Annotated in this window: 57 protein-coding genes; 16 read left to right on the plus strand and 41 right to left on the minus strand. The window is 65.1% G+C overall.

Features of this window, described 5'->3' with window-relative positions:
• Positions 1–218: 218 nt before the first annotated feature.
• Positions 219–1643, minus strand: a complete 1425-nt coding sequence (merA, locus tag Q0818_RS16035; protein WP_128219030.1) for a mercury(II) reductase — start codon at positions 1641–1643, stop codon at positions 219–221.
• 101 nt (positions 1644–1744) lie between these two features.
• Between merA and Q0818_RS16040 the strand changes: the two genes are divergently transcribed.
• The 4 genes from Q0818_RS16040 to Q0818_RS16055 all read left to right on the plus strand — a co-directional run bounded on the left by Q0818_RS16040 (position 1745) and on the right by Q0818_RS16055 (position 3842).
• Positions 1745–2134: a heavy metal-responsive transcriptional regulator gene (locus Q0818_RS16040; protein ID WP_108320786.1), complete on the plus strand. Its 390-nt coding sequence runs from the start codon at positions 1745–1747 to the stop codon at positions 2132–2134.
• A gap of 243 nt (positions 2135–2377) precedes the next feature.
• A complete protein-coding gene (locus Q0818_RS16045) occupies positions 2378–2710 on the plus strand; it encodes a metalloregulator ArsR/SmtB family transcription factor (RefSeq protein ID WP_108320785.1) in 333 nt (110 codons plus the stop codon).
• The gene (locus Q0818_RS16050; protein WP_058233649.1) at positions 2707–3318 is read left to right on the plus strand and encodes a cadmium resistance transporter; all 612 of its coding nucleotides are present in this window, start codon (positions 2707–2709) and stop codon (positions 3316–3318) included. The genes Q0818_RS16045 and Q0818_RS16050 overlap by 4 nt, the downstream gene beginning before the upstream one ends.
• Positions 3315–3842 (plus strand): signal peptidase II, encoded by a 528-nt coding sequence (locus Q0818_RS16055; protein WP_058233650.1) that lies wholly within the window; start codon positions 3315–3317, stop codon positions 3840–3842. Before Q0818_RS16050 ends, Q0818_RS16055 begins: the two co-directional genes overlap by 4 nt.
• 81 nt (positions 3843–3923) lie before the next feature.
• On the opposite strand, the gene Q0818_RS16060 is transcribed toward Q0818_RS16055, so the two are convergent.
• The 8 genes from Q0818_RS16060 to Q0818_RS16095 form a co-directional block, all read right to left on the minus strand.
• Positions 3924–4796, minus strand: a complete 873-nt coding sequence (locus tag Q0818_RS16060) for a F510_1955 family glycosylhydrolase (RefSeq protein WP_239277143.1) — start codon at positions 4794–4796, stop codon at positions 3924–3926.
• Positions 4797–4860: 64 nt separating this feature from the next.
• Positions 4861–5466, minus strand: a complete 606-nt coding sequence (locus Q0818_RS16065) for a DUF305 domain-containing protein (protein WP_298877280.1) — start codon at positions 5464–5466, stop codon at positions 4861–4863.
• An 88-nt stretch (positions 5467–5554) separates the two neighbouring features.
• Complete coding sequence (locus tag Q0818_RS16070) at positions 5555–6007, minus strand: DUF6153 family protein (protein ID WP_164878282.1); 453 nt, start codon at positions 6005–6007, stop codon at positions 5555–5557.
• A 108-nt stretch (positions 6008–6115) separates the two neighbouring features.
• Entirely contained in the window at positions 6116–6520 is a 405-nt protein-coding gene (locus Q0818_RS16075) for a four-helix bundle copper-binding protein (RefSeq protein ID WP_298877282.1), read from the minus strand.
• A gap of 93 nt (positions 6521–6613) precedes the next feature.
• Complete coding sequence (locus Q0818_RS16080; protein WP_298877359.1) at positions 6614–8671, minus strand: heavy metal translocating P-type ATPase; 2058 nt, start codon at positions 8669–8671, stop codon at positions 6614–6616.
• 133 nt (positions 8672–8804) lie between these two features.
• On the minus strand, positions 8805–11066 hold the full coding sequence (locus tag Q0818_RS16085) for a cation-translocating P-type ATPase (protein ID WP_298877284.1): 2262 nt from the start codon (positions 11064–11066) through the stop codon (positions 8805–8807).
• Positions 11063–11386 (minus strand): cation transporter, encoded by a 324-nt coding sequence (locus tag Q0818_RS16090; RefSeq protein ID WP_058233654.1) that lies wholly within the window; start codon positions 11384–11386, stop codon positions 11063–11065. The genes Q0818_RS16085 and Q0818_RS16090 overlap by 4 nt, the downstream gene beginning before the upstream one ends.
• Before the next feature lie 28 nt (positions 11387–11414).
• The gene (locus Q0818_RS16095) at positions 11415–11696 is read right to left on the minus strand and encodes a metal-sensitive transcriptional regulator (protein ID WP_058233655.1); all 282 of its coding nucleotides are present in this window, start codon (positions 11694–11696) and stop codon (positions 11415–11417) included.
• 89 nt (positions 11697–11785) lie between these two features.
• Between Q0818_RS16095 and Q0818_RS16100 the strand changes: the two genes are divergently transcribed.
• On the plus strand, positions 11786–12163 hold the full coding sequence (locus Q0818_RS16100) for a metalloregulator ArsR/SmtB family transcription factor (RefSeq protein WP_076677834.1): 378 nt from the start codon (positions 11786–11788) through the stop codon (positions 12161–12163).
• A complete protein-coding gene (locus Q0818_RS16105; RefSeq protein WP_076677837.1) occupies positions 12160–12831 on the plus strand; it encodes a cation transporter in 672 nt (223 codons plus the stop codon). Before Q0818_RS16100 ends, Q0818_RS16105 begins: the two co-directional genes overlap by 4 nt.
• A 71-nt stretch (positions 12832–12902) precedes the next feature.
• On the opposite strand, the gene Q0818_RS16110 is transcribed toward Q0818_RS16105, so the two are convergent.
• The 18 genes from Q0818_RS16110 to Q0818_RS16195 form a co-directional block, all read right to left on the minus strand.
• Positions 12903–14609 carry a cytochrome c oxidase assembly protein gene (locus tag Q0818_RS16110; protein WP_176776671.1) on the minus strand — a complete coding sequence of 569 codons (1707 nt, stop codon included), beginning with the start codon at positions 14607–14609 and terminating at the stop codon, positions 12903–12905.
• A gap of 236 nt (positions 14610–14845) precedes the next feature.
• Entirely contained in the window at positions 14846–15829 is a 984-nt protein-coding gene (gene ccsB / locus Q0818_RS16115) for a c-type cytochrome biogenesis protein CcsB (RefSeq protein WP_256334329.1), read from the minus strand.
• Positions 15830–15840: 11 nt separating this feature from the next.
• Positions 15841–16293: a DUF4307 domain-containing protein gene (locus Q0818_RS16120; RefSeq protein ID WP_256334328.1), complete on the minus strand. Its 453-nt coding sequence runs from the start codon at positions 16291–16293 to the stop codon at positions 15841–15843.
• A complete protein-coding gene (locus Q0818_RS16125) occupies positions 16290–16616 on the minus strand; it encodes a M23 family metallopeptidase (protein ID WP_239278227.1) in 327 nt (108 codons plus the stop codon). The genes Q0818_RS16120 and Q0818_RS16125 overlap by 4 nt, the downstream gene beginning before the upstream one ends.
• Before the next feature lie 535 nt (positions 16617–17151).
• Positions 17152–17817: a copper resistance CopC family protein gene (locus Q0818_RS16130; RefSeq protein ID WP_366943187.1), complete on the minus strand. Its 666-nt coding sequence runs from the start codon at positions 17815–17817 to the stop codon at positions 17152–17154.
• A gap of 749 nt (positions 17818–18566) precedes the next feature.
• Positions 18567–20132, minus strand: coding sequence for an apolipoprotein N-acyltransferase (gene lnt / locus Q0818_RS16135; protein ID WP_239278247.1), 1566 nt, complete (start codon positions 20130–20132; stop codon positions 18567–18569).
• Positions 20129–21055 carry a cytochrome c oxidase assembly protein gene (locus tag Q0818_RS16140; RefSeq protein ID WP_076677849.1) on the minus strand — a complete coding sequence of 309 codons (927 nt, stop codon included), beginning with the start codon at positions 21053–21055 and terminating at the stop codon, positions 20129–20131. Before Q0818_RS16140 ends, lnt begins: the two co-directional genes overlap by 4 nt.
• A gap of 10 nt (positions 21056–21065) precedes the next feature.
• Positions 21066–22754: a cytochrome c biogenesis protein ResB gene (locus Q0818_RS16145; RefSeq protein ID WP_076677852.1), complete on the minus strand. Its 1689-nt coding sequence runs from the start codon at positions 22752–22754 to the stop codon at positions 21066–21068.
• Positions 22735–23502 carry a cytochrome c biogenesis CcdA family protein gene (locus Q0818_RS16150; RefSeq protein WP_076677854.1) on the minus strand — a complete coding sequence of 256 codons (768 nt, stop codon included), beginning with the start codon at positions 23500–23502 and terminating at the stop codon, positions 22735–22737. The genes Q0818_RS16145 and Q0818_RS16150 overlap by 20 nt, the downstream gene beginning before the upstream one ends.
• Complete coding sequence (locus Q0818_RS16155; protein ID WP_076677856.1) at positions 23499–24086, minus strand: TlpA disulfide reductase family protein; 588 nt, start codon at positions 24084–24086, stop codon at positions 23499–23501. The genes Q0818_RS16150 and Q0818_RS16155 overlap by 4 nt, the downstream gene beginning before the upstream one ends.
• Positions 24083–24415 carry a DUF6804 family protein gene (locus Q0818_RS16160; RefSeq protein ID WP_076677858.1) on the minus strand — a complete coding sequence of 111 codons (333 nt, stop codon included), beginning with the start codon at positions 24413–24415 and terminating at the stop codon, positions 24083–24085. Before Q0818_RS16160 ends, Q0818_RS16155 begins: the two co-directional genes overlap by 4 nt.
• The gene (locus tag Q0818_RS16165; RefSeq protein WP_083709109.1) at positions 24412–24954 is read right to left on the minus strand and encodes a signal peptidase II; all 543 of its coding nucleotides are present in this window, start codon (positions 24952–24954) and stop codon (positions 24412–24414) included. Before Q0818_RS16165 ends, Q0818_RS16160 begins: the two co-directional genes overlap by 4 nt.
• Before the next feature lie 423 nt (positions 24955–25377).
• The gene (locus Q0818_RS16170; protein ID WP_076677860.1) at positions 25378–26379 is read right to left on the minus strand and encodes an NAD(P)-binding domain-containing protein; all 1002 of its coding nucleotides are present in this window, start codon (positions 26377–26379) and stop codon (positions 25378–25380) included.
• Positions 26379–27047, minus strand: a complete 669-nt coding sequence (locus Q0818_RS16175) for a thioredoxin domain-containing protein (RefSeq protein ID WP_076677862.1) — start codon at positions 27045–27047, stop codon at positions 26379–26381. The genes Q0818_RS16170 and Q0818_RS16175 overlap by 1 nt, the downstream gene beginning before the upstream one ends.
• Positions 27048–27126: 79 nt before the next feature.
• Complete coding sequence (locus Q0818_RS16180; protein ID WP_076677865.1) at positions 27127–27561, minus strand: hypothetical protein; 435 nt, start codon at positions 27559–27561, stop codon at positions 27127–27129.
• A 111-nt stretch (positions 27562–27672) separates the two neighbouring features.
• Positions 27673–28614, minus strand: a complete 942-nt coding sequence (locus Q0818_RS16185) for a cation diffusion facilitator family transporter (protein WP_076677867.1) — start codon at positions 28612–28614, stop codon at positions 27673–27675.
• Positions 28614–28994, minus strand: coding sequence for a metalloregulator ArsR/SmtB family transcription factor (locus Q0818_RS16190; RefSeq protein ID WP_083709113.1), 381 nt, complete (start codon positions 28992–28994; stop codon positions 28614–28616). The genes Q0818_RS16185 and Q0818_RS16190 overlap by 1 nt, the downstream gene beginning before the upstream one ends.
• Positions 28995–29257: 263 nt before the next feature.
• A complete protein-coding gene (locus Q0818_RS16195; protein ID WP_083709110.1) occupies positions 29258–29500 on the minus strand; it encodes a DUF305 domain-containing protein in 243 nt (80 codons plus the stop codon).
• 77 nt (positions 29501–29577) lie between these two features.
• Here Q0818_RS16195 and Q0818_RS16200 point away from each other — a divergent pair, with 77 nt between their 5' ends.
• Complete coding sequence (locus Q0818_RS16200) at positions 29578–29826, plus strand: hypothetical protein (RefSeq protein ID WP_076677871.1); 249 nt, start codon at positions 29578–29580, stop codon at positions 29824–29826.
• A gap of 516 nt (positions 29827–30342) precedes the next feature.
• Here the strand turns inward: Q0818_RS16200 and Q0818_RS16205 are convergent.
• The 5 genes from Q0818_RS16205 to Q0818_RS16225 are packed head-to-tail and all read right to left on the minus strand — an operon-like array spanning position 30343 to position 32049.
• Entirely contained in the window at positions 30343–30501 is a 159-nt protein-coding gene (locus Q0818_RS16205; protein WP_164878236.1) for a hypothetical protein, read from the minus strand.
• On the minus strand, positions 30498–31013 hold the full coding sequence (locus tag Q0818_RS16210; protein WP_298877296.1) for a hypothetical protein: 516 nt from the start codon (positions 31011–31013) through the stop codon (positions 30498–30500). The genes Q0818_RS16205 and Q0818_RS16210 overlap by 4 nt, the downstream gene beginning before the upstream one ends.
• Position 31014: 1 nt before the next feature.
• A complete protein-coding gene (locus Q0818_RS16215) occupies positions 31015–31392 on the minus strand; it encodes a hypothetical protein (RefSeq protein WP_298877298.1) in 378 nt (125 codons plus the stop codon).
• 10 nt (positions 31393–31402) lie between these two features.
• Positions 31403–31537 (minus strand): hypothetical protein, encoded by a 135-nt coding sequence (locus Q0818_RS16220; RefSeq protein ID WP_281369437.1) that lies wholly within the window; start codon positions 31535–31537, stop codon positions 31403–31405.
• A complete protein-coding gene (locus tag Q0818_RS16225; protein ID WP_298877307.1) occupies positions 31516–32049 on the minus strand; it encodes a ParA family protein in 534 nt (177 codons plus the stop codon). Before Q0818_RS16225 ends, Q0818_RS16220 begins: the two co-directional genes overlap by 22 nt.
• 747 nt (positions 32050–32796) lie before the next feature.
• On the opposite strand from Q0818_RS16225, the gene Q0818_RS16230 reads away from it, so the two are divergent.
• Both Q0818_RS16230 and Q0818_RS16235 read left to right on the plus strand, forming a co-directional pair.
• Positions 32797–33480, plus strand: coding sequence for a ParA family protein (locus Q0818_RS16230; RefSeq protein WP_183420881.1), 684 nt, complete (start codon positions 32797–32799; stop codon positions 33478–33480).
• Complete coding sequence (locus Q0818_RS16235; protein WP_183420882.1) at positions 33480–34154, plus strand: hypothetical protein; 675 nt, start codon at positions 33480–33482, stop codon at positions 34152–34154. Before Q0818_RS16230 ends, Q0818_RS16235 begins: the two co-directional genes overlap by 1 nt.
• A gap of 209 nt (positions 34155–34363) precedes the next feature.
• Here Q0818_RS16235 and Q0818_RS16240 read toward each other — a convergent pair whose 3' ends face one another.
• The 5 genes from Q0818_RS16240 to Q0818_RS16260 form a co-directional block, all read right to left on the minus strand.
• Complete coding sequence (locus tag Q0818_RS16240; RefSeq protein ID WP_298877322.1) at positions 34364–36319, minus strand: hypothetical protein; 1956 nt, start codon at positions 36317–36319, stop codon at positions 34364–34366.
• A 540-nt stretch (positions 36320–36859) separates the two neighbouring features.
• Positions 36860–37165 (minus strand): hypothetical protein, encoded by a 306-nt coding sequence (locus Q0818_RS16245; protein ID WP_298877325.1) that lies wholly within the window; start codon positions 37163–37165, stop codon positions 36860–36862.
• A 267-nt stretch (positions 37166–37432) separates the two neighbouring features.
• Positions 37433–37972, minus strand: a complete 540-nt coding sequence (locus tag Q0818_RS16250; RefSeq protein WP_183420885.1) for a hypothetical protein — start codon at positions 37970–37972, stop codon at positions 37433–37435.
• Between the two features lie 198 nt (positions 37973–38170).
• The gene (locus tag Q0818_RS16255) at positions 38171–38785 is read right to left on the minus strand and encodes an RES family NAD+ phosphorylase (protein WP_183420886.1); all 615 of its coding nucleotides are present in this window, start codon (positions 38783–38785) and stop codon (positions 38171–38173) included.
• Positions 38782–39333, minus strand: coding sequence for a hypothetical protein (locus Q0818_RS16260; protein WP_108317194.1), 552 nt, complete (start codon positions 39331–39333; stop codon positions 38782–38784). The genes Q0818_RS16255 and Q0818_RS16260 overlap by 4 nt, the downstream gene beginning before the upstream one ends.
• 45 nt (positions 39334–39378) lie before the next feature.
• On the opposite strand from Q0818_RS16260, the gene Q0818_RS16265 reads away from it, so the two are divergent.
• Complete coding sequence (locus tag Q0818_RS16265) at positions 39379–39576, plus strand: hypothetical protein (protein ID WP_298877333.1); 198 nt, start codon at positions 39379–39381, stop codon at positions 39574–39576.
• 586 nt (positions 39577–40162) lie between these two features.
• Here Q0818_RS16265 and Q0818_RS16270 read toward each other — a convergent pair.
• From Q0818_RS16270 to Q0818_RS16280, 3 genes are all read right to left on the minus strand, one after another.
• On the minus strand, positions 40163–40381 hold the full coding sequence (locus tag Q0818_RS16270) for a hypothetical protein (protein ID WP_183420895.1): 219 nt from the start codon (positions 40379–40381) through the stop codon (positions 40163–40165).
• A 31-nt stretch (positions 40382–40412) separates the two neighbouring features.
• On the minus strand, positions 40413–40727 hold the full coding sequence (locus tag Q0818_RS16275; RefSeq protein WP_183420888.1) for a hypothetical protein: 315 nt from the start codon (positions 40725–40727) through the stop codon (positions 40413–40415).
• A gap of 154 nt (positions 40728–40881) precedes the next feature.
• On the minus strand, positions 40882–41223 hold the full coding sequence (locus Q0818_RS16280; protein WP_183420889.1) for a hypothetical protein: 342 nt from the start codon (positions 41221–41223) through the stop codon (positions 40882–40884).
• 131 nt (positions 41224–41354) lie between these two features.
• Here Q0818_RS16280 and Q0818_RS16285 point away from each other — a divergent pair, with 131 nt between their 5' ends.
• The 4 genes from Q0818_RS16285 (at position 41355) to Q0818_RS16300 (ending at position 43124) form a co-directional block, all read left to right on the plus strand.
• Positions 41355–41921: a sigma-70 family RNA polymerase sigma factor gene (locus Q0818_RS16285; RefSeq protein ID WP_298877336.1), complete on the plus strand. Its 567-nt coding sequence runs from the start codon at positions 41355–41357 to the stop codon at positions 41919–41921.
• Positions 41918–42499, plus strand: a complete 582-nt coding sequence (locus tag Q0818_RS16290) for an Asp23/Gls24 family envelope stress response protein (protein WP_298877339.1) — start codon at positions 41918–41920, stop codon at positions 42497–42499. The genes Q0818_RS16285 and Q0818_RS16290 overlap by 4 nt, the downstream gene beginning before the upstream one ends.
• Positions 42496–42795 (plus strand): hypothetical protein, encoded by a 300-nt coding sequence (locus tag Q0818_RS16295; protein WP_298877342.1) that lies wholly within the window; start codon positions 42496–42498, stop codon positions 42793–42795. The genes Q0818_RS16290 and Q0818_RS16295 overlap by 4 nt, the downstream gene beginning before the upstream one ends.
• A gap of 191 nt (positions 42796–42986) precedes the next feature.
• Entirely contained in the window at positions 42987–43124 is a 138-nt protein-coding gene (locus Q0818_RS16300; RefSeq protein ID WP_298877345.1) for a hypothetical protein, read from the plus strand.
• A 36-nt stretch (positions 43125–43160) separates the two neighbouring features.
• Here the strand turns inward: Q0818_RS16300 and Q0818_RS16305 are convergent, their stop codons facing one another.
• Positions 43161–43469, minus strand: coding sequence for a hypothetical protein (locus tag Q0818_RS16305; protein WP_298877348.1), 309 nt, complete (start codon positions 43467–43469; stop codon positions 43161–43163).
• Positions 43470–43619: 150 nt separating this feature from the next.
• Here Q0818_RS16305 and Q0818_RS16310 point away from each other — a divergent pair, with 150 nt between their 5' ends.
• Both Q0818_RS16310 and Q0818_RS16315 read left to right on the plus strand, forming a co-directional pair.
• A complete protein-coding gene (locus tag Q0818_RS16310) occupies positions 43620–43997 on the plus strand; it encodes an ATP-dependent DNA ligase (RefSeq protein WP_298877351.1) in 378 nt (125 codons plus the stop codon).
• Positions 43998–44082: 85 nt separating this feature from the next.
• Positions 44083–45423 carry an ATP-binding protein gene (locus Q0818_RS16315; RefSeq protein WP_298877354.1) on the plus strand — a complete coding sequence of 447 codons (1341 nt, stop codon included), beginning with the start codon at positions 44083–44085 and terminating at the stop codon, positions 45421–45423.
• Positions 45424–45541 lie beyond the last annotated feature (118 nt).

Genomic DNA, 45541 nt, shown 5'->3' on the forward strand with positions numbered 1-45541 from the left:
CAAGACCGCCACCTCATACGCAGCCGGACTCAACCTCGCCGCAGCACTCCAATGGATATAGCAACACGGCCTAACCGAGTCACCATCCGCAAGCAGCCGGAGCAACGGGACCAGCAGGGTTGTCTCGGCGGATCCGGCGAGACGGTCGATCAGGTCGGTAGCAAGGTTCGTCATCGTAATTGATCCAGTTCTGATGGGGTGCGTGCGTCGGTGCACTGTCAGGCGCAGCAGGACAGTTTCGAGACGTCGGTGGTGAACGCTTTCGCGACGATACGGATGCCCTCGGCCATGGTCAGATACGGGGCCCACGCGTCGGCGACCTCGGTGATGGTCTTGCCGAGGATGTAGACGCCGGCGGCGGCGAGCTCGCCCGCGTCCTGAGCGACCGCGGTGAGGCCGAGGATTTCACCAGTGTCGGCGTTGGCAACCATCTTGATGAACCCGCGGGTGTCCCGGTTCACCACCGCACGAGGCACATAGTGCAGAGGCAGGACCCGACAGTCGCAGCGGATCCCGGCCGCGATGACCTCTTTCTCGGTCATCCCGACCGCGCCGATCGCGGGACTGGTGAACGTCACCCGCGGCATCCGCGTGTAGTCGACCGCTGCGTCCGCTCCGTTGAAGGCGTTCTCGGCGACCAGCGTGCCGTGGCGTGCCGCGACGTAGACGAACTCGGGGTGCCCGGTGACATCCCCGGCTGCCCAGACCCGAGGGTTGGAGGTTCGCAGTTCGTCGGTGACGACGACCTGTCCGGCGTCGCCGGTCTTCACCCCGACGACGTCGAGGTTGAGTCCTGCCGTGACCGGGCGGCGTCCGAGCGCGACGAGGATCTCGTCCGCACGGAACTCCTGCTCACCGCCGGAGACCTCCGCCGTGACAACGACCTGACCGGTGGCGGTGTCTCGGACGACCCGGGGCGGAACAGCACGGCGGACCACCCGGATGCACTCGTCGGCGAAGACCTCCTGCAGAGCCTTGGAAACCTCGGGCTCCTCCTTCGACGCGAGCCGGGAACGCACCAGCATGGTCACCGTCGAACCCAGCCGGGCAAACAGCTGAGCCAACTCCAGCGCCACGGAGCCACCACCCAGCACCACCAACGAGTCGGGCACCTCGGTCAGCTCCATCGCCGACGTCGACGTCAGGTAGCCAACGTCGTCGAGCCCCTCGACGGGCGGGGCCCAGGGGGCGGAGCCCGTGGCGATCAGGTAATGCGCGGTCTCGATGGTCTCAACGGTGCCGTCGGCAGCGGTGACCTCCAACACGGGCGCATCCGGAGTGCCAGCGAAGGCTGCGTCGCCCTGCCGGACCGGCCAGCCGTACGCCTCGGCCACGTCGAAGTACTTCTCCCCCCGCATGGCCTCGGCCAGCTCCTGCTTGCCACGCACCAGACCGGGCATGTCCACCGGGCCCGCGGTAGCGGCAATCCCTGGGAATCGGGCGCCGGCGTCCGCCGCCACATGGCGGGCCTCACCGGCAGCGATCAGCGCCTTGGACGGCACACACCCGGTGTTCACGCACGTGCCACCGAACGTGCCGCGCTCCACCATCACCACCGACTTGCCCAGCATGGTGGCGCGGATCGCAGCGGCGAACGCCGCACCACCCGATCCGATCACGGCCAGATCAAACCTCGACTGCATTCCGATCCCTCCCGGACCTATCGCGAACATTCGCTGCTACAGTCATCATCAACCTTCCTGTGCGGTGGAAGGTCAAGTCCTCTGACGAAGGAGCGTCTATAATGCGGATCGGTGAACTCGCTGAGGCGGCCGAGACGACCGCAAAGACGCTGCGGTTCTACGAAGACCAGGGACTCCTACCCGCGACCGAGCGCACACCCAGCGGCTACCGCGACTACACGACTGCGGCGCTTGCCCGTATCAACTTCATCCACCGCGGTCAAGCAGCCGGACTCACCCTGGCCCAAATCCGGCAGATCCTCGACATCCGCGACCACGGCCAAGCCCCCTGCAACCATGTTCGCGACCTGCTCGACACACGCCTCGCTGACATCGACCAGCAACTCGCACAGCTCCACGACCTCCGCGACACCCTCGCCGCGCTACGCGACCAGGCAGACCACGTCGAGCCCGACACCTGCAGCACCGACCAGGTCTGCCGCTACCTATAGCAGCGCCCCGATCGAGAGGTCTGAGAACTATGAGTCGTCTCCGGTGATCCCCGGGCGGAGAGGACGGACTCGAGACCATCACCGCGACATCGGATGACCGCCGCCAAACAGCACTGCAAGAACACCGCCAAAGAGCGTCATCAGTCACAACATTCCGGCACCTCGTCGATTGCCCCGTGGGTGGTGCGAAACCGATCGGTTTCGCACCACTTATTAATCGGCAGTTACCGATATGATCGTCACATGCCGATGACACAAGAGCTCGCAGCTGCTGTATCTCTGTTCCACTCTCTTGCCGATCACAGTCGCCTGACGATCCTGCGTCGGCTGTCCGTTGGTGAAGCGCGGGTGAGGGACCTCACCGACGAACTCGGCTTGGCGCAGTCAACCGTGTCAGAGCACGTTGGATGCCTCCGCGAATGCGGACTCGTTGTTGCCCGCAGTGAGGGCCGACAGAACTTTTACTCTGTCTCCACTCCCGAGGTGATCGATGTTCTCGAAGCGGCCGAGCGACTCCTCGCCGCGACGGGTTTCAAGGTCGATCTGTGCAAGACGTACGGGAGCGACGCCCGATGATCGGAACCATCGTGGCCGCCATCGGCCTGTTCGCGGCGACGAACATCGACGACATCGTCGTCCTCACCGTTCTGTTTCTCGCGTCCGCACGCGGAGCCCTCCCGGGATGGAAGGTCGTGGCCGGACAGTACCTCGGCTTCATCGCTCTGGTCGCAATCAGCAGCCTCGCCGCCGCAGGCCTCACCATCGTTCCGGATGAATGGGTCGGGCTGCTGGGCCTGGTCCCACTTGCGATCGGTGTGTACGGGCTGATTCGTACGCTCCGACGTCGCGGCGACGATGACGACGACGACGAAAGCTCCATCAGCGCCGGGGGCCTGCTCGGAGTTGCCGGCATCACCATCGCAAACGGCGCCGACAACATCTCGCTGTACACCCCTGTGTTCCGCACCAACCCGGTTCCGGACACCATCGTCACCATCATCGTGTTCTTGGTCCTGGTCGCCGTGTGGTGCCTTGTCGCCCGCTTCGTAGGTACCAGCAAAGCCGTCACAGAAGCCCTCGAGAAGATCGAGCACTGGCTCGTGCCGGCCGTGTTCATCGGGCTGGGCCTGTACATCCTGATCGAGTCCGGCGTGATCGTTCGCCTCATCGAAGTCCTGTCGTGAGCAGGTTCACACGCCTCCTCGCTGCCGCTGCTGCCGTAGTTGCCGCCTTCACGGTCGACCAACTCACCAAAGCGTGGGCCCTGTCCTACCTCGACGGAGGCCGTGATATCGACCTTGGGCTGGGCGTATCCCTGCGCCTCGTGTTCAACCCTGGGGTCGCATTCGGTCTCGGCGGCGATGTGGGAGCGCCGCTTGTCGTCGGCGTTATGGTCCTTGTCGCCGCGCTGCTCACGTGGATCGTCATCCGAGTGCTGCGGAGGCAGAGCATGGGCGCTACTGCGCTGCTGGCTGCCGCCGCCGGCGGCGCGATCGGCAACCTGTGGGACCGCACCACACGCGCTGAAACCGGACCGCTCAGCGGAGAGGTGGTCGACTTCATCGCTGTCGACTGGTTCGCCATCTTCAACGTGGCTGACATCTTCACAACGCTCGGCCTGCTCGGGTGGGCAGCCTTGTATCTGCTCCGTCGAGACCACGCTCCCATCAGCGGGAGCACCGGTGACGGTTCCCAGCACCGCGGCTGATCTGGGAACGAGGAGGGCCCGCACGGGTATTCGTGCGGGCCCTTCGCGGGTGGCGGAGGGCGGTGCCCGCCGCGATGCGCGTTACTGCTGGTAGGGGATGAGGCTCAGGCCGCTGTCATCGACGACGAGGATGTCGCCGTTGTTGGTGATGGTGACGGCTTGGGCGGTGCCGTGGATCGTTCCGACTTCGAACCAGTTCTGCGCTCCCGCGGTTGTGGCCCAGATCCGTCCCTGGGTGCCGATACCGACCACGCGGTTGTGGTCCGGGGAGGCGCTGAGCCCGGCAAGAAGGGGAGCATCCGGCCACGCCTGAAATGTGGCAGCCCGGTCGGTGCTGACCAGCAGACCATCCGCGGTGGAGGCCATCACTCGCCCTGCTGCGTCAACGGCGAGCGACATGGCGTAGACGGGTGCCCCGGTGGGCTGCCAGGAGACACCGCCGTCTGTGCTGGTGAGCATTTCATTGGCGTCGGTGGCGACGCCGTAGAGCGTTCCGCGGGGGTCCGCGGCGAGGGCGTGAAAGTCTTTCTCGCCTGTGAATGCGGTGGGTTGCCAGCTCTGCCCGTTGTCGGAGCTTCGGATGATGCCCAGGTTGGGGGCTCCCAGCTCGGGCGGGGTGGTCCGACCGGGGTGGCCAGATGCCACGAGTGTGTCGTCAAGGACGGTCAGGCCCATCGCGTCGAAGTCCGTCTTCGCCAGGCGGGCGCCCAGCTCACCGTCACGGGTGACGGTGAAGATGCCCTCGTGGGTTCCGATAAGGAACCCATCGGTGGCGGGGTCATCAACGATGCCGTGCACGTGTGTGAGCGGCTGCTCAGGGTGGTCGTCACCGGTGAGGGACGGTGAACCGGCGCAGCCTGCGAGAGCGAGCGCGACCATGGGGACGAGGGTGACCAAGGACAAGGCGCGGGTGCGGGAGCCCGGCGCGGTGAGGTTGGTGTGGTGGTGCTGCATTGGGGGTGCGTTTCGTCTGATCGGGTGGTGGGGCGCGGTGGTTTTCCGCGCCCCACCCGGGTGATCAGAGAGTTGCCAGAAGCTCCTCCATGGTCGCGATTTCGGACGTCTGCGATTCGACGATCTGGTTGGCCAGGGCGACGGCGTCGCTGTTCTGGCCGTTGCTGGCCTCTTCCTGGGCCATCTCGATCGCGCCGCGGTGGTGTTCGATCATCTGCTGAAGGAACAGTCGGGCGGCGTCCGTGCCGGTGGCCTGCTCGAGGGCCTGCATGTCGTCCTCGCTCATCATGCCGCCGCCGCTGTGGTCCATGCCGCCCATGTCGGAGGAGCTGGCTCCCCAGTCCTCCAGCCACCCTTCCATGGTCGCAATTTCAGGTTCTTGAGCGGCCTTGATCTGCTCCGCCAGGGCGGTGACGCGCTCGTCGATGCCGTCTTTCGACAGGAGCGTGTCGGACATCTCGATCGCTTGAGTGTGGTGCTCGATCATCATGCTGGCGAACATGACATCCGCCTCGTTGGCGTCCGCTGACTGCGCGGGGCTAGCACTGCTGCTGCTGCCGTGGTCCATTCCGGGCATGCTGCCGCCCGAGGTGGTCCCGCCGGAGCATCCGGCGAGAGTGAGCAGGGCGGCGAGAGTGAACGCGGCGGTCGCCGCGGCGCGGGTCTTCATGGTGTGTTCTCCATCAGTCGGTGATGAGGCACGACGGTTGTCGTGCGGGAAGATGCGTTGCCCGCGCGGAAGGCGGGCGTACGCGTCATCACGTGCGACTGATGCAGAGAACCGTGAGGGAAGGTGGCGGGACAATCTGTGCGGGCGCGGGCCACCGGGCCTGTACCGCGCGGAGTACGTCGTCTCGGACGGTAATGCGCCACCCGATACGGTGACGTGCGAGCACGAGCACGCTGACAAGCAGCGCCAACACGCACGCCATCCAGGCCATGGCGTGATCGTCGCCACAGTCGCCGCAGCCGTCGTCGTGGGCAGCGGTCGTGTTCAGCTGGGCGGAGAGGGGCGCCGCATCGTGATGGGTCGATACCTCTCCCGCGACAGCCACCGTGTCGCCATGTCCGGAGGCGGTGGTGTGGGTGTTGAGGGAGTGCATTGCCAGGAGCCCCACGATGACGGCGCCGGTTACAGCGATCACCATCAGCAGGGTGCGGGTGAATGCACGCTGGCCACGCACATGCTGCGCGAGGGTAATCAGCGACATCTTCACCTCCTGGTCGGTTTCTAGGCTAACTTTCGCCGGCGAGGGCGGGTGGGCCGCTTGACGGCCAACGCGCGCTTTGCCCGCGAGTGGGTGACGGGAACTGGTGGGTTACAACGCCGCGAGGAGGGCGCTGCACGCCTGCTCGCAGCGGCGGCATGCCTCTGCGCAGACCCGGCAGTGCTCGTGCATGTCGGCGTGCTGCTCACATTCCTGCGCGCACGCGGCACACGCGGTACGGCATGCCTCCACAACAGCGCGAACCACCTCGACGTCCACCGTCGTCTGTCGAGAAAGCACCGCACCGGTCGCGGCGCAGACGTCGGCGCAGTTGGCGTTTTTGGTGATGCACGTCACCAGCTCGGCCACCATGCCCTCCGACAAGCACGCGTCGGCACACGCGGTGCAGGTCTGCGCGCATTCGATGCACGCCTCAATGCAGCGGGCGAGTACGTCCGCGGCCTCAATGGACGCGGCCTTGGGGTGAGTAGTGAGCATCTGATCGATAGCAGTCATGTTCGCTGGTCCTTTCCCGGGGACCGTCCCCGGCGCCTGCCACGATACGAGCGGGCGACGGGGACGATCCGGGGGGTTGCGGGCGCGGGGAAACTACTTCGCGGCGACGGCTTGCGGGCTGAGGTCGAGCCGACGCAGGAGTTGCGCGTTGAGCGCGACGACGATCGTGGACAGCGACATCAGGATCGCTCCGACGGACATGGGGAGGACGAACCCGATAGGGGCGAGCACTCCGGCGGCGAGGGGGACGGAGATGAGGTTGTATCCGGCGGCCCACCACAGGTTCTGCTTCATCTTCCGGTAGCTGGCCCGCGACAGGTCGATCACGGACAGCACGGAGCGGGGGTCGTCGCTGGCGAGGATGACCCCGGCGGACGCGATGGCGACGTCGGTGCCCGCGCCGATGGCGATACCGACATCGGCTTGTGCGAGGGCGGGTGCGTCGTTCACCCCGTCACCGACCATGGCGACCTTGCGGGATTCGTTCTGGAGCTGCTTGACCTTGGATGCCTTGTCTTCTGGGCGGACCCCCGCGAAGAAGCGGTCGATGCCGAGGTCGGCGGCGACGGAGGCGGCAACCGCTTCGGCGTCTCCGGTGATCATGACCACCTGCACGCCCCGCTGGTGCAGCGCGTCGACCGCAGCGCGCGATTCGGGGCGGATCTCATCCGCCAGGCGCAGCGCTCCTGCCACCTGCCCGTCGATGAGAACGTGGAGGATGATCGCACCCTCCTTGCGCCACTCGTTCGCGATCGACCGCTCAGCGGCCTTCTCCTGCTCGAGCATGTAGGGGCCGCCGACCTGGACGGTGCGCCCGGTGACGTGCGCGCGGACACCGACGGCCGGGGACGATTCAAAGTCGTTGGAGGAGGGCACGGTGAGCTGCTTCTCTTTCGCGGCGTTCACGATCGCCCGAGCAAGGGGGTGTTCAGAGTCCGCCTCGGCGGCGGCGGCCAAAGCCAGCAGTTCGTCTGCATCGACCCCTTCGGCAGGGTCGATCGCGGTGACGGCCGGCGTTCCCTTGGTGAGTGTGCCGGTCTTGTCGAACAGCACCGTGTCGACGGTGCGCATGCTTTCCAGCGCGAGACGGTCCTTGATCAGAACACCGCCGCGCGCGGCACGCTCCGTGGCGATCGACACGACGAGCGGGATCGCCAGTCCCAAGGCGTGCGGGCAGGCGATGACCAGAACGGTGATGGTGCGGATGACCGCTTCGTCGGGGAATCCCACCAGGGACCACACCACAGCGGTGACCGCTGCCGCGCCGAGCGCGAACCAGAACAGCCACCCCGCAGCACGGTCCGCGAGCCGCTGCGCGCGAGAGGAGGAGTTTTGGGCTTCGGTGACAAGCTTCTGGATGCCGGCGAGGGCGGTGTCCTGTCCGACCGCGGTGATTTCTACGCGAACTCCGGAATCGGTAGCGACCGTGCCGGCGACGACCTGATCGCCGTCGCCGCGGCGAACGGGGCGGGATTCTCCGGTGATCATCGACTCGTCCATGCTGGCCGAGCCCTGCACGATCCGCCCGTCCGCGGGAACCCGCCCACCGGGGCGGACCACAACCACGTCACCGACCTGCAGCTCAGCGGGGGCGACGGTGACGGTGGTTTCCCCGTCCACCTTCTCGGCCTCGTCGGGCAGGAGCGCGGCGAGGGAGTCGAGGGCGGAGGTGGTCTGGGCGAGGGATCGCATCTCGATCCAGTGCCCGAGAAGCATGATGACGACCAGCAGCGCCAGCTCCCACCAGAAGTCCAACTCGTGGTGCAACAGCCCGAGGCTTGCCCCCCAGGACGCGAGGAACGCGACGGTGATCGCGAGGGCAATGAGAAGCATCATGCCGGGCTTGCGGGCGCGCAGCTCGCTGACGGCGCCGGTAAGGAACGGGGCGCCACCCCAGACATACATGACGGTCCCGAGAATCGGGGACACCCATCCCACCCACGCCGCGTCCGGCAGCGGGTAGCCGATCAGCATCGAGAACATGCTGGAGAAAGCCACGACCGGCACCGCGAGAACCAGCATGATCCAGAACAGCCGCCGGAACCGGGCGACGTGATCACCGTGACCGGCGTGACCGCCGTGGTCGGCGTGACCGTGCCCGGCGTGCCCCGCCGCAGGTGCCCGATCATCCGTGCCGTGCGGGTGGCCCATCGCTGCGTGGTCGTGTACTGCCGTTGCCGCCGGAGCGTTGTGGCCCTGGTGGTTCGTGCGGGCCGAGTGGTTGTGATGTTCGTGCTGGCTCATGGGAGCCTCCTTCGCTGGGTGCGCCGCCACGGCGCACGATTCAGGCCGGTTGGGGAATGGGAGTGCGGGCGATGTGCACGGGTGCCGGCTCGGGGCGGAACCGGCGCAGCCGGAGGCTGTTGGTCACGACGAACACCGACGACAGCGCCATGGCCGCCGCGGCGACGAGCGGGTTCAGCAGCCCGGCCATGGCGATCGGGATGGCGGCGACGTTGTAGGCGAAGGCCCAGAACAGATTGCTCTTGATGGTGCGGAGGGTGCGGCGGGAGAGTCGGATCGCGTCGGCCACGACGGTCAGGTCGCCGGAGACGATCGTGATGTCACTGGCGGCGATCGCCGCGTCCGTGCCGCCCCCCATCGCAAGGCCGAGGTCGGCTGCGGCGAGGGCCGCGGCGTCGTTGACGCCGTCACCGACCATTGCGACCACGTGGCCATCGTTTTGGAGCCGGCGGATCACTTCGAGCTTCCCGGCGGGGGTGACGCCGGCGTGCACGTCGGAGATGCCGACCTCAGCGGCGATCCGTGCGGCCGTGGTGTCGTTGTCGCCGGTGAGGAGCACCGGGCGCAGCCCGAGTGCGCGGAACCGTGCGATGGCGGTCGAGCTGGTCGGCTTCACCGTGTCCGCCACGCCGATCGCGCCCAGGTACTGCCCGTCGCGGCCGACCGCGATTGCGGTACTGGTACGAGCGAGCGTGTTCAGCTCCGCTGCGGCCTCCGACGGTGGGCGGATGCCCCACTGCTCGGCCAGCCAGGAGGCGCGGCCCGCGACCACCGCGGCGCCGTCCACGATCCCCTGCACACCGAACCCGGCGTGCGAGGCGAAGCTGTCCGCATATGCACCAGGCGCGGTGGCGGTGATCGCGCGGGCGACGGGATGCTCGGAGCCCGCCTCGACCGCAGCGGCGACCCGCAGCAGCTCGTCCCGGGTGACACCAGGGGCGGGGTGAACGGTGGTGACGGTCATCTTGCCGGTGGTCACGGTGCCGGTCTTGTCGAGCACGATGGTGTCGACGGTGCGGGTCTGCTCCAGCACCTGCGGTCCACGGATCAAGATTCCCAGCTGCGAGCCCCGGCCGGTGCCCACCAAGAGGGCGGTGGGGGTGGCGAGGCCAAGCGCGCACGGGCACGCGATGATTAGTGTCGCGACCGCGGCGGTGAACGCTTGTTCCAGCGATGCCCCAGCGATCATCCAGCCGACGAAGGCGGCGGCGGCAAGTCCGATGACGATCGGGACGAACACGGCCGACACCCGGTCAGCGATGCGTTGCACCTTGGCCTTGCCGGTTTGGGCTTCCTCCATCAGCCGGCGCATGCGCGCGAGCTCGGTGTCGGCGCCGACCCGGGTGATTTCTACGGTGAGGCGGCCGCCGACATTCACCGTCGCTCCTACGACACGCGACCCAGTCGTCACCTCGACGGGGACTGATTCTCCGGTGAGCATGCTGGCATCGACGGCGGAGGCACCATCGATCACCAGCCCGTCGGAGGGAATCTTCTCCCCCGGTCGAACGAGCACAGTGTCTCCGACCGACAGCTGCGCGACCAGCACCATCCGTTCGGCGCCGTCGACGAGCTGCGTGGCGTGCTTCGCGCCCATCTCCAGCAGCGCCCGTAACGCCTCCGACGATGATTTCCTCGCGCGCGCTTCGGCATACCGCCCGGCCAGGATAAAGACGGTGACCAGCGCGGCCACTTCCAGATAGATTTCGTGGCCCCCGGCCTGCGGGGTACCGACGAGGGTGAACGTCATCGTCATGCCGGGCACGCCTGCGCCACCGAAGAACAGCGCGTAAAGGGACCACCCGAATGCGGCGATGACGCCAACGCTGATGAGGGTGTCCATGGTCGCCGCGCCGTGTCGGGCGTTGACGGCCGCGGCCCGGTGGAACGGCCACGCGCCCCAGACCGCCACCGGGGCGGTGAGAGTGAGGGCAAGCCACTGCCAGTACTCGAACTGCAACGCCGGGACCATCGACAACACTGCCACCGGCAGCGACAGGGCGGCACTAATCAGCAGACGCCGCCGTAGCGCCCCGACCTCGCCGTCCTCTCGGTTTGGGGTGTTCTCATCGATATCACCGCTCGGTGGCGGTGCGGGGAGAGCCGCCTGGTACCCCGCGGATTCGACGGCGGCGATCAGGGTGGCAGGGTCGACGTCGTTCCCGCGAACACGTGCTTTTTCGGTGGCGTAGTTCACCGTTGCTTCCACACCGGGAAGCTTGTTCAGCTTGCGTTCAATCCGGGTCGCACACGACGCGCATGTCATCCCGGAAATATCGAGTTCGACGTCGACCGCGCTCATGCGGGTGCGCCGGCCAGGGTGTAGCCGGCCTCCTCCACCGCGGCCCGCACTGCGGCGGCATCGATCGGGGTCAAGCTGTGGATGGTGACGCGCGACGTACCGCCGGCGTTGAGGTCTACCGTGACATTCTCGACACCGTCGATCGCAGTCAGCTCCTCCGTGACGCTCGACACGCAGTGCGAGCATGTCATTCCGGTCACCAGGACGTCTTCTGTCACCGTCGCCGCGGTGGACGCGGGTGCGTCTGTCGCTGCGGACGTGGCGCAGCAAGCGCAGCCGGCGTTGGTGTCTTTCAGGCCGAGGTCGATGCGGTCGGTCATGATTTGCTCCTCTGGGGTCGGTGCGGGATCAGGAACGGACGAGCCGTGCAATCGCGTCGTTGGCCTCACGAATCTTCTCTGCGGCAACCTGGCCGCCCTCTGCGCTCGCCTCCGCGACGCAGTGGCGGAGGTGATCCCCGAGCAGGGATAGAGCAACCGTCTCCAAAGCCTTCGTCGCGGCGGAGACCTGCGTAAGGATGTCGATGCAGTACTTGTCTTCATCGACCATTCGGGCGATCCCTCGTACCTGACCCTCGACGCGACGCAGCCGCTTCTGGAGGTCGTCTTTGTTGCCCTCGTATCCGTTCACCTAGATACCATACCCCCCTAGGGTATGTAGCGCAACACTCCTATTCATCCCCCTGCGCGCGTCCACCGGAGTGGGCCGCCCAACCGGGGATGATTATTCAGCAAGTCCTGTACTGTCGACACGTGTCCACAGCCACTGCGACTGCCACCGTGACGCATACCGCCGCGCTCGCGCGCCTCGGCCACGCGCTCTCCGACTCCACGCGCGCGGGCGTGCTGCTGGCACTGCGGGAAGCACCCGCCTACCCCTCCGACCTAGCGGACGCTCTCGGCGTCTCCCGACAGGTCATGTCGAACCAGCTCGCGTGCCTTCGAGGGTGCGGGCTCGTGGAGGCTGTGCCGGATGGGCGGCGCACCTGGTATCGGCTTGCTGACTCTCACCTCTCACCCGCCTTGGACGAGCTGCTACGCGTCGTCCTCTATGTCGAACCGGGCTGCTGCGCCGGAGAAAGCTGCACCTGCGCATGACCACCACGACCTCTCGCCCCACAGACGACCGCCGGCACACTCTCCAACGCCGCATCAAGTGGATCGTCACCGCGACGATCGCCTACAACCTCATTGAGGCCGTCGTCGCGATCACCGCCGGCACCGTCGCCTCATCGGCTGCGCTGATCGGGTTCGGCCTGGACTCCACGATCGAGGTCCTCTCGGCGGCAGCCGTGGCCTGGCAGTTCACCCGCCGCGACCCCGAGCGGTGGGAGAAGGGCACGCTGCGCGTCATCGCCGTGGCGTTCTTCGCCCTCGCCGCCTACGTCACCGCGACGTCGGTGCTCGCGCTCGTGGGCCAGGTCGACGTGCAGCACTCCACTGTCGGAATCGTGCTCACCGCGCTCAGCGTCGTCATCATGCCATTCCTCTCGCTGGCGGAACGACGCGCGGGCCGCGAGCTGGGATCGGCAACCGCTGTGGCCGACTCCAAGCAGACCCTCATCTGCACCTACCTGTCCGCCGCGGTTCTCGTCGGCCTCATTGTCAACAGCCTGTTCGGCTGGTGGTGGGCCGATGCGATCGCCGGACTCGTCATCGCCGCCTTCGCAATCCGAGAGGGTATCGAGGCATGGCGCGGTGACGCCTGCGCCACCTCCGTGGGGATGCTCCTCGAGGAGGAGCACGACGACGACCATCACCGCTGAGCGGGTAGAGCACCTCAGATCAGCCATGACGGCTTCTGTCGCACGCCGCATGAGGAATCTAGGACGTCGTTCTACCGCGCACGGGAGAGGAACACCACCCACCCACCCAGAACGACCGCGATCGCGGAGCCAGCAGCCAGCACCACTCCACCGAAGTCTTGGTCTTCGGCTGGTGCTCTACCCCAGGTGCGGCCCATCGCACCGAACCAGTCGGCGGCTACTAGACCGGCAGTAGAGATGTACACAGATACAACCGCCATCGCCACAGCTAAACCGACGACCATCAGCAGCTTCATCTGTGTCGGCCGGCGGCTGGACCCGTCACCACCTATCAAGCCACGCACGAGCAGAGATCCCACGACGAGGGTTGCTGCCGTCGCCATTTGCCGCCCTAGGAGATCCCCTACTGTCCAACGGAGGAGGTCAGAACTGAAAAGCAGCCAAATCAACATCGCGGTGGCCGGGACAGCGACCACGGGTGCCGAAGCGAAACGCACACCTCGCGAATGCATGAGCACCTGCGCCCATTCATACCCTCCCCTGCTGCCGTCTTCGCGGCGATGGGCTGCCTTGCGGGCGAGCTCGATTGGCGCCCCGGCTGCGAGAAGGGGCACCACCCCGACAAGGAGAATGACTATCCCAAGAACGTGCGCACTGTAGATGTAGCTACGGTAAGCGCCCAACGCTCCGCTAGTGACCCATACCAAGAGGAGCGTCCCTGCCACCCACGCGGTCGCCCGCCAGGGGTTCCATCGGTACCCACGCGCCTTTAGCCGCAGCACAGCGCTCACGTAGAAGATGAGTCCGAGCACGGCGGCAACTAACCACAGCAGGTCGGGGCTCCACGCCGTGAACCAACGCGACATAGTCCACTCAGGAGGTAGCGGAGCGCCGGTGAGTACCTCAGCGGGTGTGAGCGCGCCTGCAGGTTCGGGGAGAATCGGCGGCGGTGTTCTCGCGAGAGCGGCAGCCGCTCCACTAGCCATCCCCATCAATCCCAACTCCGCACACAACAGCAGCCAGAAAGTCTTGGCGTCGCTGGGGTTGGCGCGCATCCTTCGGAGTAGACGCAGTCGGTAGATCGCCCCCAGAACACCGATGGCGGTGAGGGCTACAACCTTGACGATGAGGATGAGGCCGTAAGGGGAGGCGAGAGCACCGAGAGTTTCTAGGCCGATGGCGGCTCGAACCGTGCCCGAGAACGCGACGAGCGCGAAGGCAATAACGGCGATGGTGGAGTACCGCATCAGAACTGTCGCCATCTCACTCTTGGAAGTGACGGAACGAATGATCGCCAGCAGCAGCAGACCACCGAGCCAGACCGCTGCGGCGATGAGGTGTATGACGATGGCTGTCGTGGCTTGCTGGTGAGAGGCCTCATCACCTGAATGGCCTTGTGTTCCCATCGGGACAAGCGCTGCCAGCGCGAGAAGTGCCACGGTTGCTGTCCCGCCCCACGAACGCACCGCAAATGTGAGCACCGCGAGAATGGCACCCGCGATGGTCGTCATCAACCACACACGTCCCCCCTCGGTCTGCACGAGGTACCGGCCAAGCTGAGACCCAAATTCGGGACCGGCATTCAAAGCGGGGTTGAAGATGACCATGAAGCTGAAGAAGCCAGTAGCAGCAGATGCCACGGTGAAGATGGCGGCAGATAGCGCAGCAACATCCAACGCCAATTCAAACCCGCGCTGTTCGACGCGCAACGAGAACAAGGCGACAAAGAGCGCCCCTCCCATTCCCGCGGCGCTCATGTTCACGACGAGCTTTGACACTGGCAGCCCCCACCGTGCGAGGGGCCCGGCGTCGGCCAGTTGCAAGGGGGCAGCGCCACCGCCGACTGCGAGAGCGCACACCAAGGCAGCGACTGCGCTGACGACGAGGATGATGAGCGCAATCACGCGGTACACGTTCCACCGGCGCGGTTGCAGAGACGGAAGCCGCGTGGAGCCAGGTGCCCCCACCCTTACCGTCGAGTGGGCGTGCCCGAGCTTAGCGCCGGAAGTAGGCATCAGTTCAGCCCCGAATAGGCATGCAGACCCTTGAAGAACATGTTCACGGCGGTGAAGTTGAACAGCACCGCAGCGAACCCCACGATAGACAGCCACGCAGAACGGTTACCGCGCCATCCACGGGTGGCACGAGCGTGGATGTACCCGGCGTACAGCACCCAGATGATGAAAGTCCACACCTCTTTGGTATCAAAACCCCAGAAGCGTCCCCAGGAGTCGTTTGCCCAAATCGCGCCGGCAATCAGGGTGAAGGTCCAGAAGATGAAGCCAATGATGGCGAACCGGTAAGCCAGGGCTTCCAGATCTTCAGAGGTGGGCAGGGTTCGAAGCAGGCCCCGCCGCGTGTTGACGGAGGGGCGACTCTCACGCCGGTGTTGCAGAAGTTGCGTCACGGACAGGCCGCACGCGATGGCGAACAGCGCAGTCGCAAGGGAGGCCACGAAGACGTGGATGACAAGCCACACGCTACGCAGCGGGTCCATCAGAGGGGTGACCTCGACGTAGAACCCCAAGGTCGCACCACCCAGAAGAAGGACGACCATCCCAAGCAAGAAGGAGCCGAGGAAACGCAGGTCGTACCGCCGAAGGGCGAAAAGGAACACGCCGACGATGAGAAGAGTGCCGGTGAGTGCGAATTCGTACATGTTCGCCCACGGCACACGAGCTGCGGCGATGCCTCGGAGGACATCCCCGCTCAGCTGCAGCGCGAATCCCAAAATGGTGAGGGCGGTTCCGATACGTGCCCATACGAGACGTTCGCGCTCACGTGGCGGCACTTGCAATTGCACCGCGGCCGCCGGGGGCGCCACCGGTGGAGCCACGTCCCCGACCGTCACGAGTTCCGCAGCGGGCGCCTCGACGCGAGACACGCGCACGGCAAGGTCGATGGCATACGCCGCAAAGGCGAGCGCGTAAACGCCGATGGCCGTCCACACCATCAGCAGGGACAGCCCATCAAGGGTGAGGGCGGATGATTCGGTCACGGGTGGAATCCTTAGATTGTCCAGCACTCTTTGACGGTGCCGGTGGTTGCCAGGGCGAGAGTCGGAACGCGCTCGGTGAAGGATCGAGTGGTCTCGGGGAAGGGGGCGTACTCGACGACCCGCCACCCCACGACGCCGAAATCCTCGTCCAGGGCTTGGATGGCGCACGCGAACCGTGCGCCGGAGGGAGGGGTGGCTTGAAAGGACACCGTCACAGCCCGCTCATCGACGACGAGGTAGCCGGTCTCGGCGATGGAGATGTCGTCCAAGCTATTTTGAAGTGTGATCCAGACCAGGTAGGCAATGGCAGCCACCGCGAACACAGCAACACTGATCCAGAAAGCTCGGCGACGCCAGGGAAGCGAAGTGCGGCCGTATCGATCGTCGAGTTTCTTTTGCAGTGCCGTTCGCTGCGGTGCGGCGCGGCGCCTGCCGCCGCGCTTTGTAATGGCGCGTTTAGTCACTGAGCATTCGCTTCCAACCACGCCAGGGAATCCACGGTGACGTCGTTGACGGACACCTCGAAATGCAAGTGGTTTGCGGTGGAGCGGCCTGTGCTTCCGACGAGTCCGAGGAGTTGGCCCGCCTGCACTTCCTGGCCGCTGCCGACCTGCCGGGTGTTGTACTGCATGTGCGGGTAGACGGCCCGGATACGTTGGCCGTTGACGACGGACTCAACGGTGACAGCGACGCCGTAGGCGCCATAGCTCTCGCTCGAGACATCGACTGTCCCGGCCACGGACGCGTAGATTGGCGTGCCGCCCGCGGTCACCATGTCGGTGCCCATGTGCGCCCCGCCTCTTGCTCCGAATTGGTCCGTGACTCTGAACGTCGAGGTCAATGGCCAGCGCACAACCCCGCTACCGGCGGCGAGGACGGGGACTGCGCGTTCAGCAGCGAAGGTGGTAGCGGGCCGAGCTGCGCGTGCTGCGGCGGCCGCGGCCGCCGCAGCCTCTCGCGCCTTTTTCTGATGAATTTCTTCCTGAGACGTCGCTGCGTAGCTCTGCCTGTCCAGGGGCGAAGCGGGGAGCGCGGAGGACACGGTGAATTGTTGTGAGTCGTCCGCAGCGGCTTGCTGCAAGGTCGGCTCGGAGTCCGTGACAGGTGAGGCCGCGTACGCCGGCAGCGCCAGAGGACACATGAGCGCCAGCGCCAACGCACTCGCAACAAGCGGGCGGGCGCGCATTGCGCGCGCGGCCTCAGGACCGTGGGAGCTCCGCGCCTCACGCATCCTGAACTCATCAGCGTGGCGCCGTTCCCTGCGCGTTAGAGGGCGTGACTGGTGTGTCGACCAAATCTCACTGCTCATTGACGGTGTTCCTTCACTGCCCCACCTGCTGCTGTCGTCGACGCCGTCCGGACGAGAAAAGCACAAGCGCCGCCGCGCCCAGAATGACGACAGCGACGCCAGTCACTAACAGCGGAAGACCGATTCCGCTCCGTGGCTCTTCGACCTCCGCCACGGCGTCTGCTGTCGCGCTTTGTTCTGGTGTCGACGAGATGGCCGGGCTCTGCTCAGATGAGGAGGGGGCACCCGTGGTTGCAGAGGGGTCCGGTTCGGCGGACGCCGTGGGCGTTACGGGAGCGTCAACCGTGAACGCGTACTCACCGCTGATGGGGTGACCGTCGCTGGAGACCACGCGCCATCGCACCGTGACTACGGCTGGAGACGTGACTGGCTTCACTGCCTGGGTCACCGTCGTGTCAGCGACGACCGGAGGCGTCAGTGCAACGTTCGCTCCTGAGGAGTCAATCACTTCGACCGCGATGGCGCTGGAGGCGTCGAAGACCTCCCCGCTGTATGTCATTGACACCTCAGCGGGCGTCGCTGAGACGACTGAGTCCGCTGCTGGGGAGGACTGGACCAAAGCGTCGTGAGCACGAGCCGGCGGCGAACCGGGTAGAACGAACATCAGGGATAGTGCCGTCACGGCAATGCCGGCGGCTGCGAACCAGCGAGGCGAACGGGGGGCGAAAAGTGTGTGCATGGCGTCTTTCAGTGGGACTGCGGCGCCCGGGGATTGGGCGCCCACGGCAGTCGTCGAGCGTCGGATCAGAAACGCTCCGAGTGCACCTGTACGGCCGCGCCCGAAGGGGTGGGAAGTTGCGTTCGACTACAACTTCGTTGGCGTCAGATCAGCCGAGAAGGTGTGATTTTCGGAGCCCCGGTACGGGTCAGGTCCGTGAGAGAGACAGTTCGGTCAAGCTCAGCGTCGTGGTGTGTGAGCGGACGGTACGTAAAACGTGAGGCTGATCGCGTCGAGGTGAGCGGATGACATTGAGATTCGACCGCATGAGACGGAAGCGATGCTCCAGCAGCATTCCCGCCACACACACGCCTACCAGGCATAGCGCTACGGCCGCCGCTGGGAGAGCCTGCGTCAGGCTGTTGACAACGTCACCGGCGGGCTCATCGAGGACTGTTCGACTACCTTGATCGCTCTCCCACGTGTGGGTCGCGGACGCCGCATCGGAGGTCGTGGAAGCATCAGAGTGGCTGCTTGACCATACAGCGAGCAGACACATCAAGATTAGGACGAGGCTGGCGATGATCCTCATTCTCACGACGGAGGCGGTACTGGCCCCAAGTGGGGCGCGTCCCGTGCTTACCGGCATCGCAGCGATGGTACCAATCCGAACTGGCCGTCACAGCCAAGCCGGGGCAGCCTGGCATCGGAGGCCAAGCGTGCGCTGCTCGCGCGGGGTGCGCGATGCGGTCTGCCGTTTGTCCAGCTCATCACCGTTTCCGCGCACGAACGTGGATGCGCAGACGAACGCACAACAGCACACCGGCCGATGCAACGACCATTGCAATTTCGATGGTGGGGCTGAGCCAGCTCGCCGGCGTGATCCCCGCCCGTAGCGGCACCTCGCTCACTCGGCCAGCGGCCGTGTCCACCCCGATGGTCTCTTCGGTCGACCCATCGGGGTTGATCACTTGGCTTGTTCCCACGGTGGAGACGTTGACCACTGCGCGCCCGGTTTCGATGGCTCGCATTCGCGCGATGGCGAGCTGCTGCACGTTCTCGTCTGTTCCGCGGAAGTCGGCGTTGTTTGTCTGGAAGATGTAGACCTGCGCGCCTTGCCGTGCTGCATCGAAGATCACGTCGTCGTAGATGACGTCGAAACAGATCGCCAGCCCGACGCGGGTGCCTCCTATATCCATCACTGGCGCCGATCTGCCTGGGGTGTACTCCCTCTGGATCAGACTGACAAGGTCAGGTGCGAGACGTTCAAACAGCCACCGGTCGGGCACGTATTCGCCGAACGGGACGGGGTTGAGTTTGTCGTAGCTCTGCTCGCTACCGTCCGTCGTCCACAGCATGGTTGAGTTGAACGTTTGCTCGCCTCTCGTGGTTGCGGCGTTCATTAGGAGCGGGGCACCGTACGCGGCGGAGATTTCACTCAGCACTCGACGTGTGGGTTCTGAAGACGCCGGGTCGATGTCCACGGAGCCCTCTGGCCAGGCGAGCACGTCCATCTGCTGGCCCCGAATCGTTTTCGATGTTGATGCTTGGGCTCGGAGCATGTCGCCTTCGTTGCGGTCGTCGAAATAGCCTGCCGGCCCGTTGCCTTGGACCCACCCGACGGTGAACGTTCCGATACTCCGGGTGGCGTACTGGGGTGTGACCGCCATGAGCAGGACTCCCACGAGCGCCGGCACGCCGGCACGCAGAGTGCGACGCCCCGGTCTGAGGGCCTGCACGAGGGCGGCGCACACGCCCACGACGAGGAAGGTCACACCCGTCGTTCCCACCCAGGACGCCACTTCAGGAAATGGTCCCGACACTTGCGTCATTCCTACCCGTGCCCAGGGGAAGCCCGAGTACGGCCACATTCCGACAAGTACTTCCCGCGCGGCCCACAGGGCTGCTACCAGCGCGGGGATACCCAGCAGGTCTAAGGCCCCGCCGAGCCTACGTACCTTCACCCAACGGTAGGTGAGGGTGATGGTTATGCTGCTGACACCGATCAGGACTGTCTGCAGGGCGCTGAGGGCCAACCAGGGCACTGGTCCGAGGAATTGCGCCACCCATACGAGGTGGGCAAGGTTGAACACGGCCCCGAAGACGCAACCCACGACGAAGGAAGCGAGCGTGCCTCTTCCGAGGAGAGCCGCGAGCAGGATCGTCACGCTCACGAAAGCAAGCGGCCACCATCCGAGGTCCGGTGTGGCCGCATCCATCAGCAACCCCGCCGCTGCCGCCAAGGGCAACGCCGCCGTCACGGGCAAGGAATCCGTGCCGCTGGTCCACATAGAGGGCATGCGCAGCGCGCCGGTTGCCCCTCGAAGTGCTGTCATGCGGACCCGCCTTTCTCTAGACGGCGCAGGTACTCGTTGTACTCGTCGAGCTCTGGATCCCCGTGCGCGTCCGCCCATCTGCTTGCGGCGGCGTCACGAACGGAGTCGTGCCGGAACCACCGGTGCATCACGATCAGGATCATGATGAGTGTGGGCGCCTCGCCATAGGACCATGCAAGACCGCCGGCTACGCGTTGGTCCTCGATGGGGTCGATCCCTAGGGCAATGGTCGATTCAGCGAATGTTCCTACTACCAGACTGGTCGCCATCATGAGGAACACCCCGAAGAAGGCGTGCAACGCTGCCTCAGCGAAAAGGTCGAGTGCCCGTCCTCCGTGGCTCATGCGGACCGGTAGTGGATCTGTGGAGAGCACCGGGATGGTGAACAGGATCCCGCTGATCAGGAACGCCGATTCTAAGGCGGTGTGACCGCCGGGGAGGGCTAGGACGGGATCGAGCAGATCTGCGATGTACAGGCCGTAGAAGGCCGCGAGGTAGGCGGGTAATGCGACCCAGGGGCTTAGGGCCCATCTTGACCCTCGCCACCGCAACGCGCCGTGCGCCACTTTGAGGACACTTTTTCCGACGCCGCGGTGCGGGGTGGCACGCAGCAGAAGGGTTCCCGGGGAACCGAGCACGAGCAGCGGTGGGATGGCCATCATCAATGTCAGCTGCTGAAACATGAACACCGAAAGCAGGGCTTTGCCGTAGTCCTCTACAGCGAGGCCGGTGACGGCGGCGAGGGCTGCGCAGCCGGAGACGAAGCTCACCGTGCGCAACACCGACCACCGTCGATGCTGCCGCCACAGACGCAGCGCCCCGAGGAGGTAGATGGTGGCCATCACCGTTGCGGCGCCCGGCAAAAGGGTAAAGGGGTGCGCTGCGGGCAGCAGGTAGTCGCCAAGGTCGAGGGGGGCGTTCATAGCTGTGGACCTATCGTGGCTGCGCGGCCGTATTCGCCCGCTCACACACTTCTGTGTGAGCCTCCGCTAGGTGCTGGACCGCGCGGGCAAGCCCCGGGTCGTCTCCTCGGGCGAGGGCGGCGTACTCCACGTGGATCGTCGAGTCGGTTGTGGTCGCCGAGTGGTGGACTTTCACCCAGATTCGGCGGCGAGGTATGAGAAGTCCGGTGAACAGCCCGACGCAGGCCAGCACAGAGAACGCGAGGACCCAGCCGCTGCTGGGGTCGCGTTGGATCTGCAGGGACGCGAACCGTTTCACCGGAGCACCGTCGGCTTCCTCCCAGGTGATGGTGCCCCACCCGTTGGGCAGCGCACCGGTGGTACCGGGCCTGAGTTCAATGGATTCCTGTCCGGTGTTGCCGCCGGTGAGCTGGGTGAGTTGGTCAACTTCCAGGGCGTAGACGGAACGGGGGGTTCCATCGTCGATGCCCAGGTCGCCTGCGAATGCGTTGAGGGTGATGACGGGGTTGATTACGTCGGGGTAGATCGAGGTGGCGGCACCTGAGGGCAAGGTGTCCTGTGTGGGGTAGAAAAAGCCGATCAGCCCGAGCTGCTGCGGCAAGCCATCCGGAACTTTCACGACGCCTAGTGAGGTCATGTTGGAGTCTTGCGGGAGGAAGGGTAGTGAGTCGCTATAAACGATCTGACCTTCCGCGTCACGGATGGTGAGGGTAGGCGCGTAACCGTTTCCGAGGAGATGGATGCGGTCGGTCCCTACAGTGATGGGGTAGTTGACGACCACCCGCTCGGTTCGGTCGTCTGCTCCGGGGGATCTGATCGTGACGTTGGCGGCGAAGTCGCCCGCTTGCCCACCGCCAGGGGAGCCTGCTGGCTGGTAGGTGACGTCGAAACGGTCCAGCGTGAGGGAGTACGGCGTCAGGTTGGATCCGTCCGCGAAACGGCCGGGGTCGAAGGAGGAGAAGTCGCTGAGGGTGTTGACGAAGGTTGTCCCCTCCACCACGACGCGCTGGCCGGTGTAGGCGAACGCCTTGCCGACGACGACGGAGACGAGCACGCCGACCAGGGCGATGTGAAAGAGCAGGTTGCCGGTCTCGCGGAGGTACCCGCGTTCGGCCGAAACGGAGGTCCACCCCTTCCCGTCGTAGCGGCGGACGCGATAGCGACGCCGGGCGAGTTCTGTTTCGGCAAGATCCAAAGCTGCCGCGGGGGTGAGATGCTCGCCGGGGATGGCTCGCTCGAGGTGTTCGGGGAGTCGAGCGAACCGGATGGGTGTGCGCGGCGGTTGTCCTTTGAGAGCGCGGTAGTGGTGTTTCGCCCGCGGGATGACGCACCCGATGAGGGATACGAACAGCAGCAGATAAATGGACGAGAACCAGGGCGAGTAGTAAACGTCGAACAATCCGACGGCGTCGAGGAACGGGAACCACTCGGGGTTGTTGCGCTCCCATTGGATGACGCCGTTGGGGTCGGCGCCTCGTTGAGGAAACAGTGAGCCGGGTACTGCGGCCAGGGCGAGGGAGAGCAGGAGGATGAGCGCGGTGCGCATGCTGGTGAGCTGGCGCCATGTCCAGCGGAGCCACCCTTTGCCATCCAGCTTTACCTGTGGGCCGTCTTGATCGTTCGGGGCCCCGTCAGGATGGTCCGCCGGCCGCCGCGGGTCTGAATCGACGTGGCGGGTATCAGAGCGGGAGGGGGACATTGATTACCACCTGTTGCAGAAGTGACATGAGCGAGGTCCACACGCCCGTCACCATGAGCAGCCCGAGCAGGATGAGCACGGCGCCTCCGATGAGGTTGAGTGTGCGGATGTGAGTGCGGAGGACTGTGACGGACCGCGCAGCCCACCCCCATCCGAGCGCCAGTACGAGGAAGGGCACTCCGAGGCCGAGTGAGTAAGACAGACCGAGGAGCCCGGCTCGGGCGGGGTCACCAAGGTTCCACGACACGGACAGGATTGCTGCGAGTGTGGGGCCAATGCACGGTGTCCAGCCGACACCAAGTGAGAACCCGAGAAGCGGAGCGCCGACGAGCCCGGCTCGACGACGGAGGGTCGGACGCATGCCACGCTGTCCAAGCCGGATTGCGCCTGTGAAGACCAGCCCCAGGACGATGTTCACAATGCCGAAGACGCGGGTAAGGAGATCGGCGTAGCGCGAGAGCGCCACCCCGAAGAATCCCCCCAAGACGGTCACGGCGACGAAGACCACAGTAAATCCGGCGATGAAGAGCAGGACGCCTGCTACGAGCCGCGGGCGTGTGGTGACCGTCGTCGCACCGTCTCCTCCGGTTGTGGAGGTGGGAGGGGCGGCCACACCGCCGAGGTACCCGAGGTAGCCGGGCACCAGCGGTAGGACACAGGGCGATAGGAAGGAGATGAGACCGGCGACCAGGGCGAGGGGGATGGCAAGCCAGAGTGCGCCGTCGACGACGAGCGCCCCGGCGCTCATGGTCTCTCCGCCAGCGTGTCCGCGACGATGGTGGACAGGATGGACGCGCTGGGAAGTTGGCCGATGATGCGGGCGGCGAGGCGACCCTGGCGGTCCATTACGAGCGTTGTGGGTGTGGCCTGGATCGGGGTGAGTTGCGCGAAGGCGAGTTTCACCTGACCGTCATTGACGTCGATGACGCTGGGATAGGTGACGTTGTTCTCGCGCGCGAAAGAGAGTGCTGTCTCAGCTTGGTCGTAGGTGTTCACTCCGAGGAAGTCGACTTCCTCGTTCTGGAAGCGCAGAAAGACCTCCTCGAGCATGGGAGCCTCGACGATGCACGGTCCGCAGGCGGCGTACCAGAAGTTCACCACGAGCACCTCACCTCGGTAGTCGTCGCTGGTGACGGTTTCACCGGTTTCGATGACGCCTTCGAACTGAACGGGTTCGCCTCTGTCCGACGGGGCAATCTCGGCCACTTGGAAATTCCCATCGGAGAACGATGCGCCCGCGCCGGCGTCCGTTGTTTGGGTCGTGGCGGTGCAACCGCTCATCACGCCGACGATGATGAGCGCCGTGCCGAGGGCGAGGAGTTTGCGATTCATGCCCGCTCCCTCTTGATGATGGCTCCCGCGACAAGGAAGACGACTGCGGCTGCGGGTTGCGCCGCGGTCCAGACAACACCTTCAGCGGGGATGGGGAGCACCGGGTTCCATGCCACCGCGATCACAGCAAACACCGGCACCCACCACAGCTGCCGCTCCTGGTAGGCGAACGAGGCGACGATGAGCGCCAAGATTGCCACGATGAAGCGCACAAGCGTGAACCAGCCGCTGTCCAGCAGCGCTGGCGCCACGAACAGGGCGGCTGCGGCGATCAGACCGGGGGCGAGGGCGTTTCGTTGATACCGAGATGGCGTCTTGGTCTTTTTCATTGCTTGTCCTCCGGGGGAACCCCGAACGTGGGTGGTGTGGCAGGCGCGACCTTGGTGCCACTGTGGGCGCGTTGGCGGAGCATCAGCATCACTGCAACCGCTATCGCTCCAGCGGCGAGGAAGACGTCTGCCAAGTTGCCGATGAACAGACGCCCGTATGCAAGGAAGTCGGTGACGTGGCCGATTGCGAATCCTGGCGGCGACATGAAACGGTCGATGAGGTTGCCGACAGCTCCACCGAGGAATAGCCCCACACCACCCGCCCATCCCACCGTTCGCGCGCGGGCCGCCAGGACGAAAAGCCCGGCAACGGCTGCCACGCCTATCAAGGTGAGAACCCAGGTCATGCCCGAGCCCGTTCCCAGCACCGCGCCGGGGTTGAAGGCGAGTTGCAGACCGAATGCGTCCCCAATAATGGGCACCCGTCTCCCGTCGGCAAGCGCAGTCAGGGCGATGGCTTTACTGAACTGGTCTATCAACACCGCGGCCGCTGCCACCATGCAGGCGACGGCGAACGGCCGCGTCTTCTCAGCGGTCACCTTCTTGGCCCTTCCGGAGGTGGCGGGTTCGCCGCGCTGTGACCAGAAGCGTGACCAGCGCTCCGCCGAGAATCATCGCCACCGCGGAGACTCCCAGCACGGGAGCGACCTCGCCACCGCCGGTGGGCACTCCTCGACCGTCCGCGCGTGGGGTGGCCGTGGAATGAGGATGGGTCTGGTGCCCAGGTGATGGAGTCTCGGAGCTCGTTACGGTGGTTCCTGAACGTTCGACGCTCAGAGGCGCAGTGGTGAAGCTGACATCCATGGCCGAGCTCAGCGCCGGGGCCACGACAGCAAAGGTCGGCGCGGCGGGTCCTGCAACGATGAGGGCGGCGCTAAGAGCGACAGTGGCGCACAGCGTCACCGTGACCTGCGTTGCGCGATGGCGAGGTCTGGATACGAGGAAGAATCTCATTGGTCTTTTCAAGGTCGGGCGTAGATGAATCGGGCAATACGAGCCGCGTCCGTCCATACCCCGGGAAGGGTGTTAGCTCTGGCCTGGCTGTGCACGGGGATTCCGGCAACGAACAGACCGGGTAGCGTCGTCGCGGTGGGGATGCGTCGCTGAAGCTGCGGCTGCGTGGGCAACCACTCGTCGCCCGCTTCGTACCCGGTGGCGAACACGACTGACTGGTAGGCCTGCCGGTAGCCATCCGCGAAGGCGAACTTGGCCCCGTCCACCCCAATCGTCTCGGCTCGAATGGAGACGCCTTTATCTCGGAGTGCGTCGTAGAGGGGTTCTGGGGCGATCTTCACGCGCCGCCACGGTGAGACGCGCGGCTGGGTGGGGAATTGCCGCGGATGCGCTTCAGCCCGTCGGGTGCGGACCGCCAGAGTGACGTCGTGCGACTTCGCGAGGTCGGAAGCAACTTCCGTCCCGGCGATACCACCGCCGACAATAAGTACCCGGCCTCGCGGAATCTGCTCGGGTGTTCTGTAGGCGTTGGTGTGCATCTGTACTCCTTCGACTTCGGCGTCCGCGGCCCATTTCGGAAATCGGGGACGTGCTGCGGCGCCGGTAGCGCACACGACGTTGCGGGTCTGCACTTCGCCAACCGTGGTGCTCAAGAGCAGGGTTGGGCCGTTGCCGTGGCGAGTCACGGCGAGGGCCTGGACACCCCAGACGGGGTTTACCCCGAGCTCCGCTTCGAATCTGTGTAGATAGCCTTCGATGTCTCCCGGGGTGGGGTACCGATACGGGTCACCCTCCAGTGGTCTGCGGGGGAAGCTGGAGTGCTCAGCATTGCTGAGCAACCGCATAGAAGGCCAGCGCGCACTCCACGTGCGTTGTCCCCGCGCGGAACTGTCGATGACCACGAAGTCACGCTGCGGTTCCATGCCGCGAGCGATCAGTGCCGCTGCAGTTGCCAATCCAGCCTGCCCTGCGCCCACGATGATGACTCGTCGGTGTGACAGGCCCGCCACTAGGGGGTGCCGTCCAAGCGGGTGGTGATGGCACTTTCAAGGTCGTTCCATCGTTCAATGACAAGAGGTTCGCCGTCGACGAAGAACGTAGGGGTTCGGTCCACGCCGAGGGCGCGTCCGTCGTCGAGGTCGGATCGAACGCGCTCGAGAGTGGCAGGGTCGGCGACAGCTTCGTCGTAGGCCGTCATATCCAAGCCCAACTCGGTCGCGTACGAGCGGAACAGCTCCGCTTGGCTTTGCTGAGACTCCCCCCACTGTGCTTGCGTCTCAAAGAGACGGTTGTACATGTCTTCGAAGCGTCCCTGGGCTGCCGCGGCCTCCGCAGCGACCGCTGAGTTTTCGGAGTTGATGTGGCCGGGAAGGGGGAAGTAGCGAACGACGTAGTTGATCTGTCCCTCATACTTCACACGAAGCTCTTCGACGACGGGGTAGTAGGCGCCGCAGGCTTCGCACTCGAAGTCCAAGAACTCCACGATGGTGATGGCGCCGTCGCCGGCGTCGTCGAGGACGTGGGAGTCGTCTCTAACAACCGCTATCGACCCTCCTCCCCGTTCCTCGGCGGCAACGCGGGTGTTGTTCTGATCGACTAGGACATAGATGACAGCCCCCGCGACGACCGCGACGGCGACGGCGGCGGTAATGACCGTCGCCTTCCAGTTGATTTTCATGGGTACTCCAACACTTGACGGCACAAGAAAAGCCCGGGTTGCCCGGGATGAGTGTCGCCGCGGGGGCGACGTGCCGATGTCAGGTTCTAGAGATACCCAGTTGCGCGATTGTGAGGGCGTGGCCCTCAGGCCTGCCGGACACCGGGTGGATCAAAGACGGCGGGAGGGCGCGCCAGACGAGTGTGATCCCAGCCGGTCCGCGGCGCACCAGGAGATGAACAACGAGGTACAGCACGAATCCGCAGACGACGCCGAGAACGCACAGCGCCATTCCGGGCGATACGTCGTACACGCTCGCCTCGACGATAGAGGTAGCGACGGGTGCGGCCGGGTCGTGCGGCGCAGTGTCAGATGCCGTCGCGACCACACCGCTTACCGGGGCGTTGTCGCCATGGTTGAGGGCCACGACTCCGAGCAGCAGGAGGGCCCCGAGGGCGATGATGGTAATGAGTCGCGTTATCGCTCCGTGCTCTTTCGCCAGCGCTGAGCGCCGGGCGTGAGCGTCGGTATACATCAGCAGCCAGTGTACGGAGAGGTTCTGGGCGAATGGCTGGGAACGGCCGACGGTGTGCCGATATGCGATCGGGCTGCGAACACGCCCGTTCGAGCGGTTCGGCGCCCGCGATTAAGCGTGACGGACATCCCCGGGTTCCGAATCTTGCAGGTCGGCTGTCTCAATCTGGAAGGTGGAGTGCAGCACGGACACCTCGAAGTGTTGAGCCACACATGCTCTGACGTCCTTAAGGACAGCGGCTGCGTGTCCGTCCGTGAAGCATTCGTCTTCAACCACGACATGCGCGCTGATTGTCGGCAGGCCGGTGGCGACTGTCGAGGCGTGTAGGTCATGGACGTCTATGACGTGGTCGAGTTGGAGAATGTGAGATCTCACATCGTCCAAGTCCAAACCGTCGGGGGTGAACTCCATCAACACCGACGACGTCTCGCGTAGCAACTTGAACGCACGCGGCACGATGAGAGCGGCGATGAAAAGACCGGCGATGGCGTCCGCTTGAAAGAAACCCGTCGTCCAGATGACGACAGCCGCGACGATAACCCCCAGTGATCCCAGCGCGTCATTCAGCACTTCCAGATACGCTGCCCGCATGTTGAAGTTAGCTCCGCGACTGGAAGACAGCACGAAGATGGCGATGACGTTCGCGACTAACCCAACGACTCCAAAACCCAGCAGTTCCGCAGCTGGCACCTCCGGGGGCTCGAAGAGCCGGCGTACCCCCTCGATGGCTGTGTAACCCCCTACCGCCATCAACAGAGCCGCTTGCCCGAAGGCAGCGATAACTTCGATGCGACGGAACCCCCACGTGCGTCGCGCACTAGCCGGCCGCAGCACCAGCGTCGCGGCGATGAGTGCAACGAGAAGTCCGGATGCGTCAGTGAGTGCGTGGGCCGTGTCCGTGAGGAGGGCAAGACTGCCGGTAAAGAAGGATCCAACCGCTTGAGTCACGGCGATTGCCGCGGTGATTGCAAACGCAATCCAGAGACGCGCCCGATGGTCGGTCGGATGCCCGGCCGCGCCGGTAGACGGTGCGTGCGTGTGACCGGCGCCCATCAGGCCGCGTCCGTTCCAAGGGCGAAGTCTTCACCAGGCTGATGAAGGTGAGCGCATAGCGTGACACGCGTGCCGGTGTCTCTCAGCAGGAGTTCGGCGGCGTTAATGAGAGCCGCAGTCGCCACAGGTTGCGCAAGATCGAACCAGGAAGCCCGACCCTCCGAGCGAACAGTGACTAGTCGGCAGTCCCGCAGGAAGCTGAGGTGCTTACTTACGGTTGATTGCGCCAATCCGAGGTGCTGGACGAGATCCCGGACGCGATGCTCGCCGGACGCCAGATGCTGGAGAACCGCCAATCGCGTGGGGTCCCCAAGCGCGTCGAATAGGTGCGCGTACACAGCGGTCGCGTCAGGATCGAGTAGACCACCCTCTTTATTCATCGCCACATAGCGATGATATCGTCAAATGCCGTGTCCGTCACGTCTGCATCCAACTGGGAACCATGCTCATTCTCGCCGGATCAGTGGGCCACCCGAATGCTCGCCCACAGAGCAAGCGCGACGATTGCGGTGAGGGTGGTGAAGGACAAGGCGCGGGGCCGGAGACCGGCGCGCGGTGGTAGTTGTAGTCGCGCCACAGGGTGCGTTTCGTCTGATCAGGTGGTGGGGCGCGGTGGGCTTTCCGCGCCCCACCCCGGGCGGGATCAGAGAGTGGCGAGAAGCTCCTCCATCGTGGCGATCTCGGAGGTCTGCGCCTCGATGATGGTGTTGGCGAGTGCGACGGCGTCGCTGTTCTGGCCGTTGGTCGCTTCTTCCAGGGCCATGTCGATGGCACCGCGGTGGTGCTCGATCATCTGCTGGAGGAACAGCCGGGCGGCGTCGGTTCCGGTGGCCTGCTTGAGCGATTGCATGTCGTCTTCGCTCATCATGCCGCCGCCGTGGTCCATGCTGCCGGTGGCGGGATCAACGGCTCATGACCGTCAACGGGGCGTGAGGGCCGCGCGTGGTACAGGTTTGGTCTCCGATGTCTCAGCTGCAGCGCTCCCCCGAGCCGGGGGTGTGGCTCGTCTTCGACCGCAGCAGACGAATCGCGATTGTGCGCGTGGTCGAGGTGCAGGGGCGGAAGCTGCTGCGCTCGGTGACGTTCCACGATGACCCGGCTCAGCGGCAACTAATCGGCTATTTTCCCGAGGACGGGATGAAGCTCGCAGTGGAATGCACCTGGGCGGAGTACGTCAAGCACACCGGTCCCTCGACGAGCAACCGGAAGTGAGGACTATCGCGCTCGGCCCTCATCACCTTCGGCCACAGGAATGTCCCCGTGTACCGTTGGCATAAACGGGGGATCGAAAATGCTCCCACCAGCCAGCGTTGACCGGCGACGGGGCGAGCTCCCCGCGTGAGGGGCGTTGTCGGAACTGGCGGGACGCTCACCTATCAGGGAAGGCCGCGGTTGCGGACGCTGTCGGGGCATGACGTTTCTCCTTTGAGAACGAAGACGGACTCCATGAGACAAATGTCTAGATGGACCGTAAGTCATCTTCGGGCGCGCCCCCGGGAGCGAGTCCGGAAAGTGATTCACCCCTCCCCCGGATGCTGGGATCGTGGCACGCGGTCGATCACCGTCAAGGGCGCTGCGCGTCGCGACGCGATGCGGCGTTGCCGCACCCTGGACCGTGCTCTCCCTTGCGCAAGATCGGCATGTATCCGGTGCGAGCAGCTGATGTGGTGATGCTCGAGAACGAAGGAAGGGACCGGCCCCGTGGGCACGGTCCCTTCTCAGCGCGTGTCAGGCGGTCTTGGAGACCGTCTGGGCCTCGGGGTCGACGCCGAATCTGCGGATGTAGGTCTGGCGGATCTCTTGAAGCTGTGCGCGCTCGCGATCGCTGATCGGGTCGGCCTCGCCTGCCGCGATGCGGCGCTGGAGGCTGCCCTTGTGCGATGTCACGAAGCGTCCGGTGAAGGACGAGCGGGAATGCCGAGCCATCTGATCACCTTCCTTCTCGGTCTATTTTCCGTCGCGATTGCGGGCGTGTCTACGGCGGCTGGGCGTTGAAGGTTCTTGATCGTGCGGTAGATCATCTTGCCTTCGGTGGGGGTCGCGTCCTCGAGCAGGGCCTGGAGGGCGTCGTTTGCGACCTCGCGGTCTTCCTGGTCATCGGATGCGGCCAGCCCTAGGGCCCATTGCGCGCGGTTCCACCACTGTTCGCGCGCGGCGTTCTCGCGGGCGATTTTGGTTGAGCGGATGGCGGGAGTGAAGGCGATGACGGCGGCGATGACAGCGAAGACGCCGGCCATCGGGGGCCCGCTCAGAATCGCGCGCCAGAGAGCTTCGTCGATGACAACGGGTGTGGTCAGCGCTGGGTAGGGCGGGAAGGCGCTGCGAAGGCCGTACCCGACACCCCCGCTTGCGAGGATGACCCCGGCCAGCGCCCAGCCGCGCCGCGCTCGAACGCTCACGTCATACCCCCATTGGGCGCCCCTGGGGCAGTTCGCGGGCCTTGACGGGCGGGAACGGCTTGCCGTCGTTGTACTTGGCCTCGAGGCGCTCGACCTCTTTCATCGCGGCGGCATTGAGGAACTGCGAGAGGTTGCGGAACCCTTCTTGTGCGAACGTGTGCAGGATCGCACCGCGGATGCGGTCGGTGTCTTCAAGCTCCTGGTAGAACGACACCTTCGGCGGGTACTTGGTGCGCTTCTTCGGCGCGGGCGCCTCGGCCGCGGGCGCCGCCTCGGCGGGTTTCTCCACGGGGGCGGCGGCGGGCGCCGGCTGTGGGGTCTCAGCGGGCTGATCGTCCTCGAGGCGCCCGACGAGGGAGGAGAGGGTTTTGCGTGCCATGGGAGATCCCCTATCTCTTTCCGTTGGCCCAGAGGCTCGTGAGCTCCAGGGCGAGGTCTTTGTAGTCGTCGATGGCGTTGGCGGTGGCTCGGCTGCGGGGGTAGGTGGTGACCACTTCCCCGGTCAGCGGTGCGTCCGTGTGCATGACGTATTCGCGGATGACGCTGCGGAAGCGTGGGAGGTGCATCTCGTCGAGGAGTTCGAGCGCGTCGTCTTTGCGCAAGGATCGCGCTTTACACGGCTCACCAGGACTCGGTAGGGCAGGTTCCGCGGCTCGATCAGCTGGCGAATGACGCGAACTGCGGGCTTCACGCTCATGGTCGCGGGTTCCATGGGCAGGATGACGAAATCGCTGTTGTCGAGGACCGCGCCGAGAACGTCGGTGTCCCGCAAGCTTCCCGGGGTGTCGACGACGATCACGTCGTACTCGTTGGTGCGCCGTAGACCGGCGAGGACTTGGGGGTCTGACTCGGTAGCGAAGTCGAAGGGCACATTGTCCCCTCCCGCCTCCGCCCAATCGGTCGCGCTGCGCTGCGGGTCGACGTCGACGACGAGCACGCGGGCATGATCTGACAGCACTGCGGCGAGGTTCATGACGGTCGTCGTCTTACCGACGCCGCCCTTCTGCCCGACGACGGCGAGGATGCGAAGAGTCATCTGGGGCACCTTCCCTGTAACGGTAGTCCGCCGGTCTCGGTGGTGACCAGCTCTCCAAGTCGTGGTGGAGGTCGAGGCCGAGATCGATCGGGATGTACCGTCCCTTCCACTCCCCCTCCACCCGCAACGTGATGTCCAGCTCCGTCCAGCGGGCTCCAATGTCGTAGAGCGTGCTGGAGTCGCTCAGGCCAAGGTCGCGAAGGGCGCCGAGGGCGGCTCGATATGGCGCTGGTCGCTTGTTTACCACCGCTATCCCAATGCCGGCGAGCGGGTTTCGATGTTAGGCGACAATTGAACAACTGTTGCGTAACATCGCGTCTACACAGACGTTCATCGACGCCAACATGAGCGGCACAACCATGTTGACCAGACGCTCATGTTAAATATGTCTTGTTTAACTGTTGGAGTTGGGTTGTATTCAAGAAACAAGACCTATGCATCACTTCGATGTCCAGGTTGCGCTGGAACAGAGCAACGCCTCGGCAACAGCTATTTGAAGGTCGATGTTTATGTATCTTCGGGACGGCGTTAGGGTATATGCGGGTAATGCTAATGTTTCGTAACTGTTACGTACACCAAACATCGCGGCAGCGGCGTGTCGCAAACGTACTCATCTTGTTGTGCCACTACGTTGGCGTTCGGGTTCGCTAACACCGCCGCGACACATAGGCGGGTGCACTGTTGACCCAACGTCTGTGTTTCGCATCGCCGGCGTAACAGTTACAGAACAAGCAGGGGAGTGGTCTCGTGAAAGTCATCGCAGTGTGCGGGCAGAAGGGCGGCATCGGCAAGACGTCGGTGTCGATGAATCTCGCCGCGGCCATGTCGAAGCACAGCAAGATCCTCGTCATGGATGTGGACCCGCAGGGTTCGACGATGTTCTGGGCGGAGACGGCGGATGACGTTGAAAACGAGCTCCCGTTCGATACCTCGCCGTCGACGGACCCCGAGGCACTCCGTCACCTGAAGAGCCTGAACGAGTACGACGCGATCATCGTCGATACCCCCGGCTCGCTGAGGGACGAGGATGTCCTGGGGGCCGTGCTCGACCTGGCTGACTTCGCTATCCTCCCGATCACGACGTCCACACTGGACTTCCCGGCGATAACTCGGACGTTGAACGAGTTCGTCATCCCTAGGGGAGTGCCTTACAAGCTCCTGCTGAACAAGGTCGACACCCGCCGCGGACAGAAGCGTCTGGACGGGTGGAAGCAGGCCATCGACGAGGGAGAGTTCGTCGCCGACCGCATCGGTGTACCACGGTTCAACCACCACATCCGTCTGTCGTCGACGGTGGAGGACATGCCGATGGAGGGCAAGGTCGTCACCCAGTACACGGATACCCGAGCGAACCAGAACGCGATCTTCGATTACACGGCGGTCGCGCTCGAGCTCACGGCGCAGTGGTACGAGGAAGCGAAGGCCAACTGATGGCAAAGATGGATCTGACCGCGCGGTTGAAGAACTCTGCGAAGCGTGCGCAGGATGTCACCGCGCAGGCGCACCTCGTGGCAGTTGAGGACTTGGTTGAGCCGCCTGTCACAGAAGCCCAACCGGATAGCTCGGCGCCCGCTGTCGAGCTGACGCAACCCGCCGAACCTTCGGCTGTCGCGACGGACGAAGCAGCTGGCAACGAGGCGACACCGGCACAGAAGCAGGTGTCCCGTCGGCGCCCGGCGCCCGCGGAGCCGCGCCGCGCGCCGGCTAGGCCGTCGACGACTCCGGACAACGTGGCGGGGGAGTCGGTGAAGGGTCTCGCCCTTGAGCTGCCGAAGTCTCTGAACGCCCGTCTCAACGCTCATCACACGCAGACAAAGATGAGCTTTGTGCTGACCGTGATGACGGCCGTCGAGGTGGCCTACCCCCGGCTGCAGGAGCTGATCGACAAGAAGCTCGGTCGTCATGACGAGCCGGCTCGAGTTTCACTGTTTGCAAAGCCGACACGGCAGAGAATCTCGCGCGACGAGGAGACCGAACGGCGGACAATCCGGATGAGCGCCGGCGGTCTTGAGGTGCTCGACGGACTGGTCGAGGAGTTCGCAGCGCCTTCGCGCACATTCCTGGTCATCGTTGCACTCGACACGTACCTCCCCGCCCAGGACTGACGTGCACGGCCCTGCGTCCGGGCCTCGGGGAGAACTCCTACCTGGCGCTCAGGACCGACCTCGCCGCATCCCAGACCATCGCAGCGCCTGAGACGTTCGAGGGGGCGGCCTGAGGCCTCGACTTGGCTCTGTCAATCGAGCCCACCTACGGAATCTGCAGCACGGCAACAGTCCACCGCGGCCACGACTCCAACCGGTCCTTCGTCGTATCAGGCCGCCAGGGCTAGTCCCTGCTCGAGGTAGCCGGCACGGACCAGCTCACGAGCCTTCCTGTGGTCTCGTCGCTTGGTGGGCCCTCGGGGGTACGCAGCATAGTCGGGCCGGTCGGACTCATTTGAGTAGGACTTCTTCCCTCTCCGGTGTTTCGCGCGTCGTTCCATCCAGGTAACCTCAGCACGCCACCATGCCCACACAAGGCGTTCCTCGTCGTATCTGGCGCGACGCTGCTCCAGGTAGCCGTCAACACCGCGTCCGCGGGCGACGAAGTCACGAGCGGTGGGGGAGAGGCGTCGCCATCCTCCAGGGGTCCTCTCGATTAGACCCGACGCGCTCAAATCGTCGACGCGGCGTCGGACGACGTCGGCATCCAGCCCTGTTCGATGGACGAGCTCGGCGAAGGTGGCGCTGCCCTCTGCCGGCGTGTGCTTGTAGATCAGTCCCGCGTTCCTGCCCATGCTGCGGGGTGCGGTGAAGACGTCGTGTGCGAACAGTTCCAGCCGGGTGCTGATCTCTCTGATGAGGGCTTGGGAGAGCGGGACGGCGTTGGCGATGGCGCGCATATGCGCTTGTGTCCGCTCTTGTACTGACTCCTCTGTGGAAAACCGGGTGTCGAGTCGGTAGCGCTTTGCGTGCACTCCTTCGGCCTCCGTCACGACGGCGAGCCAGCCGCCTGCGCCGTCTTCCCCGGTAAGGGCGCGGAGGGCACGGGAGACGGTGGTGCGCCCGTAGCCGGTGTCGGCGCTGAGCCGGCGTACGTCGGCTTCGACGGTGTGCTGGGAGCTCTGCAGCATGTACAGGCAGATGGCGTCCAGGACGACGCGCTGCGCGTGGGAGCCTTCGACCCGACTGTTGTGTGTCGCCCACATACCGGGGAGGGCGTCAGCGCGTGTGAGGGCGCGTTGCACGGCGGCGGCAACGCTCGCGGTGCGCTGGCGGTAATCCTCATCGTCGCCCGAAGCGCTGAGTGGGTGAGCGGCTACGAAGCGGACGGCGTACTCCCATGCAGCGGTCAGCACCTTGTCGATCTGGTGTTCGCTCCGCCGCTGGCGTGTGGCACCGACGCGCCGCGTGCGGGCGTGTTCGAGGCCCAGGGAACTGTGTACCTGCTCGCGAAGGTCCTGATAGCTCCAGCGGGCGTGTGCGGCGGCCGCGAGGATCCGCACCAGCGTGTGCGACGCGTCGGGACCGGCTTCGCTGTGCAGCACCAGGTCCATGGCCATCGACAGGGGCCGACGGCGGCCGCGGATCCGGGGCCTTCCGGCATCATCACGGACGACGTTGTGCAGGTCCTCGGTGGACGGGGTGGGCAATTCCGCGCCGAGGTCGACAAGCAGCGCATGCAGCTGGCCGGGGACGTCTTCGTCGGCCGCGTGGTCGGTAATCGCAGCCAGGTCACCCACCGGCGCCGAGTGCCCACCGGCGCGGTGGGGAGCGTAGGGCGGGCGGACGCAGCCCGCTTTGGGGTTCGTCAGCGGCGCGAGGTCAAGAGAGGGGAACAGGCTCCTGGTCAGGTAGGCGATGTCGCGGACGGCGTCAGCGTCAGCGGGCACGTCGAGGTGGACCCAGACGTGGCGTCCGCCGGTAGGACCGGACAGGCACAGCAGATGGGGGACATTGAGCTGCTCGAGCCAGTACGTGAAACGGTCTGCATCGCTCGCGGCGTCCCCGACGGATGCATCGAAGTCGAAGCAGAGGTAACGGAAGCGAAGGTCATCGTCGGCCAGGAACATCGCCCACGTCGTCGACGGCGGCGCCTCGTTGAGGGGCCAGAGCTTGTCGTAGGCGTTTAGTACCTCGCCGCTGGCGGCTCGGGCAGCCGCGCGGACGTCATCCCTGGGGGAGAGGCGGCGGGTAATCGCCCACACCTCGTCAAGGGAGTAGGGCGACACGCCGGTGGGGTCGACGAGCGTCAATGCTCGTGCGCGCCCCCGGATGGGGATTACCATGGCGACATCACCTCCTCGGAGGTACGACAAACGCCCCTCGCCAAGGGGTTGCAATCGAATACCTGCTCTCTCCGACTCCCAGTCGCCAAACCTTCGGTTGGAGTAAGTGAAGCTCTTGACTCCAGGCCCACGCGCTACGCCAATAGCGCGGAGGGCCTGATGTCATTTACGGGCGCGTCACATGACGAGCTCCTTCCATCACGGTGGGGGACGGCCGGCGGGACGCCGAGCCGAAAGTGCGGGCCCCATTGGTGAGACCGGTCTGGGTGCACGCCGTAGCGCGGTGGGGGAGAGGCATGTGGCCTCGATCCGCCGGAGTCGCCTGTGAGGGGCCGGGAGTGATGCTCGACCGGGCCATGCTGAGGGGATGTTCGCGTGACACGCCGACGTTGGTACGCGAATCCACCCCGCCGCGCGGGGTTTCGGTTAGCATGAGAGCACCTCCTGAGGAAGCTCGGGTGGGTTCCAGACTCTGGTTTGGTCGCTAAGGTCTGGCGAACTACATCGAGGGGCCCCGTCGTCTGACGGGGCTCCTTTTCGTTAGCTGGCGATCTGCGTCTGCGTCGGCAGCTCCCTCGAGGATGGGCGTACCAGGGCGAGCGGCGACACCGGCGCGACCTGATCGACTTGGGGGAATGGTTCGACGAGCAGCTCTTCGAGCATGTCGCCGGTCACTCCGGGCTGGGGTGCAAGCTCGGGCATACCGAGCTGGTGCGCCGCGAGATGAACGAGGTAGTCGCCGTAGCTCATGTGCAGCAGGTCCGCGTTCGCGCGAATGACCATGCCGAGTGGCTTAGCGGGCTTCGCCGTGATCTGGTCACGTTCGCCTTTGCTTGGTCGTCCCATGTGTCCAAGCATGCCCCGTGATTTCTTAGGCACCTACGATTGCCGTTCGGCGTGTCGAAACGTAGGTGCCTAGGAAATCTGCCCGCTTGAGGGCTATATGCCGGGGGTCGTGGCATTGCCACGAGGGGACCATTGGCGCCGAAATCCGCAAGCGCAGCCCGCCGGGGGAGCGGGGGCGCTCCTGTCACCCTCTCGCACTCCGCCCGCGTTGCGTTAACGCCGCCGCCGGCCGGGCGCGCCCGCGTTGCGCTCAGTTCCGTCCGCCGCTTACGAGCCCCACGACGCGGCGTCACGCCTCGCGGCCGCTACAACGCCGGCGACTTCTCCAGCGGCGAGGCGGTCGATGTGTCGCCGCTCCACTCCGTCCCCGCCGCGGAGGGGCGTGTTGAGCCACTGCGCCCATGTCCACGGGTCGTCGACGCCCTCCCCGAGGATGGGCAATACTTCGCTCAGACCCGGCACCAGCGCGCCGTTGCGCACCTGGAAGGCGGGGTAGAGCGTGCGCTGGTCGGAAGTGTCGAGGCGGAGGGCGCGGCGCTCACGGACGGCTTTGGAGAGGGCGGCACGCCCGACGCCGAGCTCTTTCTGAAGCCCACCGCTCGAGTAGCACGGGCCGACAATGTCCGCCCATGGGTTCTTGACGAGGCCGAGGCGGGCGACGATGTCGGCGGCTACGGTGTCGGGGGAGCCCAGCGCGCTGACCTTCGCCCCGTCGCGAATGAGGCGCTCGAGCCGGGCGCGTATAGCCTCGAGGAGCTCGTCGGTGGCCGCGTTCTCCCGTTGGTGTTCGTCTTGGTCGCTCGACACCGAACCCTCCCCGTCAACTCCGTCAACCCGTACGCTGGAGCGGGGGTGTCAACTTTGTCAACTCAGTATGCCGCGACAGGGGAGTAGCTTCCAACCTTCAACGTCGGGTCGAACCTCACCAAATACCCGCGGATACCAGCTCGCACCCATCCGAATGCCGGTATGGCGGCGCCGCAGCGAGTGTCGGGCCGCACCCCGTCAGACGATGTTCATACCTCCGGTGACCGGGGTGTTCGCGACGGTCCAGCCGAGCGCCCGGCACGCGTCTTCGCCGCTCAGATGGCGAGTCGCGGTGTGCCCGGCATGTGCGCTCGGTGCGCCGGCGTCGCCGAAGAGCGCGTAGGCGTCGGGGCTTCCCGTGGTGAATGCCGAGCCATAGAGGACGCCGTCGTAGCCTGCGTCCTCGAACGCCTGCGCCCACGCTTGCGGGATCGAGTAGTCCGACATGGTCGTCAGCTCGCGCACGATGCCGTGCTCGGCTGCGGCGACGTCGTTCACCGCAGCGCATCGGTGTTCGGTGGGCGCGCTGACGACGGAGACGACGAAGGAGTCAGCGAGGGCGCGCGACACCACGCCTTTCCGCGACACTCGACCACGGATCCTCTCTCGCACCGCCGTGTCCACGCTTAGTGCGGTGCAGCAGGTCCCACGGGCGCCGTGCAGGTTGAACCGCCCCTCCACGCCATTGTCGTAGTACCAGGCTCCGTGCGCTGTTCCGTGGGAGCGGTACATCGGAGCGCCCGCGGCCAGGGTGGCCTCCGGAAACGCGCTGAGGACTACCCCGGCCGGCGGGGCGCTCTGCGAGGCGGTCACGCGGCCCAGGCCGCTGCGTCGTGGCGCGCCTCGACGAGCACGGTCTCCAGATCCCCGTTGGCGAGGAGGTCGATGGCGCGCGGCTGGTCCTCGCCGTTCTCGTCCGCCAGGGGAGTGTTGAGCCACTGCGCCCACGTCCAGGGGTCGTCGATGCCGGACTGCAACACGGTGAGCACCTCTTTCAAGCCCGGCACGAGCTGTCGGTTGCGGACCTGGAAGGCGGGGTAGAGGTTGCGGCCATCGGCGGTCGGGAGCCGGAGTGCGCGAAACTCCTTCACGGCACGAGAAACCGCGCCGCGTTCGACGCCGAGCTCGCGCTGGAGGCTGCCGCTGGTGTAGCAGGGACCGACGATGTCTGCCCAGGGGCTCTTCGTCACACCGAGGCGGTCGACAATGTCCTGGATGACGGTCTCGGGCTTGGTGATCACGCTGACCTTCACGCCGCCGCGCACGAGCGCGTCGATCTTGCTGCCGAACAGGTCCTTCAGCAGGTTCGCGGCCTGCTCTTCCTGTCGCCGCTGCGGGTCTTCGGGTGCGAGAGTAGTCATCGTTCCTCCATGTGTACCATGTCTACCACTCAAGTATGCGCGTGTATGTCGACCATGTCTACCACCCCAATAGGCGAGTGCCGGTACACCATGACACCCAACGGAGGGGGAGAAGCGACCACCGGCAAGCGTCGGGAGCGCCGCGGTCAGACGCTGTGCCTCCGCGATGATCCGGGCGGCGAGGTCGATGAGCGGCTCGGCGATCTCGCGGGCGGCATGCCGGTGGGTGTCGTCATCACGTGAGGCGTAAGACGGCATCGCGTTGTGAAAAGCAGAGCCGGGTCGCGTCACCACCTCGCTCCAGCGCGTTCCGTTGAACCGCTCGACGAGGGCGCGCGACTGCTCAGCTTAGGCGTCTACCCGGACGGTAACGCGCAGCACGGACACCGGCTCGTTGACCGTGATGATCCGCACGAGCTCGTAGGACTGCCGAGTGCGGGAAAACGTCGTCTGGTCGATACTCATGCGTACCCACATGCGCGGTGGCGTCGGACCGTGAGGACCGCTCACACCCGGCAGTTTTTGCGGCAAGACGGTACCGAGCAAACGCCGGTAATCTACGTTATGTCAGTTTGCGAACATCGAGCCCGTCATTCAAAGACTCTCCGGGCCTACTACTCACATAAAACCTCTTCCATTCGTCGAGTTGTGACGTGGGCGGGTGGTATGAGGATGAGAGCAAAGAGGACCGCAGCCACACCGACGAACGCCCTGGCCGCGAGTAGTGCGACGCCGAGGACCCCGAAGACGATAACTGCGGACCACAGAATGATGCAGAGAATTGACGTCCAAGTCGGCCGCATCGTTCCCGTGGGGCCTGACCGTGCGATCAGACGTCCGCGTCCTCGTCCTCTTCGGGGTTGAAATTAGAGGCGGTGTCGGAGTGTCCTGCGGCGATTCCGTTCGGGTGGGGCGGGATGGTGCCGTCGCTGCCGAGGCCGCCAGACTTCTCAGTGCCGCTTTCTGAGGTGGGCACCTCGACGCCAGCCCCTTCGAAGGCGTCAGGGTTGGAGGAGAGCTGGGATGAGTCGCTGGTGTTGGAGGTCATGAGTCTTGTTCCTTGTTGGTGGTGCGGGATCTCAACGGCGCCGGAGGAGCGCCATCGCGGCAGCGATTGCAAGAGCGACTGCCCCGGTGGTGAGGATGGTCCGTCGCAGGTTTCGGCGGATGGTGATGCCTGCTCGCGTGGTTGCTGCGAGCACTATGTCGATGGCGTTTGTCGCTGGCTCTGACGTGGCGTCGACAGCCAGCGAGACTGTGTCGCCCACTTTCTCCGCTGCCCCGCGATTGTCACCCTGACCCGTGCAGGACCCGTTGTCGCGTCGCAACGCGTCGGTCGCGCGGTTCGTGTGGTCCTTCGCCGTCTTCGCGGCGTCTGCGTCTGAAGTGCTCACGAGACGAACCCTGAGCCAGCCGGTCGCTGAGTGAGACTTGGTGCCTTCTCGGCCGTCCCGGCCCAAGTCGATCCCAGGGGTGGTCGGCTAGGAACCGGGCGAGGTTTCGTGTGGCGTGACCGGGCGGTCGACGACGGGCGGCGGTGGGGAGGGGTCATCGCTTGGTGGCCATTTCGCCGTGCGCTCGCTCCTGCTCTTCCCAGTGCGTGGCGCTCAGCATGACACCTCCGGAGGAGTTCGCCTGGTTGGCGAGGAACTTGAGGTAGAGAGGGTTGAGGCGGTGCGGCTCGACTGTGTCATAAGAGAAGCGCATTTGGATCGCTGGCTGCAGCCACAGGGTGACGCGGCCGGTGTCCGCCCCAGCCGCGGGGGTCCAGGTCATCGTGAACGATTCCCCACGCCGCATCTTGGTCGCGATGACGACCTGCAGGTAGTTGAGAAGCCGGTCGTCCATGTGGAGGGGCTGGTGGTCAGTGCCGTAGAACAGCTGGCCCATTGAAGTCCTTCTGGTGCAGTAGAGGTCGCGTCAAGGTTGCGGCCGTGCCGCGGGAGCAATCTGGGTTGCTCTACAAGTAAGAGCACGCCACCAGCCATATCGTCACAAAAAAGGTGTGACAAAGTTGGGCGGTGACCTCAGACCGCGTCAGCGCAGCGTTGCTGGCCTCCGCAGACGAGACCCTCGTGGCTCGATGCGTCGCCGGTGACACCGCGGCCTTTGCTGTTCTGGTGCGCCGTCACTCGCCCCTCCTGCGCGTGCTCATCACCCGCATCGTGGGAAGCGCGACCGAGGCGGACGACGTCGTGCAAGATTCCTTCGTCATCGCGTGGCGAGAGATGGCGAACCTCCGCGACGGCTCCGCGGTCCGCGCCTGGCTCGTCCGCATCTGCACGCGACAGGCATACGCGCTGCTACGCAAGCGCCCCGCTGACCTCGAGCTCGCCGTCTCCGAGGCGGCACCCGCAACCGCAGGGCAGCCGGAGACACAGGCTGTCCGCAACGCACAGCTTCGCGCCCTAGCGCTGGCTCTGGATCAACTACCGACGGATCAGAGGCAAGCCTGGCTTTTGCGGGAGGCCGGCGGCTTAGATTACGCAGAGATCGGCGAACTGATGGAGATTCCCGCCAGCGCCGTACGTGGGAAGCTCGCTCGCGCGAGAGCAAACATCGTGATCCGAATGGAGGCCTGGAGGTGACCGACATCGCACACACCGTCCGCCTCGACTGCGGAAAGACGATCGAGGAACTCGCCGACTACGTCGCCGAGAACCGCACCCCACGCGACCCCGACATCGAAACATGCCCAGAGTGCGCCAACGTCGTCGAAGCCCTCGAGCGCGTGTCGCACCTGTCCCAACGGCTCATGGAGCACGAGGCACGAGAACTCGAGCCGGTTACCGACAGCTGGATCGACCAGCTCCTCTCGGGTATCGAGGCGGAGATCGTCGCCGGACGAACGTACCCGCTCCCCCACCCAGACCCGCGCGTGCAGATATTCGTCACCGAGAACGCCCTGCTGTCTCATCTGCGCACCGTCAGCGACCAGCTCGACGACGTCATCCTCGGCAAGTGCGACATCGACGGTGACTTCTCCAAGCCGAACGCACCGGTCATTGTAAACAGCACCGCGAGCGTGGCCTCGGGCGCAAACATCCACAGTGCTACCGAGCAACTCCGCCGCATCATTGCCTCGACAGTGCAGAAACACACCGGCCACTCCGAGGTGATCGTGAACATTACCGTCACCGATATCCACGTCTTGAGGGCTCCGTGACCGACACCCACAGCCGTCCAACCCCGCGCGAAGTCGCCGCAGCAACTCCCGGCGTCGTCAGCGCCATCGACGCCCCGGACCCCACACAGCCGCTCATCACGCGCGTCGCCGAGGCAATGGTCTCTAATCTGCGCTCTGACAACTTCAACGAGAAGCAGTTGCCGAACATCTCACTTAGGCTGACCGTCGACGGCGAGCACCCCGCGCATCTCACCGCTACTCGCGTAGCTGAGGCGCTTCTCGCGGACGCAGACGCCGACGCGACAGTTCAGGTCCAGATCGCTCGTATTGTCTGAGCGCGCAAGCGTCAACGGCTCAAGCTTTGCGCGGCCATTGACGGGCGAGGGCGAGGACAACGGCACGCACCTATAGCAGCCGGAGAACAACCGAACCCCACTCCCCCAGGCTCAAGTGACGGAGTGGGATCTTACCGATAGTGAATGTGGGATCATACCGATAGTATATATTATGTCAGTTTGCTAGCCACATGGAGATGCCGCTCATTACCCGCCGGCCCGTGCCCGACCGGATCGCGCTCATACCCATCAGCTGCGCTGGCTTCGCCGTCACGACTTCCCTGCTTCTCGTCGGCGCCAGCATCGACAGGGTCTTCTTCAACGGTTGAGCGCTTAAGCATGGGATGCGGTGAGCCGCGGCGTCGCTAGATGTAGTCATACGGAGCGTCGCCCTCGCCAAATCCATCAGGCGGCTGCGCATGACGTGTTGACGCGTCCCCGTCAGCCTCTGCCCCCTCCAGCATGACCGTGTTCGAGGCAATCACTATCGACGTCGTGAGCGTGACGAAGATGCTGAGTCGCTGACCGCCGTCTGTCGTGACCCGCAAGAAGCCACCTCCGGCGCGTGTTGCGCCGAGAACCTGCGCCTCAATCTCTTTGACGGCTTCCAAGGGAGCGAGGGGGTAGGTCGCGTCACCGACGGTCAGTTGTACTCTCTCGATGCTTTCCCCCATGCGGCCGACGGTAAGACCCGCCTAGACGTCCTACAACCCCCGTTGCCATAGGCAAGGCGCACGACGCACACTGCGCGACACTCGACCCTGTCGCGGCCCCTCATAGAATCCCCTCAGAGGCCGCCAATCCAGTCGCGATCAGGAGAAGCCATGGGCAAGTTCACCTACGAGTCGAACACGTCGATCACCTTCGAAGACCGCCTACTCGCCCACCTTCAGGCCGTCATCATGGCCAAGACGCGGCGAGGCGAAAGCTTCACGTTCACCTGGAAAGACGACATGAGCACGGGCGGCGGGCGCACCACCGTCTACATCCACCCCCACGCATCTCTCATCTTCAAGTACAGCGGCGGCCGCACCCCGCGTCTCAACCCCGCATGGCTGCACGCACTCAACCACACGGCCAACTCGGGACGAGGGCTCTACATCGTTCCCGAACCTCAGGGCGAATACATCCCCGAGTCGCACGGCGAACCGATGACGTTCAAGGAAGTCCCCACTAACGCTCCCCCCACAGCCAGCGACTGAACCGACCATCCACGCCATGACCTGACCGCCACAGCAACCTGAGGTGGACAGTCGTGGCACCGACGGAGCGCACGATCGTGGGGTCATGAGTGCCGACGAGACCGGTCCCGGCGGTTCGGTATCGGGCCTCGCTGGATCACTTCAGGCCGGGCCCCGAGATCGCCGTGGCCTTCGTGTTAAATTTACCAACATGCGCACAGCGGTCCACAATCCCTTCCAGCCAGGGTCCGACGTGGTTCCCGAGATATGGGCTGGGCGAACAGAGCAGCTCAGTGATTGGCGCGATGTGCTTCGTCCGCGTCTTCAAGCGGGCCTGTTTGAGCGCGGTCGAACAGTGCTCGGGGAGCCGGGGCTGGGTAAATCATCGCTGGTTCGGCGAATTGCGATGCAGGCGGAGCGGACGGGTGATTGGGTTACCCCGCAGATTCGTCTCGCGTTGGGTACCGATCCGCTGAAGCGAATCGCTGCCGAGGTGTTGAAGCTGGCGGAGCGGGCAGGGTTGCCCGCCGCACGCGAGAACCGCATTTCGAACTTGCTCGAGCGGGTCCAGACGGTCGCCGCGAGTGGGGTCTCTTTGGGACTACGTGATCGCGAAGGGGTCGAGCCGCACACAGCCCTGACGGAGCTGCTGGTGGAGATTGGCCACGCTGCAATTCGGCAGAACCACGTCGTCCTCATCCATATCGATGAGGTGCAGAACATCACCGACGAGAAGCTGTTGTCGCAGGTGTTGATCGCGGTAGGCGACGCGATCACCCGGGAAGTGGAGGTTACGGTGCCCGCGGTGGGGACCATCATCCGGTCTCTCCCTATCGCCATATATCTGACGGGCCTGCCCGAGTTCGACGACAGATCCGGGGCGCGCAAAGGCGCAACCTTCGCGCGCCGGTTCGCTACCACCACGTTGGAACCCATCAACGACAATGACCTGCGAAGCGCCCTGCGGCCGCTCGTCGTCACTGGATGGGAGACGCCATCCGAGGATGGGGCCATCCTCGCCGTAAGGTTGGCGCCGGACGCCGCGGAAGCCATCGTCGATGTATGCCGTGGGGAACCGTTCTTGTTCCAGCTTGCGGGCCAGCGTGCGTGGTACGCGGGGGCCGGGAATGTAATCACCCGCGATGAGGTTCTCACCGGTTGGCGTCAGGCGGAACAAGAAGCCATCTCCCACGTCGAACGGATTCTCGAGCGGCTCCCCCAGCGCGAACGAGAGTTCATCAGCGCAATGGCAGAGCTGCCCCCGAGAGAGCGCAGCCAGGGCCAGATAGCGGCAAAGGCAGGTTTCGCCAAGCCCACCGACGCCGGCACCCCCTCTCAGCGTCTCGACAGGGTCCGCGGGATCATTGGGCGCGGAAAGGTGTATACCTTCCGCCACCGCGCGATCGAGGCATTTCTCACGAGCGACTGGCCCTCCATGGAACTGTGACCGCCGACGAACTGCGATGGCGCGTCATCTCGTCCGGTCATCTAGGGCGCGTTGCTAAATCCTGTTCCGCAGGGGCGGGGCGATCCTTGAAGCGTGTCGCGAGATGTCATCACAGATG

This window comes from uncultured Microbacterium sp., assembly GCF_947489255.1.
Lineage (GTDB): Bacteria > Actinomycetota > Actinomycetes > Actinomycetales > Microbacteriaceae > Microbacterium > Microbacterium phycohabitans.

Excerpts from the sequence above, each read along its gene's own strand:
- Q0818_RS16085 (WP_298877284.1), bottom strand. The coding sequence starts at position 11,066 with ATGAGCGCGGTCGACGTCGAACTCGATATTTCCGGGATGACATGCGCG.
- Q0818_RS16215 (WP_298877298.1), bottom strand. The coding sequence starts at position 31,392 with ATGGCACGCAAAACCCTCTCCTCCCTCGTCGGGCGCCTCGAGGACGAT.
- Q0818_RS16280 (WP_183420889.1), bottom strand. The coding sequence starts at position 41,223 with ATGGGCCAGCTGTTCTACGGCACTGACCACCAGCCCCTCCACATGGAC.
- Q0818_RS16190 (WP_083709113.1), bottom strand. The coding sequence starts at position 28,994 with ATGAATAAAGAGGGTGGTCTACTCGATCCTGACGCGACCGCTGTGTAC.
- Q0818_RS16200 (WP_076677871.1), top strand. The coding sequence starts at position 29,578 with ATGTCTCAGCTGCAGCGCTCCCCCGAGCCGGGGGTGTGGCTCGTCTTC.
- Q0818_RS16220 (WP_281369437.1), bottom strand. The coding sequence starts at position 31,537 with ATGCACACGGACGCACCGCTGACCGGGGAAGTGGTCACCACCTACCCC.
- Q0818_RS16270 (WP_183420895.1), bottom strand. The coding sequence starts at position 40,381 with ATGACCTCCAACACCAGCGACTCATCCCAGCTCTCCTCCAACCCTGAC.
- Q0818_RS16235 (WP_183420882.1), top strand. The coding sequence starts at position 33,480 with ATGGCAAAGATGGATCTGACCGCGCGGTTGAAGAACTCTGCGAAGCGT.
- Q0818_RS16040 (WP_108320786.1), top strand. The coding sequence starts at position 1,745 with ATGCGGATCGGTGAACTCGCTGAGGCGGCCGAGACGACCGCAAAGACG.
- merA (WP_128219030.1), bottom strand. The coding sequence starts at position 1,643 with ATGCAGTCGAGGTTTGATCTGGCCGTGATCGGATCGGGTGGTGCGGCG.
- Q0818_RS16305 (WP_298877348.1), bottom strand. The coding sequence starts at position 43,469 with ATGGGGGAAAGCATCGAGAGAGTACAACTGACCGTCGGTGACGCGACC.
- Q0818_RS16075 (WP_298877282.1), bottom strand. The coding sequence starts at position 6,520 with ATGACTGCTATCGATCAGATGCTCACTACTCACCCCAAGGCCGCGTCC.
- lnt (WP_239278247.1), bottom strand. The coding sequence starts at position 20,132 with ATGACAGCACTTCGAGGGGCAACCGGCGCGCTGCGCATGCCCTCTATG.
- Q0818_RS16105 (WP_076677837.1), top strand. The coding sequence starts at position 12,160 with ATGACCACCACGACCTCTCGCCCCACAGACGACCGCCGGCACACTCTC.
- Q0818_RS16185 (WP_076677867.1), bottom strand. The coding sequence starts at position 28,614 with ATGGGCGCCGGTCACACGCACGCACCGTCTACCGGCGCGGCCGGGCAT.
- Q0818_RS16315 (WP_298877354.1), top strand. The coding sequence starts at position 44,083 with ATGAGTGCCGACGAGACCGGTCCCGGCGGTTCGGTATCGGGCCTCGCT.
- Q0818_RS16145 (WP_076677852.1), bottom strand. The coding sequence starts at position 22,754 with ATGTCCCCCTCCCGCTCTGATACCCGCCACGTCGATTCAGACCCGCGG.
- Q0818_RS16265 (WP_298877333.1), top strand. The coding sequence starts at position 39,379 with ATGTCGACCATGTCTACCACCCCAATAGGCGAGTGCCGGTACACCATG.
- Q0818_RS16070 (WP_164878282.1), bottom strand. The coding sequence starts at position 6,007 with ATGTCGCTGATTACCCTCGCGCAGCATGTGCGTGGCCAGCGTGCATTC.
- Q0818_RS16245 (WP_298877325.1), bottom strand. The coding sequence starts at position 37,165 with ATGGGACGACCAAGCAAAGGCGAACGTGACCAGATCACGGCGAAGCCC.
- Q0818_RS16090 (WP_058233654.1), bottom strand. The coding sequence starts at position 11,386 with ATGACCGACCGCATCGACCTCGGCCTGAAAGACACCAACGCCGGCTGC.
- Q0818_RS16175 (WP_076677862.1), bottom strand. The coding sequence starts at position 27,047 with ATGAAAATCAACTGGAAGGCGACGGTCATTACCGCCGCCGTCGCCGTC.
- Q0818_RS16130 (WP_366943187.1), bottom strand. The coding sequence starts at position 17,817 with ATGCACACACTTTTCGCCCCCCGTTCGCCTCGCTGGTTCGCAGCCGCC.
- Q0818_RS16180 (WP_076677865.1), bottom strand. The coding sequence starts at position 27,561 with ATGTATACCGACGCTCACGCCCGGCGCTCAGCGCTGGCGAAAGAGCAC.
- Q0818_RS16240 (WP_298877322.1), bottom strand. The coding sequence starts at position 36,319 with ATGGTAATCCCCATCCGGGGGCGCGCACGAGCATTGACGCTCGTCGAC.
- Q0818_RS16310 (WP_298877351.1), top strand. The coding sequence starts at position 43,620 with ATGGGCAAGTTCACCTACGAGTCGAACACGTCGATCACCTTCGAAGAC.
- Q0818_RS16140 (WP_076677849.1), bottom strand. The coding sequence starts at position 21,055 with ATGAACGCCCCCCTCGACCTTGGCGACTACCTGCTGCCCGCAGCGCAC.
- Q0818_RS16080 (WP_298877359.1), bottom strand. The coding sequence starts at position 8,671 with ATGGGCCACCCGCACGGCACGGATGATCGGGCACCTGCGGCGGGGCAC.
- Q0818_RS16050 (WP_058233649.1), top strand. The coding sequence starts at position 2,707 with ATGATCGGAACCATCGTGGCCGCCATCGGCCTGTTCGCGGCGACGAAC.
- Q0818_RS16125 (WP_239278227.1), bottom strand. The coding sequence starts at position 16,616 with ATGGGCACCGACATGGTGACCGCGGGCGGCACGCCAATCTACGCGTCC.
- Q0818_RS16260 (WP_108317194.1), bottom strand. The coding sequence starts at position 39,333 with ATGACTACTCTCGCACCCGAAGACCCGCAGCGGCGACAGGAAGAGCAG.
- Q0818_RS16195 (WP_083709110.1), bottom strand. The coding sequence starts at position 29,500 with ATGGACCACGGCGGCGGCATGATGAGCGAAGACGACATGCAATCGCTC.
- Q0818_RS16150 (WP_076677854.1), bottom strand. The coding sequence starts at position 23,502 with ATGAGCGCCGGGGCGCTCGTCGTCGACGGCGCACTCTGGCTTGCCATC.
- Q0818_RS16225 (WP_298877307.1), bottom strand. The coding sequence starts at position 32,049 with ATGACTCTTCGCATCCTCGCCGTCGTCGGGCAGAAGGGCGGCGTCGGT.
- Q0818_RS16300 (WP_298877345.1), top strand. The coding sequence starts at position 42,987 with ATGGAGATGCCGCTCATTACCCGCCGGCCCGTGCCCGACCGGATCGCG.
- Q0818_RS16060 (WP_239277143.1), bottom strand. The coding sequence starts at position 4,796 with ATGCAGCACCACCACACCAACCTCACCGCGCCGGGCTCCCGCACCCGC.
- Q0818_RS16160 (WP_076677858.1), bottom strand. The coding sequence starts at position 24,415 with ATGAAAAAGACCAAGACGCCATCTCGGTATCAACGAAACGCCCTCGCC.
- Q0818_RS16045 (WP_108320785.1), top strand. The coding sequence starts at position 2,378 with ATGCCGATGACACAAGAGCTCGCAGCTGCTGTATCTCTGTTCCACTCT.
- Q0818_RS16155 (WP_076677856.1), bottom strand. The coding sequence starts at position 24,086 with ATGAATCGCAAACTCCTCGCCCTCGGCACGGCGCTCATCATCGTCGGC.
- Q0818_RS16100 (WP_076677834.1), top strand. The coding sequence starts at position 11,786 with ATGATTATTCAGCAAGTCCTGTACTGTCGACACGTGTCCACAGCCACT.
- Q0818_RS16065 (WP_298877280.1), bottom strand. The coding sequence starts at position 5,466 with ATGAAGACCCGCGCCGCGGCGACCGCCGCGTTCACTCTCGCCGCCCTG.